51 protein-coding genes and 1 tRNA gene (2 of these 52 cut by a window edge) are annotated in these 57,671 nt (G+C 59.3%); 30 read left to right on the top strand and 22 right to left on the bottom strand.

Translation table 11 applies throughout. The annotated features are described in order from the left end of the window. Together rpsI and glmM are read left to right on the top strand one after the other, a co-directional pair. On the top strand, window positions 1-440 hold the 3' portion of the coding sequence (gene rpsI / locus EII30_RS01330) for a 30S ribosomal protein S9 (protein WP_124885537.1). 37 nt of this gene lie to the left of the window's left edge; the window shows 440 of its 477 coding nt (coding positions 38-477); its start codon lies beyond the left edge, outside the window; it ends in the stop codon at window positions 438-440. 21 nt (window positions 441-461) lie between these two features. Beyond that, entirely contained in the window at window positions 462-1,811 is a 1,350-nt protein-coding gene (gene glmM, locus EII30_RS01335; RefSeq protein WP_124885538.1) for a phosphoglucosamine mutase, read from the top strand. Window positions 1,812-1,869: 58 nt separating this feature from the next. Here the strand turns inward: glmM and coaA are convergent, their stop codons facing one another. Continuing rightward, window positions 1,870-2,835, bottom strand: a complete 966-nt coding sequence (gene coaA / locus EII30_RS01340) for a type I pantothenate kinase (protein WP_124885539.1) — start codon at window positions 2,833-2,835, stop codon at window positions 1,870-1,872. Window positions 2,836-2,866: 31 nt separating this feature from the next. Between coaA and glmS the strand changes: the two genes are divergently transcribed. The 7 genes from glmS (at window position 2,867) to tsaD (ending at window position 9,771) form a co-directional block, all read left to right on the top strand. After that, on the top strand, window positions 2,867-4,711 hold the full coding sequence (gene glmS, locus EII30_RS01345; protein WP_124885540.1) for a glutamine--fructose-6-phosphate transaminase (isomerizing): 1,845 nt from the start codon (window positions 2,867-2,869) through the stop codon (window positions 4,709-4,711). 88 nt (window positions 4,712-4,799) lie between these two features. Next, a complete protein-coding gene (locus EII30_RS01350; RefSeq protein WP_124885541.1) occupies window positions 4,800-5,330 on the top strand; it encodes a holo-ACP synthase in 531 nt (176 codons plus the stop codon). Continuing rightward, window positions 5,331-6,485: an alanine racemase gene (alr, locus tag EII30_RS01355; RefSeq protein WP_233569230.1), complete on the top strand. Its 1,155-nt coding sequence runs from the start codon at window positions 5,331-5,333 to the stop codon at window positions 6,483-6,485. 42 nt (window positions 6,486-6,527) lie between these two features. Next, window positions 6,528-7,238 (top strand): tRNA (adenosine(37)-N6)-threonylcarbamoyltransferase complex ATPase subunit type 1 TsaE, encoded by a 711-nt coding sequence (gene tsaE / locus EII30_RS09125; RefSeq protein ID WP_370266819.1) that lies wholly within the window; start codon window positions 6,528-6,530, stop codon window positions 7,236-7,238. Then, window positions 7,228-7,998 carry a tRNA (adenosine(37)-N6)-threonylcarbamoyltransferase complex dimerization subunit type 1 TsaB gene (gene tsaB, locus EII30_RS01365; RefSeq protein WP_124885542.1) on the top strand — a complete coding sequence of 257 codons (771 nt, stop codon included), beginning with the start codon at window positions 7,228-7,230 and terminating at the stop codon, window positions 7,996-7,998. Before tsaE ends, tsaB begins: the two co-directional genes overlap by 11 nt. 69 nt (window positions 7,999-8,067) lie before the next feature. Continuing rightward, window positions 8,068-8,658 carry a ribosomal protein S18-alanine N-acetyltransferase gene (gene rimI, locus EII30_RS01370; protein ID WP_124885543.1) on the top strand — a complete coding sequence of 197 codons (591 nt, stop codon included), beginning with the start codon at window positions 8,068-8,070 and terminating at the stop codon, window positions 8,656-8,658. A gap of 66 nt (window positions 8,659-8,724) precedes the next feature. Then, a complete protein-coding gene (gene tsaD, locus EII30_RS01375; protein ID WP_124885700.1) occupies window positions 8,725-9,771 on the top strand; it encodes a tRNA (adenosine(37)-N6)-threonylcarbamoyltransferase complex transferase subunit TsaD in 1,047 nt (348 codons plus the stop codon). On the opposite strand, the gene EII30_RS01380 is transcribed toward tsaD, so the two are convergent. The 4 genes from EII30_RS01380 to EII30_RS01390 all read right to left on the bottom strand — a co-directional run bounded on the left by EII30_RS01380 (window position 9,719) and on the right by EII30_RS01390 (window position 13,107). Continuing rightward, the gene (locus EII30_RS01380; protein ID WP_124885544.1) at window positions 9,719-10,813 is read right to left on the bottom strand and encodes a GtrA family protein; all 1,095 of its coding nucleotides are present in this window, start codon (window positions 10,811-10,813) and stop codon (window positions 9,719-9,721) included. The two genes, tsaD and EII30_RS01380, sit on opposite strands and share 53 nt — an antisense overlap. Further along, a complete protein-coding gene (locus tag EII30_RS09130; protein WP_370266823.1) occupies window positions 10,813-11,334 on the bottom strand; it encodes a phosphodiester glycosidase family protein in 522 nt (173 codons plus the stop codon). The genes EII30_RS01380 and EII30_RS09130 overlap by 1 nt, the downstream gene beginning before the upstream one ends. A 149-nt stretch (window positions 11,335-11,483) precedes the next feature. Further along, window positions 11,484-11,894: a hypothetical protein gene (locus EII30_RS09135; RefSeq protein ID WP_370266825.1), complete on the bottom strand. Its 411-nt coding sequence runs from the start codon at window positions 11,892-11,894 to the stop codon at window positions 11,484-11,486. A 73-nt stretch (window positions 11,895-11,967) separates the two neighbouring features. Next, window positions 11,968-13,107 (bottom strand): siderophore-interacting protein, encoded by a 1,140-nt coding sequence (locus EII30_RS01390; protein WP_124885545.1) that lies wholly within the window; start codon window positions 13,105-13,107, stop codon window positions 11,968-11,970. A 272-nt stretch (window positions 13,108-13,379) separates the two neighbouring features. On the opposite strand from EII30_RS01390, the gene EII30_RS01395 reads away from it, so the two are divergent. Next, a complete protein-coding gene (locus EII30_RS01395; RefSeq protein WP_124885546.1) occupies window positions 13,380-14,918 on the top strand; it encodes an APC family permease in 1,539 nt (512 codons plus the stop codon). A gap of 33 nt (window positions 14,919-14,951) precedes the next feature. Further along, window positions 14,952-16,340 (top strand): glycerophosphodiester phosphodiesterase family protein, encoded by a 1,389-nt coding sequence (locus EII30_RS01400; protein WP_124885547.1) that lies wholly within the window; start codon window positions 14,952-14,954, stop codon window positions 16,338-16,340. Window positions 16,341-16,408: 68 nt separating this feature from the next. On the opposite strand, the gene EII30_RS01405 is transcribed toward EII30_RS01400, so the two are convergent. Continuing rightward, a complete protein-coding gene (locus tag EII30_RS01405; protein WP_124885548.1) occupies window positions 16,409-17,752 on the bottom strand; it encodes an MFS transporter in 1,344 nt (447 codons plus the stop codon). Between the two features lie 172 nt (window positions 17,753-17,924). On the opposite strand from EII30_RS01405, the gene EII30_RS08840 reads away from it, so the two are divergent. Then, window positions 17,925-19,169, top strand: coding sequence for an endonuclease/exonuclease/phosphatase family protein (locus EII30_RS08840; protein ID WP_158608623.1), 1,245 nt, complete (start codon window positions 17,925-17,927; stop codon window positions 19,167-19,169). Window positions 19,170-19,259: 90 nt separating this feature from the next. Beyond that, window positions 19,260-19,335: transfer RNA gene (locus EII30_RS01415), tRNA-Lys, on the top strand. 97 nt (window positions 19,336-19,432) lie between these two features. Here the strand turns inward: EII30_RS01415 and EII30_RS01420 are convergent. The 4 genes from EII30_RS01420 to EII30_RS01435 form a co-directional block, all read right to left on the bottom strand. Then, window positions 19,433-21,670 (bottom strand): cation-translocating P-type ATPase, encoded by a 2,238-nt coding sequence (locus EII30_RS01420; RefSeq protein ID WP_199731534.1) that lies wholly within the window; start codon window positions 21,668-21,670, stop codon window positions 19,433-19,435. A gap of 17 nt (window positions 21,671-21,687) precedes the next feature. After that, window positions 21,688-21,900: a heavy-metal-associated domain-containing protein gene (locus tag EII30_RS01425; RefSeq protein WP_124885549.1), complete on the bottom strand. Its 213-nt coding sequence runs from the start codon at window positions 21,898-21,900 to the stop codon at window positions 21,688-21,690. Between the two features lie 186 nt (window positions 21,901-22,086). After that, window positions 22,087-23,100, bottom strand: coding sequence for a permease prefix domain 1-containing protein (locus tag EII30_RS01430; RefSeq protein ID WP_124885550.1), 1,014 nt, complete (start codon window positions 23,098-23,100; stop codon window positions 22,087-22,089). 1 nt (window position 23,101) lies between these two features. Next, window positions 23,102-23,428, bottom strand: coding sequence for a PadR family transcriptional regulator (locus EII30_RS01435; RefSeq protein ID WP_124885551.1), 327 nt, complete (start codon window positions 23,426-23,428; stop codon window positions 23,102-23,104). 169 nt (window positions 23,429-23,597) lie between these two features. Between EII30_RS01435 and EII30_RS01440 the strand changes: the two genes are divergently transcribed. From EII30_RS01440 to EII30_RS09035, 8 genes are all read left to right on the top strand, one after another. Next, the gene (locus tag EII30_RS01440) at window positions 23,598-25,205 is read left to right on the top strand and encodes a type I restriction-modification system subunit M (protein WP_124885552.1); all 1,608 of its coding nucleotides are present in this window, start codon (window positions 23,598-23,600) and stop codon (window positions 25,203-25,205) included. Next, on the top strand, window positions 25,202-26,275 hold the full coding sequence (locus EII30_RS01445) for a virulence RhuM family protein (RefSeq protein ID WP_124885553.1): 1,074 nt from the start codon (window positions 25,202-25,204) through the stop codon (window positions 26,273-26,275). Before EII30_RS01440 ends, EII30_RS01445 begins: the two co-directional genes overlap by 4 nt. Before the next feature lies 1 nt (window position 26,276). After that, a complete protein-coding gene (locus EII30_RS01450; RefSeq protein WP_199731535.1) occupies window positions 26,277-27,146 on the top strand; it encodes a restriction endonuclease subunit S in 870 nt (289 codons plus the stop codon). Then, a complete protein-coding gene (locus EII30_RS09095; protein ID WP_124885554.1) occupies window positions 27,091-27,645 on the top strand; it encodes a restriction endonuclease subunit S in 555 nt (184 codons plus the stop codon). Before EII30_RS01450 ends, EII30_RS09095 begins: the two co-directional genes overlap by 56 nt. Continuing rightward, window positions 27,642-28,559 (top strand): GIY-YIG nuclease family protein, encoded by a 918-nt coding sequence (locus EII30_RS01460; protein WP_124885555.1) that lies wholly within the window; start codon window positions 27,642-27,644, stop codon window positions 28,557-28,559. Before EII30_RS09095 ends, EII30_RS01460 begins: the two co-directional genes overlap by 4 nt. An 8-nt stretch (window positions 28,560-28,567) precedes the next feature. After that, the gene (locus EII30_RS01465) at window positions 28,568-31,738 is read left to right on the top strand and encodes a type I restriction endonuclease subunit R (RefSeq protein ID WP_124885556.1); all 3,171 of its coding nucleotides are present in this window, start codon (window positions 28,568-28,570) and stop codon (window positions 31,736-31,738) included. A 116-nt stretch (window positions 31,739-31,854) separates the two neighbouring features. Further along, window positions 31,855-32,277: an ATP-binding protein gene (locus EII30_RS09030; protein ID WP_233569231.1), complete on the top strand. Its 423-nt coding sequence runs from the start codon at window positions 31,855-31,857 to the stop codon at window positions 32,275-32,277. After that, a complete protein-coding gene (locus EII30_RS09035; RefSeq protein ID WP_233569232.1) occupies window positions 32,274-32,855 on the top strand; it encodes an AAA family ATPase in 582 nt (193 codons plus the stop codon). Before EII30_RS09030 ends, EII30_RS09035 begins: the two co-directional genes overlap by 4 nt. Window positions 32,856-32,931: 76 nt before the next feature. On the opposite strand, the gene EII30_RS01475 is transcribed toward EII30_RS09035, so the two are convergent. From EII30_RS01475 to EII30_RS01490, 4 genes are all read right to left on the bottom strand, one after another. Continuing rightward, on the bottom strand, window positions 32,932-34,170 hold the full coding sequence (locus EII30_RS01475) for an MFS transporter (protein ID WP_124885557.1): 1,239 nt from the start codon (window positions 34,168-34,170) through the stop codon (window positions 32,932-32,934). A 150-nt stretch (window positions 34,171-34,320) separates the two neighbouring features. Further along, on the bottom strand, window positions 34,321-34,581 hold the full coding sequence (locus EII30_RS01480; RefSeq protein ID WP_124885558.1) for a metal-sensitive transcriptional regulator: 261 nt from the start codon (window positions 34,579-34,581) through the stop codon (window positions 34,321-34,323). A gap of 18 nt (window positions 34,582-34,599) precedes the next feature. Next, complete coding sequence (locus tag EII30_RS01485; RefSeq protein WP_124885559.1) at window positions 34,600-36,279, bottom strand: FAD-dependent oxidoreductase; 1,680 nt, start codon at window positions 36,277-36,279, stop codon at window positions 34,600-34,602. Then, on the bottom strand, window positions 36,280-36,522 hold the full coding sequence (locus EII30_RS01490; RefSeq protein ID WP_124885560.1) for a hypothetical protein: 243 nt from the start codon (window positions 36,520-36,522) through the stop codon (window positions 36,280-36,282). It lies immediately after the preceding gene. 231 nt (window positions 36,523-36,753) lie between these two features. Between EII30_RS01490 and EII30_RS01495 the strand changes: the two genes are divergently transcribed. From EII30_RS01495 to EII30_RS01510, 5 genes are all read left to right on the top strand, one after another. Next, on the top strand, window positions 36,754-37,152 hold the full coding sequence (locus EII30_RS01495; RefSeq protein WP_124885561.1) for a hypothetical protein: 399 nt from the start codon (window positions 36,754-36,756) through the stop codon (window positions 37,150-37,152). 121 nt (window positions 37,153-37,273) lie between these two features. Next, window positions 37,274-37,648 (top strand): hypothetical protein, encoded by a 375-nt coding sequence (locus EII30_RS01500; protein ID WP_124885562.1) that lies wholly within the window; start codon window positions 37,274-37,276, stop codon window positions 37,646-37,648. A 95-nt stretch (window positions 37,649-37,743) separates the two neighbouring features. Further along, complete coding sequence (locus EII30_RS01505) at window positions 37,744-38,271, top strand: hypothetical protein (RefSeq protein ID WP_124885563.1); 528 nt, start codon at window positions 37,744-37,746, stop codon at window positions 38,269-38,271. 545 nt (window positions 38,272-38,816) lie between these two features. Then, window positions 38,817-38,942: a hypothetical protein gene (locus tag EII30_RS09140; RefSeq protein ID WP_370266834.1), complete on the top strand. Its 126-nt coding sequence runs from the start codon at window positions 38,817-38,819 to the stop codon at window positions 38,940-38,942. 9 nt (window positions 38,943-38,951) lie between these two features. After that, a complete protein-coding gene (locus EII30_RS01510; protein WP_370266871.1) occupies window positions 38,952-39,413 on the top strand; it encodes a GNAT family N-acetyltransferase in 462 nt (153 codons plus the stop codon). 43 nt (window positions 39,414-39,456) lie between these two features. Here EII30_RS01510 and EII30_RS01515 read toward each other — a convergent pair whose 3' ends face one another. From EII30_RS01515 to EII30_RS01535, 5 genes are all read right to left on the bottom strand, one after another. After that, window positions 39,457-40,716 (bottom strand): ATP-binding protein, encoded by a 1,260-nt coding sequence (locus EII30_RS01515; RefSeq protein WP_124885564.1) that lies wholly within the window; start codon window positions 40,714-40,716, stop codon window positions 39,457-39,459. A gap of 127 nt (window positions 40,717-40,843) precedes the next feature. After that, the gene (locus EII30_RS01520; protein WP_233569233.1) at window positions 40,844-42,091 is read right to left on the bottom strand and encodes a M20 family metallo-hydrolase; all 1,248 of its coding nucleotides are present in this window, start codon (window positions 42,089-42,091) and stop codon (window positions 40,844-40,846) included. 36 nt (window positions 42,092-42,127) lie between these two features. Beyond that, complete coding sequence (locus EII30_RS01525; RefSeq protein WP_124885566.1) at window positions 42,128-43,828, bottom strand: thiamine pyrophosphate-dependent enzyme; 1,701 nt, start codon at window positions 43,826-43,828, stop codon at window positions 42,128-42,130. 57 nt (window positions 43,829-43,885) lie between these two features. Beyond that, window positions 43,886-44,980 carry a Rid family hydrolase gene (locus EII30_RS01530; protein WP_124885567.1) on the bottom strand — a complete coding sequence of 365 codons (1,095 nt, stop codon included), beginning with the start codon at window positions 44,978-44,980 and terminating at the stop codon, window positions 43,886-43,888. A gap of 10 nt (window positions 44,981-44,990) precedes the next feature. After that, window positions 44,991-46,328 carry an MFS transporter gene (locus EII30_RS01535; RefSeq protein WP_124885568.1) on the bottom strand — a complete coding sequence of 446 codons (1,338 nt, stop codon included), beginning with the start codon at window positions 46,326-46,328 and terminating at the stop codon, window positions 44,991-44,993. Between the two features lie 151 nt (window positions 46,329-46,479). Here EII30_RS01535 and EII30_RS01540 point away from each other — a divergent pair, with 151 nt between their 5' ends. Continuing rightward, window positions 46,480-47,619 (top strand): helix-turn-helix domain-containing protein, encoded by a 1,140-nt coding sequence (locus EII30_RS01540; RefSeq protein ID WP_124885569.1) that lies wholly within the window; start codon window positions 46,480-46,482, stop codon window positions 47,617-47,619. Window positions 47,620-47,623: 4 nt separating this feature from the next. Here the strand turns inward: EII30_RS01540 and EII30_RS01545 are convergent, their stop codons facing one another. Genes EII30_RS01545 through EII30_RS01555 form a run of 3 tightly spaced genes read right to left on the bottom strand, consistent with a single transcriptional unit; the run spans window position 47,624 to window position 49,668 of the window. Continuing rightward, entirely contained in the window at window positions 47,624-48,343 is a 720-nt protein-coding gene (locus EII30_RS01545; protein WP_124885570.1) for an alpha/beta hydrolase, read from the bottom strand. 33 nt (window positions 48,344-48,376) lie between these two features. Continuing rightward, on the bottom strand, window positions 48,377-48,826 hold the full coding sequence (locus EII30_RS01550; RefSeq protein WP_124885571.1) for a SprT-like domain-containing protein: 450 nt from the start codon (window positions 48,824-48,826) through the stop codon (window positions 48,377-48,379). Beyond that, the gene (locus tag EII30_RS01555) at window positions 48,823-49,668 is read right to left on the bottom strand and encodes a spermidine synthase (protein WP_124885572.1); all 846 of its coding nucleotides are present in this window, start codon (window positions 49,666-49,668) and stop codon (window positions 48,823-48,825) included. The genes EII30_RS01550 and EII30_RS01555 overlap by 4 nt, the downstream gene beginning before the upstream one ends. Before the next feature lie 191 nt (window positions 49,669-49,859). Here EII30_RS01555 and EII30_RS01560 point away from each other — a divergent pair, with 191 nt between their 5' ends. From EII30_RS01560 to EII30_RS01570, 3 genes are all read left to right on the top strand, one after another. Continuing rightward, entirely contained in the window at window positions 49,860-50,177 is a 318-nt protein-coding gene (locus EII30_RS01560; RefSeq protein ID WP_148090558.1) for a hypothetical protein, read from the top strand. A gap of 232 nt (window positions 50,178-50,409) precedes the next feature. Next, window positions 50,410-53,901 carry a DNA-directed RNA polymerase subunit beta gene (locus EII30_RS01565; RefSeq protein WP_124885574.1) on the top strand — a complete coding sequence of 1,164 codons (3,492 nt, stop codon included), beginning with the start codon at window positions 50,410-50,412 and terminating at the stop codon, window positions 53,899-53,901. A gap of 45 nt (window positions 53,902-53,946) precedes the next feature. Continuing rightward, window positions 53,947-57,671, top strand: partial view of a DNA-directed RNA polymerase subunit beta' gene (locus tag EII30_RS01570; protein ID WP_124885575.1) — the 5' portion only. The gene runs 169 nt beyond the window's last position; the window shows 3,725 of its 3,894 coding nt (coding positions 1-3,725); the start codon lies at window positions 53,947-53,949; the stop codon falls past the right edge of the window.

A 57,671-nucleotide genomic window follows, 5' to 3' on the forward strand; every position in this document is an offset into this window, starting at 1 on the left:
CCGAAACACCAGCTGCTGCTCAGCAGAGCTCAGCACCACGCGCAGCGCTCACCGTTCCGGGAGCAGCCGTGGGTCGTCGCAAGCAGGCTGTTGCGCGCGTGCGTCTCGTACCGGGCAATGGCACCATCACCGTTAACGGTCGTGAGTTTGCAGACTACTTCCCAAACAAGCTGCACCAGCAGCTGATCACCGATCCGTTCACCGTGCTTGAGCTCGGTGGCGCATACGATGTGACCGCTCGCATCGACGGCGGTGGCCCATCAGGTCAGGCTGGCGCGCTGCGTCTCGCGATCGCTCGTGCACTCAACGAGATCGACGCAGAGCACAACCGCCCAACCCTCAAGAAGGCAGGGTTCCTCAGCCGCGACGCTCGTATTAAAGAGCGTAAGAAGGCTGGTCTGAAAAAGGCTCGCAAGGCACCACAGTACTCAAAGCGTTAATCGGCGGAGAGACACAATACTATGGCACGCCTGTTTGGCACGGACGGGGTTCGGGGTCTAGCCGGGGTAGATGTTACCGCTGAGCTGGCCTTGAACCTCGCCAAGGCTGCGGCTTTCGTTCTCGGGCGCGATGCTCGGGGCGGAAGCCGCAGGGCCACGGCTGTTGTTGCGAGGGATCCTCGAATCTCTGGCGAGTTTATTGCAGCGGCCGTTAGTGCAGGGCTCGCGAGCGCGGGCGTTGACGTGTTAGACGCGGGCGTTCTTCCCACCCCCGCAGCGGCGTATTTGGTCGCCGACACAAAATCAGACTTCGGTGTGATGATCAGCGCATCACACAACCCGGCAGCGGACAACGGCATTAAGTTCTTTGCCGCCGGCGGAAAAAAACTACAGGACGACATCCAGGACGAGATCGAGGCCGCAATGCAGCGGCCACTGGCGGGCACCACCGGTCGTGAGGTGGGGCGGATCCGTCGCTTCTCCGACGCGGAGGATCGGTACCTGGTGCACCTGCTCGGCACACTCGAGGGTCAGAGCCTGAAGGGCCTGCACGTTGTTCTCGACTGTGCGCACGGCGCAGCCGCGGGCATCTCACCCGACGCGTTCAGTGACGCGGGGGCAAAGGTTACGGTTATCGGTAACGACCCTGACGGATTCAACATTAACGACGGCATCGGTTCAACCCACCTGGGTCCGCTGCAGCGGGCGGTTGTTGAGCACGGCGCTGACCTCGGAATCGCCCACGACGGTGACGCGGATCGCTGCCTCGCCGTTGACAGCAACGGTAGCATTGTTGACGGGGATAAAATTATGGCGATCCTCGCGCTGTCAATGCAAAACCGCGGCAAACTCGACAAGCACACACTCGTCGCAACCGTCATGAGCAACCTCGGTTTGAAGCTTGCGATGGCGGACCAGGGCATCGACGTTGTTGAAACAGCGGTCGGTGATCGCTACGTGCTGGAGGCGCTAAACGCCGGTTCCTACTCGCTCGGCGGTGAGCAGTCCGGCCACGTGATTATGAGCGATTACGCAACAACCGGTGACGGTATCCTCACCGGTTTGCACATTGCCGCTGAGGTTGTTCGCAGCGGTAAATCGCTCGCCGAACTGAGCGAGTGCATGCGTGTTTACCCGCAGGTGCTCGTGAACGTCACCGATGTTGACCGCAGCCGCGTCCACAGTGACGAGGTTGTTGAACAGGCTGTGCACCAGGCGGAGCTCGCGCTGGGCGGCAACGGCCGGGTGCTCTTGCGTCCGAGCGGAACCGAGCCAGTGGTCAGAATCATGGTTGAGGCAGCAGAGCCACAGCAGGCTGAGGAGCTTGCCAACGATCTCGCGGCGGTTGTCTCTAGCCGCCTAGCTATCTAACGCTAACCTCTACCTACCTTAGGGCTTTATAGCTGGTCAGGATTGCTAGTTAAGGGGGTTAGAGCTTGCGCAAGAAAACCTTTTGGACGCGGTGATCCGCCTCTTTGCGGAGGATCAGTGAGGCGCGTGCCCTGGTGGGTTTGATGTTTTGCAGAATGTTAGGCTCGTTAATGGCATACCAGAACTCGTTCGCGGTTTTAATCGCGGTTTCCTCGTCGAGTTTCGCGAAGTCTTTGAAGTACGAGTCGGGGTCGCTGAACGCTCCCTGGCGGAGCCGCAGGAAACGCTCCAGGAACCAGGTATGGATATCGTTTGTGCGGGCGTCCACATAGATTGAGAAATCGAACAGGTCGCTGACCGCGAGCGGGTGTTTAATGCTCGGCGGCTGCAGCACGTTGATGCCCTCAACGATTAGGATGTCCGGCTGCTGGATAGTGACAAACTCTCCGGGCAGAATATCGTAGTGCAGGTGGCTGTAGACGGGTGCCTTCACCTCGGGGACACCCGCCTTCACCTGTGACACAAAACGCAGCAGCGCGCGACGGTTGTACGATTCTGGGAAGCCCTTGCGATCCGCAATGCCACGCTTCTCCAGTTCGGCGTTGGAGTAGAGGAAGCCGTCGGTTGTGACAAGATCAACCTTCGGGGTCTCTGGCCAGCGTGCGAGGAGGTCACGCAAAACCCTCGCTACGGTCGACTTGCCAACCGCAACAGAACCGGCGATACCGATAACAAACGGGGTTTTTTCGGCCTCGGTGTGGCCGAGGAAAGTGCGGGTGCGGTTGTGCATCTCGCGCGCCGCAATAGCGTACTGGTTAATCAGGCGGCTGAGCGGCACATACACCTCCTCAACCTCGCTTAAATCGAGCGGATCATTAATCCCACGAAAGTGTGCAATCTCGCTCTCCGTCAGGGGGGCGCGCATACCGTCCGCGAGCTGTGCCCACTCACTGCGATAGATAACAGTGAATGGAGAAATCGCCTCCGCTATTTGTTTCGGTGTTTCATGTGTCGATTCAGTCATTACTTAAGAGTTTGCCACTAAACTAGGTGATATGTGTGGAATTGTTGGATATGTTGGAGATACAAAGACTAAAGACGTGCTGCTCGCGGGTCTTGCAAGACTGGAATACCGCGGGTATGACTCCGCCGGTATCGCCGTAACTACCGCGGCTGGCGAGGTTGACGTCCGTAAACGCTCCGGCAAACTAGCTCGGTTGGCGCAGCTGCTTGAGGATGACCCGATCCACCCCGGAACAACCGGCATCGGGCACACCCGCTGGGCGACCCACGGAGGTCCAACCGATGAGAATGCGCACCCGCATCTCAGCGAGGATGGGCGGGTAGCGCTGATCCACAACGGCATTATTGAGAACTTTGCGCAGCTGCGTGAGCAACTCGGTGAGGCGAGCTTCAAGAGCGAAACCGACACCGAGGTTGTGGCTGTGTTGCTCGGCAGTGAGGTTAAGAAGCAGGGCGATTTGGAGGCGGCGTTCCGCACCGTGGTTACGCAGCTGGAGGGCACCTTCACACTGCTGGCAACATCCGCTGATGAGCCAGGCAAGGTGGTTAGCGCGCGGCACCACTCGCCGCTCGTTGTCGGTATCGGTGACGGCGAGAACTTCCTCGGGTCAGACATTGCGGCGTTTGTTGAGTACACCCGTCGCGCGGTTGCGATTGACGACGACAACATCGCGGTGATCACCGCCGATGAGGTGCGCGTCACAGACTTTGCGGGTAATCCGCTGCCGTTTGAAGAGTTTGAGATCGCGTGGGATCCGGCAGCCGCCGACAAGGGCGGTTGGCCATCATTCATGGCGAAGGAGATCAGCGAGCAGCCGGAGGCGGTGGCTAACACGATCCGCGGCCGCATTACCCCCGAGGGTGTTGTGATCCCGGAGCTGAGCGAGCTCGGTGACGAGTTCCTGCAGGGCATTGAGCGGATCGTGGTAATCGCCTGTGGTACCGCCGCATACGCCGGCATGATTGGGCGCTACGCGATTGAGGAGTGGGCGAGAATCCCGGTTGAGATTGAGCTGAGCCACGAGTTCCGCTACCGCAATCCGATCGTCTCCGAGCAGACTCTGGTGATTTCGATCAGCCAGTCCGGCGAGACCATGGACACCATGATGGCGGTGAAGTACGCGAAAGAGCGCGGCGCTAAAACCATCAGCGTCTGCAACACCCAGAGTGCGACAATTCCGCGCGAGTCCGACGCTGCGATCTACACCCACGCTGGCCCTGAGGTGTCTGTTGCCTCAACCAAGGCGTTCCTCGCGCAGGTTGTTGCGCTGCAGCTGTTTGGCCTGCACCTCGGTCGTGTGCGCGGATCCCTCGACAGCGAGGCCGCAAAACGCGCAATCGCGCAGTTGGAGACCCTGCCGGAGAAGGTTAGCGAGGCGGTTGCAACCCACGACGATATTACCCAGCTTGCAAAGTGGATGAGCGACACCCGCTCGGTGCTGTTCCTGGGCCGCCACGTTGGCTTCCCGGTCGCGCTAGAGGGTGCGCTAAAGCTGAAAGAGATCACCTACATCCATGCTGAGGGCTTTGCCGCCGGTGAGTTGAAGCACGGCCCGATCGCGCTCATCGACCACGGTCAGCCGGTGTTCGTGCTCGTGCCAAGCCCGCGCACCTCGCCGGTTATGCACTCGAAGGTTGTGTCAAATATTCAGGAGATTCGCGCGCGCGGTGCTCGCGTTATCTCGATCGTTGAGAAGGGCGACACAGCGACGCTGCCGTACAGCGATGACGTGATCCGCCTGCCGCTCGCAGACCCAATGTTTGAGCCGCTGCTGCAGGTTATTCCGCTGCAGTGGTTTGCGCTGGAGCTGTGCCAGGCGAAGGGCCTTGACGTGGATCAGCCACGCAACCTCGCAAAGTCGGTAACCGTCGAATAGGCGAGACTGAACCGCCAAAGCAGGCTAGAGCACTCTGGGTTGGCGGATCGCGATGGTTGGGCAGAGAGCTAGGGTAGCGGGGTAGCTGGTGATCACCGGAATCGGAGTCGACACCGTCGCTGTGACACGGTTCACCGCACAGCTGTGCCGCGCCCCGAGACTGCTGCCGCGGCTCTTCACCCCCGCCGAGCAGGGGCTGAAACCGGCTTCGCTCGCCGCGCGTTTCGCCGCAAAAGAGACGCTAATCAAAGCGCTCGGCGGCAGCACGGTCGCGGGTCTCTCGCTCGGGTGGCACGATATTGAGATCCTTGGCGGATCCGGCAAACCCCCAAGCTTCAAACAAACACCCCAGCTGCAGCGGGTTTTTGCGGCATTGCGGGTGGAGGCCGCGCACCTCTCACTGAGCCACGACGGCGATGTTGCAATCGCGTTTGTGGTGCTGGAGAATCTTACAGCACAGAACGCAGCGCCGGTCGGGGCCGAGGGGATCCGGCCGGCTGTTGAGAGACTGGGCTGGCCCGAGGAGGCTCGGGCGACCGCTGAGAGACCGGCCTGGGTGGCTGATCCGGCCAGGGCTGAGCCTGCGAAACTGCCTGAGCGAACAGAGGGAGGCGGATAGATGCGCACCGGAAACATGCGAATCGCGGAGGTCTCAACGGAGGCGATTAAACACAACGTTGAGACCGTAAAAGCCCTCACCCACGGCAATCTGATCGCGGTTGTGAAAGCGAACGGTTACGGGCACGGCGCGCTGATCGCCGCCGAGGCGGCGCTCGCGGGCGGTGCCACCCAGATCGGCGTCAGCGACCTGGAAGAGGCGATTAAACTGCGCGAGGGCGGTATCGCCGCACCAATCCTCTGCTGGCTACACGGCAGCGGCATAGATTTTCGGGAGGCGCTTAAACACCGTATCGAGATCGGTGTCAGTCACCTGGAGCAGCTTGAGAGCGTTGCTGTGGCACAGCGACAGCTGGTTGATGACGGCGGGGAGGTTGGATCCGCCCCCGCAACCGTGCAGCTGAAACTTGACACGGGTTTAAGCCGCAACGGGGCTGCGCCCGCCGAGTGGGAGCAGCTGTTTGCTCTGGCGGCAGAGCTGGAACGGCAGGGGATTTTGCGGGTGCGAGGCATGTTCACGCACCTCGCGAACGCCGGCAGGGACGAGGATTTTTCGCAGGCGGCAGAGTTTGATCGGGCGGTTTATCTCGCGCAGCAGCACGGACTGGATCCCGAACTGCTGCATGTGGCTGCATCGGCTGCGACCCTCACCCGCCCGGAGCTGCACTACAACACCGTGCGTGTCGGGGTGCTGTGCTACGGGCTTAGCCCGTTCGCCGATAAAACCTCCGCTCAGCTGGGTTTGCGGCCCGCAATGCGGCTGAAGTCTGAGATTGTTGCGCTGCGGCAGGTGAGCGCTGGGACCGGTGTTTCTTACGGTTTTAACTGGCGGGCGCACAGCGACACGATTCTCGGGCTTGTGCCGGTCGGTTACGCGGACGGGATGCCGCGCGCGCTCAACAACTCCGGCGCAACCGTGCTTATCCGCGGCAGGCGGCGGCAGATTGTCGGCAGAATCGGCATGGACCAGTGCATAATCGACCTCGGCGGCGACACAACCGATGTGCAGATTGGTGACGAGGTTGTGCTGTTCGGCGACCCCGCCCGCGGCGAGCCCCCGGTTGAGGACTGGGCAGACCGGCTCGGCACCATCAACTACGAGGTTGTTGCGAGCCTCGGTGAGCGCCCGGTGCGGATCGCGACAACCGCCTGGTAATCCGCTCCCTGTTTCACCAGTCAATGCCGCTAAAATTAGAGCGTGACTATCGAGGCAAAGATTACGGTCGCTGATCCGAGCGAGATGCGGCAGCTGGGCAGGCGGATCGGCGAGCTGCTGCGCGCGGCAGATCTGGTGCTGCTCACTGGTGAGCTCGGTGCCGGGAAAACCACCCTGACCCGTGGAATTGGTGACGGGCTGGGTGTGCGTGGCCCGGTGACGAGCCCAACTTTCGTGCTCGCCCGCACCCACCCGAGCACGGTTGGCGGCCCGAAGCTTGTGCACATTGATGCCTACCGGCTTGAAACCAGCGCCGAACTTGAGGACCTCGACATTGACTTCGCAAACTCCGCGGTTGTTGCCGAGTGGGGTGACGGCCTGCTCGAAACCGGTGACAGTTATCTGCGGCTCGTGATTACGCGGCCGACCGGGGCTGATGAGGTTATCGCGGCGGGCGAGGGCAGCTCGGCGGGCGAGGGCAGCTCGGCGGGCGGATCCGGTAAGGCACCGGGCGTACCAGGCGATGCCGCGGGTGAGCACGGCGGTGAGGCCAATGAGGACGCGGACGAGGAGCTGATCGAGCCGCGCACGGTTGAAATTACCGCGGCAGGCCCCCGCTGGACGGCGGCGGCGCTGCAGCAGATAGTCGGCGACAGCGGCGAGACAGCCACCGCTGGCGGGCAGAACCAGACCTGTGGCGCAGAACACAATCACGCGGCATCCGAGAACAGTGAGGTACCCGATGGGCGATAACAACGACAACGCGGCCGAGCGCGAGTTCCGCATTAAAACCGGCAGGGTGCCGCTCGGCATTCCCGGGCAGGCACTGCTCGCGATTGACACCTCGCTCGGTACCGTCGTCGCGGTCAGCAACGGCGACCGTGCCTGGGAGTTTGCGAGCGATGATCCACTCGCGCACGCGGAGGTAATCGGGGATTTAATCGAGAAAGCGCTGGAGGCGGCGGAGCTGACATCCGCCGATGTTACGGGCGTTGTGATGGGCACAGGCCCGGGCTCGTTCACGGGGCTGCGGATCGGCATGGCCGCCGCACACGGTTTCGCTGCCGGGCAGAACATCCCGCTTTTGCCGCTTCTCAGCCACGAGGCAAGCGCCGCCGAGTATTTCTGGTCTGCCGAGGCGGGCAAACGGACCCGCGTCAGGATTGTGCAGGACGCTAGACGACGCGAACTGTTTGTCACCGACTACGTGAAAACCGCGCCGACGGGGGAGTCGCTGGGAGAGAAAATCGGCACCGCGATTAGTGCCCTGTTCGGTGGTTTCCTTGAAGAAAACCCGGTGACCGATGAGGGGCCGACGTGCGTTGACGGGCCGCGGGTGGTCGCGCGTGAGGGTTACGAGCCGAGCGACAACGATCACACACCCGAGGCGGTTAGCGGTATCGCGCTGCTCAGGCTCGCTGCCAGCAGGCTCGCCTGGAACACCGATTTTGAATCACCCGAGCCGGTCTATCTGCGCGACCCCGACGTGCGTGCGCCGCAGCAGCCCCGCTAAACCGGCGGGCAGCAGAACGGCAGCGGCACAGGCAGCACAGGGCAAGACAGGGCAACACAGGGCAGCAGAATGGTTAACAGCGTTAAACCCGATTCAGGCGGTGGGCGGATCCAGCAGGACCGGCCCGCTGAGGTGCTGGGCTCTGCAGGGCTTGGTGGGCGGATCCGCCCCACAACCCCCGCGGACACCGCGGCAATCGCACGGCTTGAGCCCCTGATTTTTGGGGATGACGCCTGGAGCCCACAGCTGGTTGCGAGCGAGCTTGCCGCGCCATACCGCAGCTATTTTACGCTGGAGATCGCGGGCGAGGTTGCCGGTTATGCGGGGCTGTTCGTGGCGGGCAGTGAGGCGGACGTGCAGACGATCGCGGTTGCAGCCGAGCAGCGGGGAAGGGGCTGGGGTAAGAAACTGTTTGTCGCGCTGCTGGCGGAGGCTGAGCGGCAGCGGGTGAAACAGCTGTTTCTTGAGGTGCGGGCCGATAATCCCGCGGCGATCGGCCTCTACAGTGCTTTCGGGTTCGCGGAGATCGCGATCCGGCCAAACTACTATCAGCCGAGCGGGGTTGATGCGCTGATTATGCGCGCGGACCTGCGCTCGCCGAAAACCACTAACCCGCTGCGGGCGGCTGAGTCTGCGGCGTCTGAGAACGAGGAGTCTTAGGGAGTGACAGCAGAGACAGCGCAGGCAGCAGAGGCAGCGCCAGCAGAAACAGCAGAGAACCAGAAGCTGGCGCCGATTGTGCTGGGCATCGAAACCAGCTGTGACGAAACCGGTGTGGGGATTGTGCGCGGCACCGAGCTGCTGGCGAACGTTATCGCCTCGTCGATGGCGGAGCACGCCAGATACGGCGGTGTTGTGCCGGAGGTCGCTGCACGCGCCCACCTGGAGGCGCTCGACGGGACAATCGCCGAGGCCGTCTCAACCGCAGGCATTACGCTGCAGGACATTGACGCGGTCGCTGTCACCTGCGGGCCGGGACTTGCCGGCGCGCTGATGGTCGGGGTTGCCGCCGCAAAGGGGCTCGCGCTGTCGCTTGATGTGCCGCTGTACGCGGTAAACCACCTGGTCGGGCACGTCGGCGCCGAACTGTTAAGCGCCGATAAACCGCTTGAACTCCCAACCATCGCGCTGCTCGTCAGCGGCGGCCACACCTCGCTCCTGCACGTTCGAGACCTGGTCAGCGATGTTGAGATGCTGGGCGAAACCGTTGACGATGCCGCCGGTGAGGCGTTCGACAAGGTCGCGCGCGTGCTCGGTCTGCCGTATCCGGGCGGGCCGCACATCGACAAACTGGCTGCGGCGGGCGACCCCAACGCGATCCGCTTCCCGCGCGGGCTCAGCAAGAGCAGTGATATGGCGGCTCACCGCTACGATTTCTCCTTCTCGGGTCTAAAAACCTCGGTCGCGAGGTGGGTTGAGAAGCGCACCGCGCTCGGTGAGGAGGTGCCGCACGCTGACGTTGCCGCGAGTTTCCGTGAGGCGGTGTGCGATGTGCTGCTCACCAAGGCGGTTAACGCCTGTGTGGATCGCGGTGTCCCCAGGCTGCTGCTCGGCGGCGGCGTTGTTGCCAACCAGCGTCTGCGTGAGCTCGCGGCTGAACGGTGCCAGGCCGCGGGCATTGAGTTGCGGATCCCGCCATTCAGCCTCTGCACCGACAACGGCGCGATGATTGCCTCGCTCGGTGCGCAGCTGATTATGGCTGGTAAAGAACCCTCGACGCTCAGTTTTGGAGCTGACTCAACGCTTCCCGTGACCGAGGTGCAGGTGCACTAGCGAGCCGGTTTTGAAACACGAACCGCCTCTGCGCAGCGTAGCTGGCGAGGAACAAAACCACTTCGACCGCGATCTTTGCGGGAAGCAGCGGCAGATCGAGCAGGGTCACAAGCAGCTCCAGCAGCAGCCAGTTAGCCGCCAAGAGTGCGATAGCGAGAGCGATATAGCGTTTTGCCTGACCGCCCAGCTCGCTGCGCTGCCGGTGTTTGCCAAAGATCACGCGGTTGAGACTGAAGTTTGTGACACCGCTCACAACCCTGGCTAAAACAATCGATGGGGCCAGTATGCCAAATGCGGCATAGCAGATGTGCAGGGTTACCGTGTCGACCAGGAACCCGATTAGTGAGCTGCTTGAAAACAAAAGCACCGGGGTTAGTACCCGCAGCGAGTCAAGCACCGGCCGAAAGTGCGAGCCGCTGTTGTTGTTTTCGCAAACGGTTGTGATCGGTATCTCTTTAATCCGATAGCCCTGGCGGCCAGCGTAGAGCAGCTGATTATGCTCATACTCGTAGCGGGATCCGCTAAGCTGTAGCAGCCACTCAAGCGTGCTGTGTTTAAACCCGCGCAAACCGGTTTGGGTGTCGCTCAGACGCATCTGGGTTGCAAAACCGAAAACACCCCTGGCGACCGCGTTTCCGATCCGGGATTTTAGCGGGGTGTCTGCCCCGAAGCTGCGTCCGCCGAGCACAATCTCACTGTCACCGTCCCGGGTTTCTGTTGCAACCCGTAAAATATCGTAGACCTCGTGTTGCCCATCAGCGTCAGCGGTCACAACCGCTGCTGCGGCACGGCCAGGGCTTTCACCGGAGAGAGTGAGAATGTGCTTGAAGCCCGTCTTTAGCGCCTCACCCTTGCCGAGGTTTACCGGGTGGGTTAGCACGGTGCAGCCAGCAGCGGCAACGGCGGAGAACACCGGAGCGCAGTCGGTGCCGGATCCGTCATCGACCACCACGATTTGCCATGACGGCCGCACCTGTTTGAGCGCCTGCACCAGCTGCAGCAGCTGCGCATCGGGCATATATGCCGGAATCAGTATATACATTAGCTGACCGTCACTGTCGCGTCGCTTGCTGCGACATAGAGGATGTCGCTTGTGCCGCGCTCGGATCCGCCACGGTTTGACGGGGTGTTTACCACCTCGCCGTTTGCGTACATGGTTGTGGATCCGCCGCCGTCGAGGTTGTAAGCGGTTTGCGCCCCGAGGTTCCGGAGTATCTCGGCAAGCTCTGTCATGGTTGCTCCGTCGGAGGTGCTGGAGCGACCGTCAACGGCGACAAAAATAATCGTGTCGGAGTCGACGATGCCGATTGCGGTGCGCGGGTGGCTGCCCTGCACGGAGTGGTTGCCGAAGTTGGTGTCGATTTCCACCTCGTCGATGCCCTCGATCACTTCGCCGTCGCTCACCAGCGCCGGCCCGAACGACAGGGTCTGCCAGACGCCGTCGGCGATTAGTTCGGCGGCGGTTGTCTCGGTTTCGTCATAGATTTTGGCGGATCCGTCAGCGTAGATCGCAAGCCCCTCACGCTCACCGCTGTCGCGGTAGACAACACCGTTACGGATCACAATGCCGGTGTCGCGGAAACCGTAATAGTCACCGTTGATCGCAAAAATCGCGTTGTTGGCGGCGGCGATTGCGCTGGTGTCCTCGATAATGTTTTGCCCGAACTGGTCGTTTACGAACGCGGATTTAAGCTGGGTTATGTCGGCGAGATTCAGGGTTGCAACGTGGTAGGTTGTGCTGCCGTCAGCGGTTGTTTTTTTTCAACGGTGATGCTCGCCTGCTCGGCGACGTTGTTGCTCTGGGTGATAACGCTCTGGTTCGCCGCCGTCTGCTGGCTCGCGTTCGCAACCTGCACATCGGGAATAAGATACCGGTCAGCTGCCCAGTAGGCGGCACCGCCGAGGACGGTTGTGACGGCGATAGCGCTGCCGAGCAGCAGGTTGCGGATCCGCCGTCGCGGGCGCTGCGTCGCCGCGCTGCCCGTCGCTGTGGCATCAGCCACTGCGTCAGAGGGAGCCGGGTGCGCTGCAGCACTGCCGGGGCCTGCGCTGCTGAGGTCAGCGCCGCCGGGGAAGGAGCTGGTTGGGGAGTCGTTGGCTGTGTTTCTGGTGTTGCTGTTCATAGCAACCAGTCAACAGCTGGCTGCTATGAGAGTTTTATGGTTGATTTATGAAAGTGCTGAAACCTTTGTGCCGCTAGTCCTCTTCGATCTGCCCGATCGGCTCGTGCTTCTCCGCCTGGAAGCGGTCCTCGTTGCGGCCCTTCGCCCAGTAGCCAGAGATTGACAGCTGGTTGCGCGGCTGCTGCCGCTGCCGGAGCAGTCGCCGCAGCGCCTTAATGTTGCCGCGCTCGCCGTGCGCAAACACCTGCACGCCGCCGGACCCGAGATCGGGGAGGTCGAGATCCGCAAAAGCGTCAGCCATGTGTGTGTCGCTGACCGGATAGTTTGGCACAACAAGCCACTGTGTCCGGACGTTTTCACCCGCGGGGATTTCCAGCTGCTCGGACTCGTGAGCGACAAAAATAACAACCTCTGCTCGCGCAGCAGGGTTATCCGCCAGCAGCTGCTCAACCGAGTGACTGATCGCGGAGATTGCGGCGTTATCGCCAATAAACACGTGCGACAGCAGCGGATCCGGTCGGTATTTGCCGCCTGGACCGAGCAGCGCAACCTGGTCGCCGACCGCAACACTGCGAGCCCAAGTGCCGCCAACCCCGACGGAGCCGTGCACAACCACGTTAATGTCGATGCTGTCGTCGTTAACCCGCCTAACCGAGTAGGTGCGCTTCACCGGCCGCAGGTGGGATGGCAGCGCATCCAGCTGATAGGGTGGCACCAGCCCACTCTGTGTTGTAGGCAGCAGCAGTTTAACGTAGGCGTCCGTGAACTCGTTCGGGGTAAAGCCCGCGAACCCGTCGCCGCCCAGCCGCAGCTCAACCAGGTGCGGGGTCAGTTCGGTGCGCTTTAAAACCGTCAGCACGTGCTGTTTCCGCTTCGGTTTAACCGGGCGATCCGCGCTCGGCAAAATGCCCTGCGAACGGTAGAAAACTGTTGTGTGAGCGGCCTCTGCGGCGGCTTCGTCCGGCACCTCAACGGCGCCCTGAGAGGCGCCCCGCGCTGGATCCACGCCGCCCCGCGTCGGATCCACACCGCCGTCTCTTAGACCCGCGCCACCAACCAGCGCCGCCTGCCCCGCCGCAACAACCGCGGCGTCAGCTGCCTTGTACGCGTACTTAGCAGCTTTGCGTGCGTATTTTTCGGCCTTGTATGCCGCGCGGTGCGCCCAGTACTCTGGGGTGGACTTGTCAAACTGCTTGTACGGTTTATGAGACATAACACAATGCTACGCCCATTCTCGGGTTTGCGCTATGCGGTGGGCGGATCCACCCCCGCCACCAATCTCGCTGCGGTGGGCGGATCCGCACCCGCAGCCAAGTCCGCTGCAGCGTGCTGTACCTCGCTGCGCGCGTTGCGCTTTCTAAAACCGCAGAAATCTCGTATTATTGACAATCGTTCCACTGTGAACCGGTTACTTTACGATTCCCCCGGTCGCAGTGACAGACAGTGTCAGAACGCAGATCGCGTCAGTCACGAAGGAGTTTGAAAATGAGTGTTAAGGGCGAAGCGACCACGGTGTCGACAAGCCCCGCGGCAACCGATAACACGGGCAACGCGGCGGATGACGGCTTTAGGCGGGATATGGGATTCTGGGGCAACCTCGCCCTCGGATTCACCTACCTGTCACCGGTTGTGGCGGTTTATACAACCCTCGCAATCGGGCTCGGGCTTGCTGGCCCGCCAGCGTTCTGGGTTGTGATGCTCGCCGCCGTCGGCCAGCTGTTTGTTGCGATGGTATTTGGTGAGGTTGTTTCACAGTACCCGATCGCGGGAGGTATCTACCCGTGGAACCGGCGGCTTTGGGGTCCTAAATGGGGCTGGTTTAGCGGCTGGGTTTACGCCTTCGCTATCTGTGCGACCATCGCGTCGGTTGCTTACGGCGCCGGGCCGTTCCTCGGTCTCGTGGTGAACCCGGATCCAGCAACCGAGATGAGCAACACTATTATTGTGCTGCTCGCAATCGGTATTGTGCTGTTTGCAACACTGATTAACTTCCTCGGCACGAAGGTGCTCTCACAGGTTGCGTTCTGGGGCTTTGTTGCCGAGATTATCGCAACCCTGGTGATCGGTATCTGGCTTTTGATTCAGGGCCGTGAACACGACCTCGGCGTGCTCTTCCAGGATCTGCGTCCGGCCGAGCTGATGAACGAGCAGAGCTTCGTTGCTGCACTCGCCGGAGCCGCGCTGACCGGTATCTTCCTGTTCTACGGTTTTGAGGCGTGCGGTGATGTCGCTGAAGAGGTGAAGAACCCGGGCGTGGTTGTGCCGCGGGCGATGCGCATGACCATCTACGTTGGCGGTGTTGCTGCGGCGTTTATCGCGCTCGGCCTGATCCTCTCCGTCCCCGACTATCAGGCGGTTATGAACGGCACCGCAACCGATCCGGTTGGTGAAACCTTCCAGCGAGTGTTTGGCCCGGTCGGGTTTAAGATTCTGATGGCGATTGTGCTGATCTCTTTTATCAGCTGCGTGATCTCACTGCAGGCTGCTGCATCCCGGCTGCTGTTCTCAATGGGTCGCGATAACCAGTTGCCGGGATCGGCGCTGCTGCGCAAGTTCAACCACAAGCGTCACGTGCCACCGTTCGCGATGCTCGCCGCTGCCGCGTTCCCGATCGTTGTTGTGCTCATCTCAACCTTCAGCCCTGACGCGCTGACCGCGGTTATCTCGTTCTGCTCGTTCGGTATCTACTTCGCATTCGGTATGGTGACCGTGGCGTCGATTAGGGCGCGCCTGAAGGGCTGGCGTCCGGCCGGTAAATACTCGATGGGTGCATGGGGTTGGCTGGTTTCTGTGCTCGCGCTGATCTGGCAGCTGTTCGGCCTCTACATTGTGCTGCGCCCAGATTTGAGCGACCCGGAGGCGCACTGGACCAGCCAGTGGCTTGTTGCGCTCTCGGGTGTTGCGGTGTTCGCGGTCGGCCTGATCTACATGGTTGTTGCGAAACCTTACCGTCATGCAACCGGGCCAGCTGGCGACGCAATTAGCGGATCCGCACCCGCCGCCGGTGGGGACGCCTCTGCCTAGCCACCTGCTGACCGCGCACGCTAGGCTAGTAGAGTGCAGAAAAACAGCAGGTCAAACCTAGGAACCGGATACCCGCTCGTGATCGCTCACCGCGGTGCGAGCGGGTATCTGCCTGAGCACACCGCAACAGCGTATCGGCTGGCTGTGGGTATCGGGGCTGACGCCGTTGAACCGGACATTGTGCCGACCCGAGACGGGGTTTTGCTGCTCCGCCACGAAAACGAGCTCGGCAGCACAACCGACATCGCCGACCGACCCGATTTTGCGGCGCGCCACACGAGCAAAATCGTTGACGGGCAGCGGGTGACCGGATGGTTTAGTGAGGACTTTGACTGGGACGAGATTCAGACGCTGCGCTGCCGGGAGCGGATCCCGGAGCTGCGCCCCGCCAACACCGAGTTCGACGGTGCCGAGCCGCCGCTGCACCTCTCACAGCTGCTCAGACTGATCGACGAGTTTGATGCTGAGCTGAGCCGCCGCACACTCGCGGTGATTGAGATTAAACACGCGCACTATTTTGCATCGCTGGGCTTTAACCTGCCCGAGCTGCTGCGGCGGGAACTCGCCGACGCCGGCTGGCTTAATCGCACAGATCAGCTGGTGTTTGAGAGTTTCGAACTGGGCGTGCTGCAGCAGCTTGCGGGCGCGGGAGTGAACGGCGACCTGGTGATGCTCAACGAGCACGCGGGCAAACCCGCCGATGCTGGGCAGCGGATCCGGGTGGGTGACGCGCGAGTGAGGATGCCGCGCCACAGCTACCGCTGGTATCGCAGCCGCGCCGGATTGCGTTTCCTGCGCGAGCACGTCAGCGCTATCAGCGTTGAAAAGTGTGATCTGTTTGCTGGCGGCTGCTCCTGCCGGACACCGCTGGCGTTGCTTGCTGGGCAGGCTGGCCGAGCGAGTGGACGCTGCGGGCTCGCTCGTAGGACGCTCGGGCGCTTGCGAGCCCGGCTTGCGCGCGGCGCTAAGCTGAGCCGTCTGGTGCGGCGCGCAAACGCTCGCGGCCTTGACGTTTTTGTTTGGACCGCGCGTCCCGAAAGCGCCTTTTTAGAGCCGCGCTATCGCTGCGGCAGAATTGCCCGGGGCGGATCCCGCTGGCTCCCGGGCGGTTTCCTCGGCGGGCTCTTTGGTTGGGCAGTTGGTGTGGTGCGGCGTCTGCTCACGGGACTGCTTCTAAAGAACCCGATCAGCCTGCTGATTTACGGTTTAGCGCTGAGGGTTATCAGGCGGCGAGCTGCAAAACTGCTGCAGCACAACCGGCCGCGCCTGCGCCGCAGCTGGATTGTCAGGGTTTGGCAGAAACGGCTGCGCTCACACGGCGACTGGGTGGGGGAGTACCGGGCGATCTGCAAGAGCGGGGTTGCCGCGGTGTTTGCTGACCATCCAGACCTGTTTAAGGCCGTGCGGGACGGGGATATTTAGCCCGAGCGGTGCCGGATCCACTCAGCCATGCCTGGCTATGGCAGTTGCCTGTCGAGTCACTGTCTGGGCTAGCCCGCAACCTCGTGCTCTGCCTGCCGTGCTGGGAGCTTCAGCGGGATAAAGCTGATAAGGCCAACCAGCAGCACCAGTACGATCCCGAGAATGCCGATGCTGGTGCCGCCGATAACGGTGCCGATCGCAAACGCGGAGGTGCCGAGGAAGCCGATTGCACGGCCGGTTGCCGCAAACAGCCCAAAGTTTTCGGCGTAGTTTGCCGGGCGGCTGAGACCGGTTAACAGGTTGCGGCTGGAGGAGTTTACCGGGCCGACGAAGATGCACAGGCACAGGCCCGCGATCCAGAATGTGAGCTTGCCGGGAACAAACACGAGCACTGTGCCGCAGATAATAATGCTGGTCAGCGCGAAAATAATGACCGCGCGAGGACCGAAGATGTCATCGGATTTGCCAGCGAAATAGACGCCAAAGCCGGCGATCAGGTTTGCCGCGATCCCGAACAGGATAATCTCGGAGGCAGCGAAACCGTAGGAGGTTGCCGCGATCACACCGGCGAGCGTGAAAACCGCGTTAATGCCGTCACGGTAGATTGCGGAGGCGATTAGGAAATGCAGCATCTTTGGCTCGTTGCGGTGGGCGCGGACGATCCGCAAGAACAGGTCGCGGTAGCTGGTGAACGGGTTCCATTTTTGGTGGTCGTCTGACACCGGTGACGGCGGCAGGTTGCGCATAATCGGGAACGTGAAAATCAGCATCCACAGCGCCACAAACAGTGGAACGGCGCGGAGATTGAGTGCGTCGGTGCCGGGGATCCCGAACAGTCCCGTGCCCGGCATAACGAAGCCGACAAGCACGAGTCCGAGACAGATGATGCCACCCCAGTAGCCGAGCGCCCAGGCGGTTCCCGAGATGCGGCCGCGGTTTTGCGGGGTTGAGATTTGCGGCAGAACAGAGTTTATAAACACCTGCGATAGTTCCAGCACACCGGCTGAGACGGCGAGCAGGATCGCGCCGAGCACAAGCATGCTCGGGTCGGGTGCGATAAGCGCGAGCGGCGCGGTGAGGATCACGCTCGCGAGCGTTGTGATCCTGAGCATCCGATTTCGCTGCCCGCCGGTGTCGGCGACGGTGCCGAGCATTGGCGCGAGCAGCGCGATAACGATTGCGACGCAGGCGTGAACTGTGCCGATCAGGGCGCTGGCGTCGTCCTTTGCGGCTTGAATTGCGGCCTCATCGGTGAGATCGGCGGGGGCAACGCCCTGGGTTAGGTAGGTTGCAAAAACGAAGGTTAGAATCACTGCGCTGTACGCTGAGGTGCCGAAATCCCAGAGCGAGAAGGCGCGAATATTCTTGCGGAGCTGCTTTGCTGCTGCCGGGGTTGTGCTTGCTGTGCTCACTGTCTTCCTTAACCTAGTGGCGGTTGTGTCACCGACGCTGTGGCAGTGTGCCACCCGTGTTTGGCGGCCGTGTCGTCGATGCTGTGGCGGTTGTGCCACCTCTAATTCTGGCACACCGCCAAGGCCGCGGCTATATTTATTACAGCGGTGTTTGAGAGGAGCAGCGTAGATGGTGGCAAAAGGCAGATCCGGCGGGTTTGGTGGATCCGGCACGCCCGTCGGGTTTGGCGGCTTCCCCGGGGCTGGGCGCGGTGGGTTTGGTCGTGCTGGGCGCGTAGCTGGTGCCGTGGCGGGCGCGGCTGGCCTGGCGGCTCTCGCATACGGCGGCTATTTCGTGCTCGGGCAGCGACGGATCTGCCCACACCTACCCCTCCCGGTGACCGGCGCCGCGACCAAAATACTGCGCCGTGGCGAACCCGTCCGTGCCCTCACCTACAACATCGGATACTGCTCATACGCGGCGGACTTTTCGTTCTTTATGGACGGCGGTTCGGGCTCTCGCGCCCCGAGCAGAGCGGCGGTTATGCAGAATCTCGCCGAGATTACCGCCCAGCTGCGTGCGAGCGCCGCCGATTTGCTGCTTTTGCAGGAGGTGGACAGCCTCGCCACCAGGTCATATCGGGTTCCCCAAGTAGCGCACCTGACCGGCGAGTTTCCTGATTTCGCGGCGATTTTTGGGCTTAACTACCGGTCACCCTACATGCTCTACCCGCTGCGGGAACCCTACGGCGCGAATCGCTCGGGACTGTTGTCACTCAGCCGTTTCGTCGTTTCTGGGGCGGATCGGCGCTCGCTGCCGATCGAATCTGGACTTCGCCGCCTAATCGACCTTGACCGGGCTTTTACTGTGCAGTATCTGCCGGTTGCTGGCGCTGGTGCTGGCGCTGGCCGGGGTGCTGGTGCTGGCCGGGGTGCTGGAGCGGGCCGGGGCGCCGGTGCTTATGCTGACCGGGGCGCTGGTGCTGGTGCTGGTGCCTCCGCTGAACCCTGCCTGGCGGTGTTTAACCTCCACCTCTCCGCCTACACCCGCGACGACCGTGTTGTCTCAGCCCAGTTCGAGCAGCTGTTTAGCGCGATGCAGTCCGAGAGGCAGCGCGGCAATTGGGTGCTGGTCGGCGGCGACTTCAACCACGAACTGCTAGACAGTCGCACAGCGGGTGCCCACACCTGGAACCGCCCTTTCCCGGTGGAGCGGATCCCACCAGGATTCAGCCTCGTAACGAAGGGCCTAAAGGAGGGCGGGATCCCGTCCTCCCGCAAACTCGATGCGCCATACCGGCCCGGAGTCACAGAGACCGCGCTGATCGACGGATTTATTGTGTCTGACAACATCGCGGCGGAGGCTGTGCGCGTGTGTGATTACGGCTTTGCCTGGGCGGATCACCAGCCGGTTATTCTTGATCTCACGCTGCTGTGATTGCGGCTCGCTCGCAAAGATTTGTGCGGGCGGCGGGTTGGCCCCATCAAGTTGCTTTAGGGTGCGAAAGCGGTTATAGTTTTAGAGGTCGGGCCTTTAGCTCAGTTGGTAGAGCATCGGACTTTTAATCCGCGGGTCGCGGGTTCGAGCCCCGCAGGGCCCACCAAAAACCCCGGGAAATCATTGATTTTTCGGGGTTTTCTGCTTGCTCGGTCGCGAGTACTGCATCGCTTCATCTTGCTACGTCGAGGCTGTTTGAGCAGCTAATTACTTGATGCGAAGGAACGCAGCCGCAGGCTGTTTCCAACAACGAACACGCTCGAGAACGCCATCGCTGCTCCCGCGAGCATTGGGTTTAACATGCCGAACGCTGCGACCGGGATCGCGAGGGTGTTGTAGGCGAAAGCCCAAAACAGGTTCGTTTTAATCGTCGAGAGGGTTTTGCGGGAGAGTCTAATCGCGTCAACCGCCGTCATTAGGTCCCCGCTGACGAGCGTAATATCAGAGGCGGCGATTGCGACGTCGGTGCCGGTTCCGATGGCCATGCCGAGATCCGCCTGGGCGAGCGCGGGAGCGTCGTTAATGCCGTCGCCGATCATCGCAACGGTTTTGCCCTCACGCTGCAGCCGTTTAACCGTGTCAACCTTCTCGTGGGGGAGCACCTCGGCGATAACCTGGGTTATGCCAACCTGGTTTGCGATGGATCCGGCAACTGCCGCATTATCACCGGTCAGCAGAATCGGGGTGAGGCCCAGACCTTTAAGCTTCTGGATCGCAGCGGCGCTGGTTTCTTTGACGGTGTCGGCGACGGTGAGGATGCCGCGCGCTTCACCGCCCCAGTAGGCGACCACAACGGTTTTACCGTCGTTCTCGGCGGCGGATTTAGCGCGGGCAAGCTCCGGCGGAAGCGCCTTGGCGCTTGCGAGCAGCTCGCGGCCAACGAATACGTTCTCACCCGCGACGGTGCCGCGCACTCCGCGCCCCGCGATGTCCGCAAAGTCGGTGACTGCGGGCAGCTCGCCAAGCTCCGCGCGAGCTGCCCTCGCGATAGCCTGCGCGATCGGGTGTTTTGAACTGTCCTCTAGCGCGCCAGCGTAACCCAGCAGCTGCTCGCGGGTGACTCCGGCGGCGGTGACGAGATCCACTAGCGTCATTTTGCCGGTTGTGACGGTGCCGGTTTTATCGAGCACGACCGTGTCGACGCGGCGGGTGGATTCGAGCACCTCGGGGCCTCGCACCAGGATGCCGAGCTGGGCGCCGCGGCCGGTTCCCACCAGCAGGGCGGTCGGGGTTGCGAGCCCGAGCGCGCACGGGCACGCGATCACCAGCACCGCGACGGCGGCGGTGAAGGCGGCAGCGGCGGGGGATCCGGCAACCAGCCACGCGATCAGGGTGGCGAGCGCGATCAGGAGGACCGCGGGAACAAAAACCGCAGAGATTTTGTCGGCGAGTCGCTGCGCCTCCGCCTTGCCGCTCTGGGCCTGCTCAACAAGTTTCGCCATCTGGGCGAGCTGTGTGTCCTTACCAACCCGGGTTGCGCGCACAATCAGGCGCCCATCGGTGTTAACGGTTGCGCCGGCGACCGTGTCACCGACCCCCACCGCAACCGGAACTGACTCGCCCGTGAGCATCGACGCATCGACCGCGGCGGATCCGCCCACCACGACCCCGTCGGTTGCGATCTTTTCTCCCGGTCGCACAATAAACTCATCGTCGACGGTGAGCTGCTCGACGGGGATGCTTGTTTCGGTGCCGTTCCGCAGCACAGCAACGTCCTTCGCGCCAAGCTCCATTAGGGCGCGCAGTGCGGCACCCGCCTCGCGTTTTGACCGGGTTTCGAAATAGCGCCCGAGCAGCATAAACAGTGTGACACCCGCGCCAACCTCAAGATAGATGTTGGCGTCGCCGTGTGAGGGCGCGATAGTCAATTCAAAAGCGTGGGTTAACCCTGGCTCGCCCGCGGACCCCCAAAACAGCGCATAAACAGACCACAGCAGGGCAGCGGCGGTCCCCATCGAGATCAGGGTGTCCATTGTGGCGGATCCGTGCCGCAGGTTAATCCAGGCTGCACGGTGGAATGGCCAGGCGCCCCAGACAATCACCGGGGCAGCGAGCGTCAGGGACAGCCACTGCCAGTAGGTGAACTGCAGCGCGGGGATCATTGCCATTGCGATAACCGGGATCGTCAGCAGTGCTGTGATAATCAGGCGCTGGCGAAGCGAGGCAAGCTCGGGGTCGGCGGTTGCGGCGGCGTCGGGAGCGGGATCCGCGCCCTGCTGAGCGGTGGATTTAATAATCGAGGCGGAGTAGCCTGCGTCCTCGACAGTGGTTAGCAGCTGCGCAGTATCGAAGCCCGCGGGCACGTGCACCGTCGCCTTTTCGGTTGCGTAGTTGACGGTTGCTGTGACCCCCGGCACCCGGTTGAGTTTCCTCTCGATGCGGTTCGCGCACGACGCACAGGTCATACCTGAGATATCGAGTTCAACAGGGTCGGTAGCCATTGATCGGTGCTTTCTGTTTAGTGCACGCGAGTGGCCGTATAGCCTGCCTCGTCTACGGCCGCGAGCACAGCGGCGTCATCGACCTCGTTCGGGGCTGTGACAACCAGTTTGCCGGTTTCTGAGCTGACCTCGGTGACTGTGGCACCGGCTAGCTCCTCAACCTCTTCTCGAACAGATGCCTCACAGTGGCCACAGGTCATGCCGGTTACTCGATATTCTGCGGTTGCCACGTTTCCTCCTTGCGAGATCAGTGGTTTCAAGCATATACCCGATGATTGCCGGTCTCAAACGCGGGCTGCGGGAGGTTGGATCCACCCCAGGAAAAGGGATAACCACCCCGCAACGCACCGGGATGTGCGATGCAGGGTGGTTAGCTCCGGCACCCTAGCTAGATCCTGCGGCCAGCGCCGCCGCGGCTAGCTGACGTTGTGTGACTTGCGTGTGCGTGCCTCGATGACGGCGACGATTGCGCCGAACATGAAGCCCGCAACCGGCCAGACTACCCAGCTGATGTGCCAGGCGTTGCCGAGGAACGACCACAGCAGGAAGACGACGAGAGTGATAGGCCAGTAGACAGAAGCCAGCACCCCGATTTTTGATTCTGAATCAACCCGGGCAGCACGCTTGCGAGCGAACTGGGGTCCTGCGAGTGACAGTACGTTCAGAGCGCTGCGGCGCATACCGTTGATAATCAGCAGCGGCACAGCGAGTGTGACACCGATCAGAACCGATATTCCGAAGCTCGGGTTCATTGCGGCGACAACAATGCCGAGCAGGATGAGTCCAACACCGGTTGCGATGCCCGCGTAGTAGCGCGGCTCCGCCTCATCAAGCTTTGCTTTATAGTGTTTGCCGGTGTCGTAGTCGACAATCGCTTTACCCTCGTCGAGTTTGCGGAACCGGCGGTTGGTTGCAACGCTCATAATAAAGATCGGCACCGCGATCGCAACCCCGATCAGCGTAATGAACCCGAGATTAGCGTCTGCCCGCACAACCCCGGGGCTGGCAAACAACTTAAACGAGAGGCCGCCAGAGAGCAGAATGTTGGCGATAACCCCGAGCAGAATAATCGCAACGCCCGCTGCGATAAAGATTGATGCGCGGCGGTTGTCCGCGAGAGCCTGCTCGGCCTCCTCCCGAGTCAGCACCGGCAGATCCGGTGCAGCTTCTGCCTCGGCAGCGTGTGTATACCCGGCGGCTGAGGTGTTTAGTGCGTGGCGGATCCCCAACTCATCGGCCAGTTCGTTCAGGTTACCGAACTCGGTGATAACCCGCCCGGTTGCCTCGTTCTCGCTGACACCGGAGGCGAGCAACTCACCGTATTTATCCTCGCTCATCTGCAGCAGCTCCTGCTTTGCCCGCCCGACCTCCGGGGTCTCGGGCAGTGTCTGAAACTGCGCCTCAATATAAAGCCTTACTGCTTCGTTCATGTTATCCCTCCCCAAGGATTCGGGTGACGGCGGTTATGCCATCACGCCAGGTCTGTTTCAGGTTCTGCAACTGCGTCTCACCCGCAGCGGTCAGCGCGTAGTAGGTGCGGGGGCGTCCGGCTGTTTCGCTGCCCGGGAACGAGGTCAGATACCCCTTTTGTTCGAGACGGCGGATCGCGGCATACAGGGTTGTTTCTTTGGGATCGTATGCACCCGCGCTCTGTTCACGCAGGCGCTGTGAGATCGCATAGCCGTATGAGGCCCCCTCGGCTAGCACGCTGAGAATCAGCATTTCGAGGGTTGTGCGGATCATGTCACTGCTGATCATCCTGCTCACCCCTTTCACTACTACTGCATGTGATGTAGTAATTACTCTAGCTCATGTAGTAATTTTGTGCAAGTGCTAATCTGTGCAGAAATTTGACTAGCTTGCAAGGCGGCATAAACGCGGTATCTAGCTAGTGACTGCTCGGCTGTTCTTGTGAGACAATAAACTCATGGTGCCAAACACAAAAGAATCTCAAAGGGCAGAGCTGCACAAGACCATCTGGCGGATCGCGAACGATCTGCGCGGGAGTGTCGACGGTTGGGATTTCAAGGCTTATGTGCTCGGAATGCTGTTCTACCGCTTTATCTCAGAGAACCTCACCTCCTACTTAAACAAGCGTGAACATGCTGCAGGTGATACTGATTTTGACTACGCGGCTCTCTCTGACGAGAAAGCGGAGTTTGGGCGTACTGAGACTGTTGCAGAGAAGGGCTTCTATATTCTGCCCTCGGAACTATTCCAGAATGTGCGTAAGCGAGCACGGCACGACGAAAACCTCAATGAAACACTTGAGCGAGTGTTTAAGAACATCGAGGGATCAGCTGTTAGTACAGCTAGTGAGGACGACCTGAAGGGGCTGTTTGATGATCTGGATGTCAACAGCTCAAAGCTTGGTAACTCTGTTGCGCAGCGTAACGAGAAACTGGTCGGGCTGCTTAACGCTATCGGCGATATGCCGCTTGGCAGTTTTGAGGATAACTCAATTGATCTGTTCGGGGATGCGTACGAGTATTTGATGACTATGTACGCCTCCAGTGCCGGAAAATCTGGTGGAGAGTTCTTCACACCACAGGAGGTTTCAGAGCTGCTGGCTCGTATTGCCTCGCACGGTAAAACCCGTGTTAATAAGGTTTACGACCCTGCTGTCGGCTCTGGCTCGCTACTGCTGAAGTTTGCAAAGGTGCTTGGGCGAGATAACGTCGGTGGATTCTACGGTCAGGAGATCAACCTCACCACCTACAACCTTGCTCGCATCAATATGTTCTTGCACGATGTGAACTACGAAAAGTTTGATATTGCGCTGGGGGATACCCTCACAGAACCGAAGCACTGGGATGATGAACCTTTTGAGGCGATTGTTTCTAATCCTCCCTACTCAATCAAGTGGGAGGGCAACGATAACCCGCTGCTCATCAATGATCCTAGGTTTGCGCCCGCCGGTGTTTTGGCCCCAAAGTCAAAGGCAGACCTGGCGTTCACCATGCACATGCTATCGTGGTTGGCGGAGAACGGAACCGCGGCCATTGTTGAGTTCCCGGGCGTGCTCTATAGGGGCGGGGCCGAGCAGAAAATCCGCAAGTACCTGATTGACAACAACTACGTTGATACCGTTATTCAGTTGCCAGCGGATCTGTTCTTCGGCACCACAATTGCCACCTGCATTATTGTGCTAAAGAAGTCTAAGACAGATAACAGTGTGCTGTTTATTGATGCCTCCGCAGAGTTTAAACGGGTCGGTAACAAGAACAAACTGTTGCCTGGCAACCAGGATCACATCCTAGATCGTTTCGTCGCCAGAGAGGACGTTGAGTTTGTTTCTCGGCTGGTGAAGTGCGAAGAAATTGCAGTGAACGACTACAACATCTCAGTGTCTTCTTACGTTGAAAAAGAGGACACTCGGGAAGTGGTTAATATCACAGAGTTGAATGAGGAGATAGCGCAGATAGTGAGTAGGCAGGAAGTGCTGCGCTCGCAGATCGACGCCATTGTTGCTGTTCTGGAGGAGAGCACCGTGTTGCAAGGGAGCACCGCTCCTGAGGGGGGATGGCAGGCATGAGTGCCGCCGATGAGGACTTCACGGTTAGTGACGCGGCCACCGCTTTCCTCCCTGAGTACAGGGATGAGGACGTCCGTGGTGAGCTGATTGTCTATAGGGATGTCCAGGGGAACCCTGTTGTGGAGCTGGGGTTGTATGACGGCCAGGCGTGGCTGACGCAGGAGCAGATGGCAACCCTGTATCAGACCAGTCGGCAGAATATTGCCATCCATCTGAAGCATCTTTACGACGAGGGTGAAATTGTGACGGAGGCAACTTGTAAGGATTACTTACAAGTTCGCCAAGAGGGCCCGCGTCAGGTCGAACGCACACTGAAGTACTACAGCCTGGAGGCCGTGCTGGCCGTGGGCTACCGCGTGCGATCGCCTCAGGGCACGCAGTTTCGCCAGTGGGCCACCCAGCATTTGTCGGAGTTCTTGGTCAAGGGCTTTGCGATGGATGATGAGCGCCTGAAGAACCTGGGTGGGGGAGCGTATTGGCGTGAACTCCTAGAACGCATCCGCGATATTCGCGCCAGTGAGAAGGTCTTCTACCGCCAAGTGCTGGATCTGTTTGCCACCAGCCCGGACTATGATCCGAATTCTCCTGTCGCCAGGGAGTTCTTTGCCACCGTGCAGAACATGTTCCATTTCGCGGTCCACGGCCACACCGCAGCAGAACTGGTGATCAGTCGGATCAATGCTGACGCGCCCTTCATGGGGATGACATCCTTTAAAGGCGAACATCCAACGCGGGAAGAGGCAGAGGTGGCAAAGAATTACCTGACCCAAGATGAACTGGAGCGCCTGCGTCTCATGGTGTCAGCCTATTTTGAAGCGGCGGAGCTGCGCGCACGCATGCACACCCCCACCTTTATGGCGGATTGGATGCCCCACCTGAAAACGCTCATTGCTGCAATGGGTGGTGAGGTGCTGGAAGGGCACGGCGCCCGAAGCCATAAGCAGATGACGAATGTAGTCAAGCGGGAGTGCGAACGCTACCGCCAACGAATCCGAGACATCCAGACCCCTGTGGAGCGCGATTACGCCGCTAGCATCAAGGAACTCAGTGAGAAAGCCGAGGGCAAGTGACATGTTGCCAACACCTGAAAATGCAACGTATAGCGGGCCTGTCCTCTCGGAAGAAGATAAGCGCGTAGGGGAGGCCGTGTCGGTGCAGGAGGCACGTCAAGCAGAGCTGGACGAGGTCATCCGCATGAGCACCAATATCGAGCAGCTCATTCAAGAACTGTGCCCCGATGGGGTTCCGTATGTTGCCATAGGAGAGTTTGCTGAAATACAGCGTGGTAGCGGGATGCCTAAAACAATTCTGACTGAGGAAGGAATCGGTGCGATCCATTACGGGCAGATATACACCCTCTATGGTACTTATGCAGAGTCAACATTTACATTTGTTTCAGAAGAAAATGCGCAGAAGCTAGTCCATGTGAATCCTGGTGATCTTATTATTACGAATACGAGCGAAAATCTTGAAGACGTAGGCAAGTCGCTCGCATGGGTTGGAGATAAGAAAATTGTCATCGGAGGTCATGCGTGTGTCATTCGGCATAAGCATAACTCCAAATATCTTGCGTATTGGATGCAGACAGAAGATTTTCAACAGCAAAAGAGAAGGCTCTGTACGGGAACAAAAGTTATTGAGCTATCAGCCAAGAAGCTCACGCAAATTTTGGTTCCTCTTCCTCCTGTCGAAGTGCAGGAAGAGATCGTTCGCATACTAGACTTGTTTACAGAGCTGGAAGCGGAGCTGGAAGCGGAGCTGGAAGCGGAGCTGGAGAAACGGCGCCTTCAGTATGCGCATTATCGTGATTGTTTGTTCGGCGAAACTGGAAAACAACATAGAGTCAAAGCACTCGGTGACATTGTCGAGATGAAAGCAGGAAGCTTTGTCAAGGCCGCTCTCGTATCAAAAGATAGCACGGACACTCACCCAATACCTTAGTTATGGAGCTGGGGGATTAAGAGGGTATGTTGCAGAGGCGAATGGTGGTGGTTCATTTGTCTTGATAGGACGTCAGGGTGCTCTTTGTGGAAATGTGGTTCGGGGGAAAGGACCTTTTTACGCAACTGAACACGCTGTACTTGTCACTCCAAAACAGCCACTTGATTTGAGTTGGATATACCACCTTCTCACATGGATGAATCTGAACCAATATGCTACAAAATCAGCGCAGCCGGGTTTGTCAGTTGGATCATTAAAACGGCTTTGCGTCTCTGTACCGCCACGGCAAAGACAAGAGGAAATAGCTTCAGTTCTAGATCAAATGGATGCCCTGGTCAATGACCTGAGCTCTGGGTTGCCAGCTGAGATAGCTGCACGCCGTAAGCAGTACGAGCACTATCGCGATCGTCTCCTCAGCTTCCCAGAGCTTAAAGAAGATCAGCCAGCTGGATCCACTGAGGGTGCATTGCCTAATAAGAAGGAGCCTGAGCGCGCATGAAGGGCAAACATATCGAGCTCTTCCTGGTTGACGGGGTAGCTGGCGGACTCACCACCGCTGAGATTGCAGGATGGACAGGGCATATCCTCGCAGGGCCGCGCGCAGAACTAACCCGCATCCTCAACGAACGTGATGAAGTAAAAGAGAGGAACGGCGTATACATTCTACTGGGTAACGATTTTGGTGTAACCGAACAAACTCGTGCCTACATTGGTCGCACAGAGAACTTTGTTACGCGATTCCGTGAACACGATGCCAAAAAAGACTTTTGGGATCGGCTGGTTATAATCACGGCTAAAGACGCTGCCTTTAACGAGGGGCACTGGGGAGAACTGGAAAAACAACTGGCCGATCAAGCCCGTAAGGCCGAACGCTGCTATCTAGAAAATGGCAACACCCCGCAGGGGCGTAAACTCTCTGAAGCTCAACGCTCAGATATGGAAGCTTTCTTTGTACAGCTGCAGGTGATTCTGCCAGTCCTCGGCATAAACATCCTTCGCGGAAGAAAAACCGCTGTTGCAGCCCAAGAAGAAGCCAAACCTGCAACCGAGTCGCCTATCTTCAGCCTGAAACAGAAGAAGCGTCAGATCGATGCCAAGCTGCAGGTTGTTGACGGCGAGTTCTTTCTGCTGGAAGGATCGCGGATCGCCCCTCGCTGGATTGGTAAAGCAGTCGCAGAAACCACAGAAAAATCCTACGCATCCATGAAAAGCAAACGAGACGCACTTGTCAACGACGGCTCAGTTCGCATTGATGCTGCAACCGGTCTTGCAATCACTACAAGAGATATTCCCTGCTCATCAACATCGCAAGCAGGAGCACTCGCAACTGGGCGCTCAACCAATGGTCGCTTAGCGTGGAAATGGGAAGGCGGCACTTACGCCGACTGGGAAGAGCGCGGACTCAACACATAGGACAAACCATGATAAACACCCCTGCACCTCAATATGACCTTATTGCCTTCAGCGACGAAAGCACTGTAGTAGCTGAATACACCCCCGACACCAAAACCGCAGACAACCACCAGAGCGAGGCGGAACTCGAGCGTGAGTTCATAGAAACGCTGGTCTCACAAGCCTATGAGCGCTTACACATTACAAAGGAAGCAGACCTCATTGAGAATCTGCGCCGACAGCTCGAAGCGCTCAACGACTACAAGTTCTCAGACAGTGAGTGGGAGCGCTTCTTCGGGAACGTGATCGCTGGCAAGAACGAGGGTATCGAGGAAAAAACCGCGAAGATCCAAGAGAACCACGTGCAGCTGCTGCAGCGCGATAACGGGCTCACCAAAAACATTAAACTGCTGGACAAAGCCAACATCCACAACAACCGGCTACAGGTGATAAACCAGTACCAGATTGACACCTCGGGCAAGAACGGCAGCGGCGGATCGCGATCCACCAACCGCTATGACGTCACCGTGTTGGTGAACGGCTTGCCACTCGTACACATTGAGCTGAAGCGGCGCGGCGTCAATATTCGTGAAGCCTTCAACCAGATTAACCGCTACCAGCGAGACAGTTTTTGGGGCGGATCTGGACTCTTCGAGTACGTGCAGCTGTTCGTCATCTCGAACGGCACGCTAACCAAGTACTACTCGAACACGACTCGCGAGCAGCACATTAAAGAAGCGAAAAATACCGCTAAACGCCGAAAAACCTCGAACAGTTTCGAGTTCACCTCCTGGTGGGCAGACGCGCAAAACAAGCCCATTCTTGACCTCACTGCGTTTGCAAAAACCTTCTTCGCTAAGCACACTCTGCTCAACATTCTCACCAAGTACTGTGTGCTGACCGCGGAGCGGATGCTGCTTGTTATGCGGCCGTATCAGATCGTTGCAACCGAGCGGATCATGCAGCGTATCGAGATCGCCACAAACTATAAGCACCTCGGCTCAGTGAAAGCCGGCGGCTATGTGTGGCACACAACCGGCTCCGGTAAGACGCTGACCAGCTTTAAAACAGCGCAGCTTGCGTCAGCCCTGCCAAGCGTTGACAAGGTGTTGTTTGTTGTCGATCGTAAAGACCTCGACTATCAGACGATGCGTGAATATGACCGGTTCCAAAAAGGTGCAGCAAACTCAAACACCTCGACTGCGGTTCTCAAGAAGCAGCTCGAGGATGAGAACGCTAAGATCATCATCACGACGATTCAGAAGCTGTCGACCTTCATCAAAGCAAACGAGAAACATGATGTCTACGGTAAACACGTGGTTATCATCTTCGACGAGTGCCACCGGTCACAGTTCGGTGATATGCACAACCGCATAACGAAATCCTTCAAGCGCTACAACCTGTTTGGATTCACTGGCACCCCAATCTTTGCCGCCAACAGTCGCTCGGGCAGCAGCGCTGGGTTGAAAACAACCGAACAGGTGTTTGGCGACAAACTTCACACCTACACAATCGTTGACGCGATCACAGATAAGAACGTACTTCCGTTCCGGATCGACTATGTGAAAACAAGCACTGTCGGCGGCTGTTTAGGCAGCAAAATCTCGACTGTGGAGACCGAGAAACTACTGCTGGATGAGAGACGGATCCGCGAGGTTGTAAGCTACACGCTGGAGCATTTTGCGCAGAAAACAAAGCGATCCACCAGCTACGGCCACTCTGTTGTGACGAATGTTGCAGAAGCGGCCAGAACTCGTGGAAGCAAGGAAGCGAAGCGTGCAAGCAGGCAGGTGCGAGGCTTTAACGCCATCTTCGCTACTGCGTCCATTGAAGCTGCTCGGAAGTACTACAACCAGTTCGCTATCCAGCAGCAGGATCTGCCCTCCGATCAGCAGCTGAAGGTGGGTATCATATACTCCTACGGTGCGAATGAGGCGGCGGACGACGGCATCCTCGACGAGGAAGCCTTTGACACCGACGCGCTCAGCACTGATGCGCGTGAGTTCCTGGAAGAGGCGATCAACGACTACAACGAAATGTTCGGCACTAGCTACGACACCAGTGCCGAAAAGTTCCAAAACTACTACAAAGATCTGTCGATGCGGTTGAAGAACCGGGAACTCGATCTTGTGATCGTTGTGAACATGTTCCTCACCGGGTTCGATGCGACAACGCTCAACACACTGTTTGTCGATAAGAATCTGCGAGCCCACGGCCTTATTCAGGCGTACTCCCGCACCAACCGTATCCTCAACTCGGTGAAAACATACGGTAACATCGTTGCCTTCCGAGACTTAGAAGAGGAAACCAACGCGGCACTAGAGCTGTTTGGTAACAAGGACGCAAGCGGTGTTGTACTGATGAAACCCTTCAAGCACTACTATCGCGAGTATAAGGACAAGGTAACCGAGCTTTTGGAGGAGTTCCCGCTCAACAAGCAGATAGTGGGAGAGCGAGCTAAAAGGAGTTTTATCAAACTCTTTGGAGCCATCCTGCGCCTTGAAAACATCCTCACCTCGTTTGATGAGTTTGCCGGTAAGGAACTGTTGAACCGGCGACAGGTTCAAGACTATCGCAGCATCTATCTCAACCTGCATGATGAAATCAGGGGAGAAAAAGAAGCTGAAAATGATCCCGCCCACGATGATGTAGTGTTTGAAATCGAACTGATAAAACAGGTAGAAATCAACGTTGACTACATACTCATGCTGATAGAGAAGCACCAGCAGAGACTGGGGAACGAGCTACAGCTAGACAGTGGTGCGACGCTGGATGAAGAAGGATCCCTCGACGAGGAAATCAACGAAAACATTCCAGCAACCATTAGGCGAGCCATTGAGGCAAGCCCAAGCCTGCGAAACAAGAAAGACCTCTTCTCGGAGTTCATCGACTCCATTACCGGAAACAGCACCGTTGAGGATGAGTGGCAAGACTATATTCGAGCGAAGAGCGAATCAGAACTTGCTGACATTGTGAAAGTGGAAAGACTAAACCCTGAGGAAACCAGCCGCTTTATGGAAAAGGCATTCCGTGACGGCGCCCTCAGCACCTCTGGAACAGCGATTACGAAGATACTGCCGCCTGTTTCTCGTTTCACGCCTACCGGTGGACACGGCGAGAAGAAGCAGACCGTTATCAAAAAACTAACCGCCTTTTTCGACAGGTTCTATGGGCTTGGAGCTGGACCAGGCGGGCGATAAAATCCTTTGTTTTGGACTGGGTTGCGACCGCCAGTCTCATTGGAAGATAGCACTAAAGTCGGTATGATTAACATCTAGGCGTTACAGGTTCTGGGCATATTCCGGGAGGGCTTACCATGGCAACTAACGATCAGGTTAAAGCCCTGGTAAAAAGCCACGCAGACGGCGATGACCCCAACTTTTATGCGGTTGCAATGCAGGTTGCTGCTAAAGCCGCTAGGTCCGGTCATTCCAGATATGCGCAAGAGCTGCGTGACCTGGTTAACGAGCTTAGGAAGCGTTCCGGCGGACAGCCTGGCCTTGCCGCTGTTGTCCCGCTGGCGCAGTCTAGAGGTGAGCTGAGTGATCTGCTGCAGGTTTCCTACCCCGGGGCAAGGTTGGGAGATCTTGTGCTCTCTGAGACGCTACGGGCACGGCTCGAACACGTGCTGCTGGAACAGCGGCAGCGCAGTGAATTAGCCGCATACGGTCTCACACCCGCACGGCGCCTACTGTTAACCGGCCCCCCGGGACAGGTAAAACCTCTACCGCTCGTGTGATCGCTGGTGAACTCGGGCTGCCACTGTTCACAATCAGGCTGGATGCGGTGTTCACAAGATTTATGGGTGAGACAGCAGCGAAACTGAGGTTAATCTTCGATGCTCTCGCCGAGACACGAGGCGTCTATCTCTTTGACGAAGTGGATGCCCTCGGCGGAGATCGCGGCGCAATGAACGATGTCGGAGAAATTCGCAGGGTGCTCAACTCGTTTTTGCAGTTCCTAGAAGAAGACAACTCTGACAGCATCATCATTGCTGCCACGAATCATCCTAGTCTGCTAGACAATGCGCTATTCAGACGGTTCGACACTGTTATGAGTTTTGAGCTGCCCGACAAAGCAGCGATTGAGCTCGTGATAAAAAACAGGCTTTCGTCATTCCAAACATCAAACTTAAGCTGGCCACGAATACTAACCGCTGCACAGGGGCTGACCCACGCGGAGGTGGTTACAGCGGCCGAGAACGCTGCTAAAAAAACAGTGCTGAGTGGACGTAAACGGGTGCTGACTGAGGATCTTGTCACGACACTTTCAGAACGTCCCCGTAGTCAGGCTGAATTGCAGATCGGCCTTTTCTAGAAGCATCTGTGTGAGCCAGCGCCCCTGCTGCTGCTCGGGGTAAGTTCGCTCACAAGCTGCCAGCGGACCGGGGCGGTTACCGCCCGGATCCACCCCGGAAACGCGGGTGTGTGAGCACCAGCAGCAGCACGAGCGCCATGATTGCGGCGGCGATCGCCAGTGGCAGGGTGGGGGAGAAACGGTAGAGGATGGTGCTCGCGGTTGGTGCGACGACGAAGGTTAGACCCATTGTGGCGCCGATTAGTCCGGCCATGCCACCCTGTTCTTCACGCGCGAGCAGCAGTGAGGGGCCGGCGGTGAATCCGGGGGAGGCGATGCCGAGGCCGAGACCGATTAGCGCCATTGAGATAAACAGCAGCGGGTATCCGGCGTCGGGGAGGAGCAGCAGGAAGCCTGCGAGTGAGATGGCGACACCGATCCGCAACAGTTTGCCGGGTGCCCAGCCGCTGCGTGGCACGATCACGGTCTGGGAGAAGATGAGGCCGAGCCCGGAGACGAGCATTGCCATGCCCGCGATGAAACCGGCGTTGCCGCTGCTGACGTGGAAGCGGTCCTGCACTAAGAAACCGGCGATGATCTGCATAAAACCGAGCGCGGTGTAGAGGCCGAAACCGGCGAGCAGGAACGGCCAGACGCGGCTGTCGCGCGGGTTAACCTTGGCGGGGTTTTCGATCAGCGTTGTTTTAGCGTCGCCGCGCAGGCGGAACGCGACGAGTAGTACGCCGCAGAGGATTAGCACCGGCACAATCGCGATGGACAGCATAAGGTCGATTCCCGCGATCGTGCCGCCGACCACGGCGCCAACAACCATCGCGCTGCCCTGCACCGCACCGACACCCGCCATGCCCTTGACGCGGGCAGTCTCATCGGGGGTTATGTCGGCGATGAAGGCTTGGGCGGTCGGGGCGACAGCGGCGATAGCGGATCCGAACAGGAGGCCGCGGCTGAGCAGGAACAGCAGAAACAGTGGGGTGCCGGAGAGGGCACCGGTTGTTCCCAGCCACGCCATCAGCGTGAAAACCGCCATTGCGATGGTTGCGAGCAGCATCGCGACGAGCAGCACCGGTTTGCGGCCGAGCGACTGGGATCTGCGCCCCCACACCTGGCTAGTCAACACAACCATAACCGCGGCCAAACTGATTGTGACACCGACCTGCCACTCCTCAAGCCTGATCTCGCGGGCGAGCGGTGCGGCCACAGGTGCGAGCGTCATCTGCCCGAGATAAGTGAGGAAAACCGCGGTCAGCAGGGTTTTAACCTGTGGTGCGGGCGCTGTCGTTGGTGAGGGGGTGGATCCTGTCGCTGCGGCGGTCATGCTAGAGATTCTAGTCCTGTCTGGCGAGCGTGTGCCAGCGCCGGTGAGGGGTGTTGCGAACAAATTGAGAACTGTTCTCAATAGGCTGTCGCGGCCCGCGCTCTGGCTGGTGCAGCACACAAGCCGCGACCCGCTCACCGACTGTCGCCACTAGCTAAAGCTGAGGAAAACCTTCTCCAGCTGTTTCTGCACCTCGGTTGTGTCGGAGGTGGAATCGAGGCACTGTTTCAGACCGGTCGCAATGATCTGGTAGCCGGCTTTATCTATCGCCTTTGAGCAAGCGGCGAGCTGCTGAATAACCTGTTCGCAGTCCGCCTCCGACTCCAGCATCCGAATCACCGCATCAAGCTGACCACGAGCCCGTTTTAGTCGATTTATCGCCGGTTTCGTGTCTTCTACAGCGAGTTCCATTAATACCCCCATCGCAGTTTAGGTGCCTTGCTGTGCGTGCGACCAGGTGACGTATCCGCCACTCAGGTTGCGCACTTTTACACCGTGTCCTCGCAACAGTGTAGTGGCAACGTGGCCACGCAGTCCAACCTGGCAGAACACAACCGCGTCGGGTGCGATCGCGTCCGGGTTTTTCGCGAGCACATCACGCATTGTGTCAACCGGAATATTAACAGCGCCCGGAATGGTTCCGGCGGCGTGTTCGGCGGGGGAGCGCACATCGACCAGGTGCGCGGCGGATCCACCCGCGGCACCCACGGCACCCTCTGTGCCAGCTGCGGCGGTGATGTCAGCGAGCTCGTGCCAGTGAACGGTGTTCTCTCCCGTCAGCTGGTTGTCGGCGACCATGCCCGCGATGTTGACCGCGTCCTTAGCGGATCCATACTGCGGCGAGTATGCAAGCTCCAGGTCTGCGAGGTCGCTGGCGGTGAGGCCCGCACGCATTGCGGTCGCGATAACATCGATCCGCTTGTCTACGCCGTCACGCCCAACCGCTTGTGCGCCCAGAATCTTGTCGGTCTCCGCGTCAATTATCAGCTTCAAATGCACTGGGGCGGATCCCGGATAGTAGCCGGCGTGGCTTGCCGGGTGCACGTGCACAATGCGGATCGCCCTGCCCGCCGCGCGAGCCCGTCGCTCACTCCAGCCGGTCACCGCGAGAGCCACACCGAAGGCGCCGATGATCGCGGTGCCCTGGGTTGCGAGCCGGGCAGTGTCGCGACCGGTGATAATGTCGGCGACGAGCCTGCCGTGACGGTTCGCGGTCTGCGCGAGCGGCACAAGTGCAGCAGCGTCGGTGTTGAAGTCGCGTTTCTCTGAAGCGTCGCCGAGCGCGAACACGTTCGGGGCGGAGGTGCGCAGCTGGTCATCAACCTGGATGCCACCGCGCTCGCCGAGGGCGATTCCGGCGTCGCGCGCCAGATCCGTCTCGGGAATAACACCGATCGCGGCGATAACAATGCTCGCTGGAACGCGGGTGCCGTCAGCGAGCAGCACCTCGTCGGCGGTGATCTCGGTGGCGTTTGCGTTTGTGATGATGTTGATGCCGTTGTCGCGCAGGTTCTGCATCATCACGCCCACGATCTCCTGATCAGCGATGCCGAGGATGTGCGGTGCGCGCTCGATAATGGTGACGTTAAGGCCGCGGTCCTTCAGGTTCTCGGCGAGTTCAACGCCGATGAAGCCGCCGCCGATGATTGCTGCGGAGGTGACAGGATCCGCGCCCTCTAAATCGAGTGCTGCAACGATTGAGTCAACATCCTCAACGGTGCGGAGGGTTAGCAGCCGCTCCTTGCCCGGCATGTCGGGCACTATCGGCCGCGCGCCGGGGGAGAGCACGAGGTGGTCGTAGTGGTGGGTTGAGGTTACGCCAGCGTGTTCAACCGTGACGGTCTGCGCCTCGGTGTTTATCGCGGTGACCCGGTGGTTTACCCGCACGTCAATGTTGAAACGTGCCCGCAGCGACTCGGGGTTTTGCAGCAGCAGCGCGTCACGCTCGGCAATGGTTCCGCCCACATAGTAGGGCAGCCCGCAGTTTGCGAATGACACATGACCGGACGCCTCAAAGACGATAATCTCCATGTCTTCGCTGCGGCGACGCAGACGCGCGGCGGTTGACATGCCACCCGCAACACCGCCAACAATAATCGTGGTTGCCATCTAGTTGCTCCTTGAAAACAGTCGTGAGAAGAATCCCTGGGACTGGCTGTCGCCGTCAGCTTTGCCGCTGGCGCTGTTAGCCTTGGTGCCTGCGCTGTTTGCTTTAGCGCCGGATCCGCCCTTGCCGGATCCGCAGGTACACCACTGCCCGGGGGGAACGCTCGCTTTTACAGAGCTGATGTGCTGGCCGCAGCCAGCCCAGGTGGTCTTTTGACATTTTCTACAAGTTACTGGTCTACACATAGCAACTACTATACCCCCGGGGGTATTTGTATCGCAAACTGAGATGCGCGGCGGGGCGTGGATCCGCCCCGAATGAATGGATTCAAAAAACCGCCGAGACTCCCTAGAATAATTCAGGTGAATGTAGTAGCGTAGTTGTTGCAAACAGCTCTGGCCGGTGATTTGGACTCCGTTTTGGCGTTGCTTTGTTTAGATTTTGTGTTTCGTCGTTGGCTTGGGGAGGCTGTTTCGTTGGCAGGGAAAAATAACAGGTTGATGGGGTTTGCGGCCGTTGTGGCGGGCGGATCCATGCTGCTCGGCCTCGCAGGTTGTTCCAGCGCCGTAAACTCCGCCGACCCGGTACTGGAGAACGAGCGTGTGGTTGTTTGGGATGCCTACGAAGTAACCGGTGAGAACAAGGTTGAGGTGATTGCGTTTATGGGCAGTGAGGAGTGCTACGGGCACCGCACCGTTGCCGAGGAGCACGACGGTGTGCTGCGCGTGGCAATCGTGGAGGGTGGGCTGTCAACCGCGCCCGACGACTGCTCGGGTGATGGCAAAGAGATGAAGTTCGAGTTCGACACTAAGAGCCCGGCCGTTTCGATGCAGATTGAGCCGCTCGACTCCACCAAAATCGACCTCGCAAACTAGCTAGCGCGGCGGCGTAATATCCCCGCGATCGCAGTCGTTTGCCTTGTAGAAACCCCGCCCGCTTGTTAAGATAAGACTGTTTATCGCTTATATTTGAGCGGATACAAAGGGGGAGATTTTTATGGGATTCACACGAGTTAACGTGGTTAAAGCGGCGGCCGGTTTCGCGGTCTGCGCAGCGCTTGGCGCAACCCTCGCTGGCTGTGCCGGTGGCCCATCCGAGGATATTGCTTCGTGGGACGGTTTCGAGGTCACGGGTGCTAACGAGATCACCATTAAGGCTTCGACGGCGGATCCAAAATGCTACAGCTACCGGATCCAGTCTGATGAGAAGGACGGGCTTTTGCGGGTCGCCCTGATCGAGAAGCGTGAGGCCGAGGCTGGCGCAGAGTGCTCCGACGCACTGCAAACCACCGAGTACCAGATCAGCACCAAGGCTGACGCGGAGAGCCTGCGGGTAGAGGTTCTGCCCGAGGAAGACGTTGAGCTCAAGTAGCCACCGCGAGCCCTCTGTGATCCGCGGCTTGGATTCACTGTGCCGCGGCTAAGATTAACCTAAACCAACTAAACAACCCAGACGGAGAGGTCATTTTGAACATCGAAAACCCAGACAGCAACCAGCCTGCTCAGCAGGTGGGTGGATCCGCCCAGCAGCCCGCTGACCAGCCCGCCGTCGCACACGCGGCACCGCCCGCGCACGGTCAGGTGGCGCAGCCGGTTATCGGGCAGTACGCGCAGCCGGACCAGGCAGGCCAGTATGCGCAGCAGCCGGGTGCAGGCGCCCCATACGGCGCGCAGGTGAACGGTGCGGCGCAGAAGCCTGGTGCTCCGCGGCTAGAGATTCCGACAAACAAGCACGCCCGGAAAGCGTTCCTCGTCACCGGTGTCCTCGGCCTGGTGTTTGCGCTGTCAAACCTTGGCACAGTGCTGTTCGGGTTTATTTCATTCTTCACTTTCAACCCCTATTTGGATGTTGGGTTTGTTGAGCGGGCATTCTCCTTCTTCGGGAGCGTGCTCAACGGCTTCATCCCAGCCGCTGTGTTCCTGACCGGGGCAGCCCTGATCTACGCGTTTGCGAAACGCGATGATGAGCAGGAGAACAGCGCCACGGGCAAATAGGTCGGATGCAATCTCGGTTGGTTTCGCTTTAACAAGGAAACACTGGCCGTGCGCAGGGTCGAGCTGTTTGCTGGGAGGCAGTCTCCGCTAAGCTGGCGGTTTGTATCGCTGGAGCCAGCAGCTAGGGCATAATGTTCACTCGAATCTATCAGGATGGCAGCGAAACACCTGTCGTGGCGACAATTACCCTAGGCGAATTAATGCAAGTTGACGGTAATCACGAGTGCTCTTGTCGGCTAGTTCTCAAGGGTTCTGAGATCGACTATGACATGACTCTTATTGGCATAGACGAGATTCAAGCATTCGAGAATGCTGTGCTCTTGTTGCACACGCTCGAAGAAAAAGAAAAGTTGTCCATAAAATCTTGAGGAATAAATCCAATATCAAGGGGATATAGGGTGAAACCTGGCGAGCAAGAATAGGTGAGGTTGTAAGAGAGAGGATCCGCTGCGGTGGATCGTGCACGAGTTGAACCCGTTGAGAAGGGACACCCCCGGGGCCGTGTTGACGTGATCCACCCCCGCGAGAGTGGGTAGGATGCTGCTATGAACAGTTTTAGTGAAGCGGTTACGCTCAGTAACGAGTTTGTGAGGCTTGAACAGCTCAGTGTTGAGCACGCGGCGGATCTCGCGGAGGCCGCGGGCGAGGGGGAGCTGTGGCGCAAGGCATGATACACCACCATTCCTGCCCCTGATCGGGTTGAAGCTGAGATTGAGCGGCGCCTGGAGCTGCAGCGGCAGGGGCGCATGGCACCGTGGGCGGTGGTGGATCCAGAGGCCGGCAAGGCGGTTGGGATGACGACCTATTTCGAGATTGACGAGGCTAACCGCCGACTCGAAATGGGTTACACCTGGCTGGGTGTGAAGGCGCAGGGGAGGGCGATTAACCCGGCGATGAAACTGCTGCTGCTCGGGCGCGCATTCGAGGAGCTGGACGCGATCGCGGTTGCGCTGACAACAAACTTCCACAACCACCAGTCGCGGGCGGCGATCGCGAAGCTCGGGGCGAAACAGGACGGGATCTTGCGCAGCCACAAGATCGGGCCGGAGGGCGTGGTCCGCGACACGGTGGTGTTCTCGATTATCGCGAGTGAGTGGCCGGGCGTTCGGTTCGGGCTGCGCCGCAGGCTGGGGTTGGCCTAGTTCGCAGCTGTTCGGGTTGGCCCAGACAGTCGTTGCCGCGACGCTAGCTCTGCTGCCAGAGCGTGCTGATCGGCAGCGCCCAGAGCCGCTCCCCAAACGGCAGCGCCTTGGTGCCGGTGTAGAGAACTATGCCGTTCTTGAAGCACGAGCCAGCTTTGTCACGCAGTGTTGTTAGGCCCTTAAAGTGGCTGTTGTTGATGCTGCTTGTTGCTTTCACATCCAGCCCCACAATCTCGCGTTGCGGGTTTTGCAGTATCACATCAACCTCGTTGCCGCGGCTGTCACGCCAGTGCCGCAGCTGGTAGTCCACCTCGGACCAGCTCTGCTGTTTAGCCAGCTCAGTCACAACAAACGCCTCCAGCGTACCGCCCGCGAGAGCGCTAGAAATATCGAGCTCAAGACCTGTGGCGCTAACCCCGTTCAACATTGCGGCGATGCCCGGATCCACCAGCGAAACTTTGGGTTTTTTGATGCTGCGATCGGTGATGTTGTTGCCCCACGCGGGGAGCTCGCGGAGCAGAAAAACGTTCTTTAGTGCGGAGACATAACCGGGGACGCTGCGTTCGGGGATGTTGAGCGCCCGTGCGGTGTTTGCTGCAACGAGTTCGCTGGCTGGTTGGGCCGCGAACAGCTGTAAAAGCGGCTCAATCCGGTCAGTGTGCTGTAGCCTAAACGTTTCAGAAACGTCCTTCGAAATCACCAGGTCGATGTAGTTCTGCAGCCAGCGACGCTGCTGTCTCGGCGCCCAGTCGACGATCTCGGGGAAACGGGTTGCTGTCGCCAGCTCAAAATACTCACTGCGTTTCACGGGCGAATCGGCAGGCAGTTGCCTGCTCTCGCTAAGCTCCCATGCGAAACGCCCAAAATCCTCGTTCACTCCCAGCATCTCGCCCTGACTGAGCGGGTTGACGTTGATCGTCTGCATTCTGCCCGCGAGACTTTCGGCGTTTCTCGGTAGCTGCATTAGGTTTGCGGATCCGGTAATTACGAACCTGCCGGGTTTCCGGTTTCTCTCAAGCGCCGCCTTAATCGACAGCAGCAGTTCAGGAACCCGTTGAATCTCGTCGATTGCGAGCGTGCCCTCGGGATACTGGTCTGCGAAACCGTCAGGGTCCGCCTGCGCTGCTGCTCGCACGCTGTTGTCGTCAAGGTTGACGAACCGGGAAGCAGAGTCTTTAAGCAGCTGATGAACCAGAGTTGTTTTACCGGACTGACGCGCACCAGAAATCGCCGTCACCGGCGAGACTGCCTTTGCATCCAGGGCAATCGGCAGAATATTGCGTCTAATCAGGGAGCTGCTCATAGACCCATTCTAGTCACCTTCGTTGCGGTTCTGCCACCTTCTCGTTGCGGTTCTGCCACCTTCTTGTTGCGGTTTTGCCACCTTCTCGTTGCGGTTCTGCCACACCAAGAAGCGCGAAATTACAAGGTTATTCGCGATCCAGCCCGTCTTTTGCGAGCTTCGTGACAACACCTGCCAGGTGTGCTAAACCGGCGAGCATGTCCTTGTCGCTTGTGTACTCGCGCAGGTTGTGCGAAATACCAGAAACGCTCGGCACAAACAGCATCACGGTTGGCGCCACATCCTTCATATTGGTTGAGTCGTGCCCAGCCACCGTCATAACCCGGTCGTGAGTGAGCCCGAGCTCTGCGGCAGCCTCGCGTGCGAGTGCGATCCCGTTCTCAGGGTACGGGTTTTGCTCCCACCGGTGCTCGCCGATTATCTCAATCTCAAGCCGGTCACGCTCAGACACCTCAGCGATTGTTTTTTCGAGGCTCGCAAAGGCTGCGTCCAAAACCTCGGTGTGTGGTGAACGAAGATCAATCAGCAGCGTCACCTCGCTCGCAACAACAACCGGCGAGTTAGGGTAGACGTTAATCTCACCGCAGGCGGTGTGCAGGTCACCCGGAGCAAAATCATCAACCAGGTCGCGCGCCGCTGTGATGAGCCTGGCAGCACCCAGCAGGGCGTCCCTGCGATCCGCCATCTCGGCTGCGCCGCTGTGAGCCTGATCGCCGGTAACCCGCACCTCAAGCTTGTGCGCGCCCCAGGTGGCGTTAACCAGACCGATTGTGACACCGTCAGCCTCCATGCTGCGACCCTGCTGCACGTGGATCTCCGCGTACGAGGCAACCTCCGGCATCGTAAAATCGCCCAGCTCGTGCAGCTTACCGAGCGCCTCGTAAACGGTGACCCCGCTGCGATCCGCCGTGTTCAGCGCGGTCTCAAGCGGCAGCTTACCGGTGAAAACGCTGCTGCCCATCATCGACGGTTTAAACCTGGAACCTTCCTCGTTAAACCAGTTAACAACCGCGAGATTGTATTTTGCCTCGCCGCTCTCACCGAGCTCGGCGGCAGCCCGCAGGCAGGCGTGCGCGCTCGCCAACACACCGTAGGCGCCGTCGAACCGGCCGGCGGTCGGCTGCGAGTCAAGGTGTGAACCGGTCAGCACATACGGTGCCCCGGGAACCAGCTCCAGCAGTCCATACTGGTTGCCGATAGCGTCCCGCTCAACCCGAAAACCATGCTCTGTCAGCAGACTCTCAAACCACTTGCGCTGCTCGCCGTCTGCGGCGGTGCCTGCCTGTCGATCCACCCCGTGCGTGCCGGGAACCGCGCCAAACTGCGACAGTTCATCCCAGTGCCGCAGGAAATCCTTATCAGCTATTGCGTTCACAATAATCCTCCGTTTGTTTAACCTGATTACTTACCACTAGGCAATCTCGCCGCTCGCGGGCGGCATCACCTCGGGGCTAATTTTGATGTGGATCAGCGCGGGCACCGCCGCAGCCAGGCACCGTTCAAGTGCCCCAGCAAACTCTGCGGTCTGGTTGACGCTCTCGCCGTGGCCGCCGTGGGCGCGCATAATCTCCGCAAAGTCTGGGTTTGTCATGCGGGTGCCGGACGGTCTGCCGGGATAGTGCTTCTCCTGGTGCTGCACAATCGTGCCGTAGATACCGTTGTCAATAACAATAATCACAGGTTTTGCGCCGTGCGCAAAAGCGGTCGCGATCTCTTGGCCGTTCATCAGATAGTCGCCGTCACCGCAGACGGCAACACAGTGTCGATCCGGGGTGATCAGGCTGGCTGCAACCGCTGCCGGAACCGCAAGCCCCATCGCGCCGTTACGGGCACCAACCAGGCTGGCTGCGCGGTTGTGTTTAATAAAACGGTGTGCCCAGATGGTTGCGTTGCCAGCGCCGAAGGTGAGCGTAGCCTCGCCCGCCAGTTGGCGATCCAGCTCCGCAAACACATCGCCGAGATCCACGCCGGAAGCCTCGTTGGAGCTGGGGGTGGCGGGAGCGGCGGCGTTCACGCTCGCGTCGGAGCGGTGTGCGGCGAAGCGCTCCTGATCCGCGCGGCAAGACTTTAGCCACTCGCTGTCTCGGTTGCCGGTTAGCTCAGCGGCATCTAGCTGGGTAAGCGCTGCTACGAAGGCGGCGGGTTTTGCACGCAGTTGCAGATCCGCTCTGCCACTGTGCCCGAGCGCTGCACTGTCGCCTGTGACGGTCACGGTTTTCGTGTCTAGCCCGAGGGTGTAGCCGTCGCTCAGCACATCGGTTCTGCCGCAGCCAATAAAAATGTGCAGGTCGGCGGCAGCGTAGTTGTTAGCGACCGCGTCAGCCCTGCCGTAGCCGAGCCAGCCAGCGTATGCTGGGCTTTGGTGAGGAACCGCATCGTATGCTCGCCAATCCTGGAAGACTGGGATACCCGCCAGCTCCGCAAACGACGCCAGCTGTTCACCGCAGCCGGTGTGCCAGCCATCACCGCCAACAATAAATGCCGGTCTGGTTGCCTCACCAAGCAGCTGCGCCAGTTCGCCAAGCTGCTCGGAGGAGACGGATCCACCACCCGCTCTGCCACCAAACCTTGCCGGGGTGATCGCGCGGGGATTGGTGACCTGTTTAACCAGAATATCCTCAGGCAGGCCAACAACCACCGGCCCTGGTCTGCCAGCGGCGGCGATGCGCAGCGCCTCAGCGGTTAGTTCTCCGGCGCGTTCAGGGTCGTCGATTGTGATGACGCGCTTCGCGGTTGTGCCAAACCAGCCCGCAAGGCTGAACTCCTGAAAAGCCTCACGCTCGCGATCCGCCACCGGAATCAGCCCCACGAACAACACCAGCGGGGTTGCGTCCTGCCAGGCGGTGTGGATAGCGATCATCGCGTTGGCTGCTCCCGGCCCGCGGGTCACCATCGCAACTCCCGGGACACCGGTCAGCCGCCCCTCGGCAAGCGCCATAAACCCGGCGCCGCCCTCCTGGCGGCAAACAACGGTCTCGATTGTGGAATCGTGGAGGCCGTCAAGCACGTCCAGGTAGCTTTCGCCGGGAACGGCATAAACCCGCTTCACCCCAAAGTTTTCGAGGGTTTTTACAATGTGGTGCCCCGCAGATAGGGTCTGCTGCTCTGTCATCACTCTTGCTTTCTGGCTTTATCGGTTAGTTATTGGTTTTGGGTGGTTGTTCGGTGGTTAGCGCTTATCACCGGTTGCTAACACCGTCCGCAGGTTGTCGCAGCTGCTGATGCGCTCGAGCAGCTCTGGCTCCCGCTCATCGGACTGCTGTGCGTGAGCGATAAGGCCGCGACTTATCTGCTCGGGTTTCAACGCGACAACGCCGTTGTCGTTACAAACTATTATGTCCCCCTGGTGGATCACAGCACCGCCGATCTCAACCGCTCCGCCGTGGCAGTCATCGCTTAAGGATCCGAGCCGCTTAGTTGTACGGCAGCTGAAGCCCGTCGCAAACACAGGTAGTCGAGAGGCTAAAGCCAGGAGGTTAGAGCGGTCGGTTACCGGCCCGTCGACGACAATCGCGGCGAGCCGCTGTTTCACGGCTGTGGCAGCTGTGACCGCGCCGATTGGGGCGTGAAGCCCGCCTTTTACGCGCAGCACCAACACCTCGCCCGGCTGGGCAGCGACCAGCGCGCGGTTAACGGCGATTGCGTCCGGTTCGGATAAATCAACGGTGCGGGCGGTGCCGACTACCTGGTCGCCGCTGCCGACGCGGAAGATCGCGGGGGAGCAGAAACCGGTGTCGAGGAAGTGGCCGAGAGTGGAGGCGTCAACCGTTTGCAGCAGCCGGATTGCTTCGGCGGTGCTTAGACCGGCCTCACTGGGCGAGCCCGCCTCAGTGGCATCCGCCGAACCAACACCGCCAGCCTCACCAGCGCCAACCGGCACCTCGTAGCTTGGCTGCTTAACCCGCGCAACGCACTCAACCTCCAGCGGAATGTCCCAGATTCCCACACAGACGGTTGTGCGCGCGGGTTTGCTCTCGCTAAAGAACTGCTCATATACCCGGTTGAAGGTGTCGCGCTGTGCGGGGTCGGTGAGGTAGGCGTTAACCTTCACCACCCGGTCAAGGTCACTGCCGGCAGCGCGCAGAGTCGCCCGCAGGTTCGTTAGGCACTGCCTGACCTGGTCCGCAAAATCAGTCGGGGTGACCCCGCTCGCGTCGCTTGGCACCTGGCCGGTTGTGTAGACAACGTCACCGGCGACAACCGCCTGCGAGTAGGGGCCGATCGGGGTGGGCAGTTCCGGGATGCCGGTTATTCTCTCGATCATGCGCTGCTCGCTAGCTGGTCTGTTTGCCGACCGATTCAAGTGACTTCAGGCGGTTATCGCTGAGCAGGAACAGGGCGATCAGTGACAGCAGCGCTGCGAATCCGATATACCAGGCAACAGATGCGCTCTCACCGGTTAGTTCAAGCAGCCACACGGTTACGGCCGGGGTAATTGCAGAACCGAGCAGACCGGAGAGCATGTAAGCGACCGACAGGCCAGAGTAGCGGATCTTCGAACCAAACAGCTCGGCGAGGAAGGTCGCGATCGGGCCATAGTTTGCGCAGAACGCGATCATCATCAGCGAGTAGGCGACGAACACGAGAGCCGGGGTGCCGGTGTTGAGCAGCCAGAAGAAGGGGAACGCGAGCACAATCTCGGCGATAATACCAGCCGCGATAATCTTCTTGCGGCCGATCCGGTCCGACAGCTTGCCAAATAGCGGGATCGCAAACAGCGCGATTACACACGCGGTCAAAACCGCCCACAGCATCAGATCCTTGCTGTAACCAATCTCGTCGGTGCCGTAGGCGACACCGGAGGCAACCAGCAGGGTGAAGGTGGATCCGGTCGACAGGGTTGCAACGCCGCCGAGCAGCACCTGCTTCCAATAGTGGCGGATCAGGTAGGCAAACGGCAGTTTAGCTTTGGCGCCCTCGTCACGCACCTGCTTGAAGCTTGGGGTTTCCTCCATCGTCACACGGATGTAAATACCGACGGCGACGAGCAGCGCAGACAGCAGGAACGGGATCCGCCAACCCCAGCTGAGCAGCGCCTCATCGGAGACGCTGCCGATAATAATCAGGAACGCCAGGTTCGCGATCAGTGTGCCGGCGGGCACACCAACCTGCACGAGTGAGCCATACCAGCCGCGCTTGTGGGCGGGGGAGTGTTCAACGGTCATCAGCACCGCGCCACCCCACTCGCCGCCGAGCGCGAGACCCTGAATCAGGCGCAGCGCCAGCAGAATCAGCGGGGCTGCAATACCGATTGCGTAGTAGTCGGGCACGAGGCCGATGCCGACCGTGGCGCCGCCCATCATCAGCAGTGAGATGAGCAGCATTGATTTGCGGCCCAGTTTGTCGCCGAAGTGGCCGAAAATAACCGCGCCAACAATGCGGGCAACATAGGCGGACGCGAAGGTGAGGAAGGCGACGATTGTGCCAACCGCGGGCGGCAGTTCCGGGAAGAACACCCGGTTGAAAACGAGCGCGGACGCGGTGCCGTAAAGAAACAGGTCATACCATTCAACGGTTGTGCCGATAACGCTGGCAATCGCGATTTTCCGCATTTTGCTCTGGTCGAGCGCTGCACCCTGATTCGGCGCTTTTGCCGAGGCTGGTGATGTCATAAGTTACCTCCGTGGTCAAACTTTCTCCTATAAGTATCAATAATTACGTGCTCATCGGTGTTAAGTGTTTGCACACGATCTCTTGGAAGTGTTGTGCAAATGCCTAATCGAAGAGCTGAAACAGCCCGGTTTTGGTGTGTAGTATTGCAGCATGGCACAAAACGCTAATTCAGATCAGTGTGTCTCTCCGCAGTGGCGCGAGGTGCTGCAGCAGCTGGCGGGCGATATTGACGAGCTGGTCGCCGACTTCAGCGGGCGGCTCAGCCAGCTAGAGGGCGGCTACAGCAGGGTCGACGACGCCGACATTCAGGCAACTGCACACAGCACCCTCAGCTACCTGCTCGCGCTCCTGATGGGCAATAAAATCCCCGATGAGCTAGTGGATCTGCCCAGACAAATCGGGATTAAAAGGGCGCGGCAAAGGGTCCCGCGTGAGCAGCTACTAGAGGCGGTACGGTTCGACTATCCGGTGCTGTGGGGCGGCCTGGTGAAACGGATCGGCAGCAGCAACCCGGCGCTGCTCGTGGCAAACGCCGAAAAGATTTTAGAGGCGGTGGAGGACTACGCGCAGCAGGTGCAGAAGGCGTTCCTCACCGAACAGGATACGCTGCGGGAGAATATGCAACGCAGTGAAACCCGAGCCCTGCTAACCCTGCTCGCAACCGAAGAACCCGAGAGCGCCGCCGCCGAGTTTGCGGAACAGCAACAGCTACCCCTTCACGGCAGCTACGAACTGATTGTCATCGGGCACGACTATGTGACAACGGCGCGCGCACGGATCCGCCCGCTGCAGCAAACCCGACAGCGGTTCATGCTCTGTGACTGGCGAGACGGTGTTGTGCTCGTGCGGCAGATACCCGCGAGCCAGCAGCAACCACACCTGCTCGCCGATGTTGGCGGGGTTTTAATCACCGACATTGCAGGCCTTGCCGGGCTGCCGCCGGCGGCAAAACTGGCGCGCTCGCTGATCCCGTTCGCAACCAGCCCGAAGCTCTGCACCGAACACGACCTGTGGCTGCAGGCGGCGGCCGGGGCCATCAACCAGCACACGCCCGGTGTTATCGGCAATGTGCTGCGCAGTCTCGAAAACCTGCCGGAGGGGGAGCGGACCAGGCTGCTTGAAACCTTCCTTCACTACTGTGAAACCGGGTCGGTGAAAGCTGTTGCCGCCGAATCATATGTGCACCGCAACACCGTGCTGAACCGGTTGCGCGCCTTCCGCGATCACACCGGCCTCGACCCGACCGTGCCGGTTGATGCGGCGAGGGCGTTGCTCAGTTTGAAGGGTTGAACGATTAAGCGCTGAGCACGTGCACCCGCAGGAACTCGTTGATGTCGGCGATCTCCTCACCGGAGATAGAGTGGCCGATCCCGGGGTATTCCCGCTTGGTGAGCTGCGTGTGCTGCGGAGCCCACTCGGCGGTGAGCTGCACCGCTGCCTCGCTGATGATCGGATCCGCCGCATCACGCCCCCAAAACAGTGGCTGTTTTAGCTCGGTGAGCTGCGCATCACCGTCAAAAGTACCGGGCGCAACAAATCCGGAGCAGTTAACACCGGCACTAAAAACCCCTGGGCGCAGCCGCAGCAGTGTGGTCACCATGACACCGCCCTGCGAGAACCCGAGCAGTGCCGTTTTCGTCACCACTGCGCCGACCGTTGCGAGCCGCCCCTGCAGGGCATCATGCCAGTCGAGCACAGCCTCCGCGGCTGTTGCTGCGCTGCCCTCCGCGGTTTCGGGGGTAACCCCGCCCGGCTGCAGCGACAGCGGGAACCACGAGTAGCCATCGTGTGGCTCGTAGGCGCGAAGGGGAGCGCGAAGGCTCGCGCAAACAAACTCGGCGGGCAGGTGCGGGGCAAGCTGAATCAGATCACCCTCGTGTGATCCAAGCCCGTGCATCAATACCAGCAGCGGCATCCCGGATGCCAGCGCTGTCAAGGCGTGCGGTTCGGATGCGGGTTTACCGGCAACAGCCCACTCGATAACTTCTGGATCGATCACTAGCGTGTCTGACATGATTCCCCTTAACTGTGTTCGGCGCTGCCTATTCTAGTGCTGCTGCCTCCAAATAATCAGGTGTTGCTCGTTAAATCCGGGCGCGCATCGGGTGCAGGAGCTTTGCCTGGTTGGGCGGCGGAAACGAAACACCTCGTGACCTGCCGGGCAGCTACCAATCCATTTCGCGTGCTCACCAGCTATCTCACCGCTGTGGGTGCGGCCGCCCACATAACCGATTGCCTCGCAAGCCTCCCGCCACAGTCGGCCGTGCCCGGCTTCGGGACCAGCGATCGCGTGCGCAACCTCGTGCAGCAGCGTCTGGTGAACATCGTCGTCACTCCACTTCGCCGCAAGATAGCGCGACACCGTGATCTGCTTCTGCACGAAACGGGTCGAGCCCGCACGGGTTTTCGCGCTGTCAAATCGGAAACTCCACGACTCATCGAGATACATGCGGATCAGCGCGTTCGCCCACACCTCAACCCTGGCTAGATCGCTCATCCAAACAGTCCCTCCGGGGGCTGCGGTGACGCGGTTGCGGTCTGATCGGTAACCGGTTTCGCCCCCGCGATGAACGCCGCCAGTTCTGCGTCAAGCAGCAGCCTGGCCGGGTGGGGTCCAGCGTTTAACGCGCGGGGGAGCATACTAAAGTCTCTGTCAGCGAGGGCTCCAACGAGCACCACATTGCCGAACCTGCGCCCCTTCAAAACCTGCGGCTCAGCTACCGCCGCCACTCTCGGCAGCATGCTCTGCAGCGTCGCCAGCTGGGATCTAACGAACCGCTGCCCCTGCCCATCCGCTGCGTTCACCACGATTAGTCCGGTCGGCGCTAGAAAAGGGAGCAGCGTTTCATAAAACTCGCGGCTGGTGACGTGCGCGGGAGTGCGAGCGCCGGCAAACACATCCACCACGATAATGTCTGCTTTACCGTGCAAACCGGCGGGCAGTTTCGCCGCCACCTCCCGGGCGTCACCCCGCCTGATACGAATATTTGCGCGCTGCGGCAGCGGATAGTGCGCCCGCACAAAATCCACCAGCTCACCGTTCAACTCGATCACCTGCTGCCCAGATCCCGGCCTGGTCGCCGCAATATAGCGCGGCAGAGTAAAAGCGCCGCCTCCCAGGTGGATCGCGCAAATCGGCTCCTCAGCAGGCGCGCAGGCATCAATCAGGTGCCCAATTCGGCGCATATAAGAGAAGAACAGCTGTGACGGATCCGCCGGGTTAATGTGCGATTGCGGTGTGCCGTTCAACAGCAACTGCACCGCGCCGAGATTGTACGGATCCGCCTCAAACGCGGCAACGGAACCGTCGGGCAGGGTTGTTTCGTGAAGCACTGTCATAATTCTGGTGAGCTTTGGTTGGTGGGCGGATCGGGTTGCGAACTGGTCTGCGAGGTTTATGCCTCCAGCAGTAATCGTAGCCTGTTAAGCCCTGAAAAAGGTTTGACGCTGTTGCGGTTGCTGCTATAGCCGTGGTAACTTTTGCTATATAGATTTGGGCTGCATGTTGCCACAAACAAAGGGGTTAAGCGATGATTAGAAAAGCAGTTGCCTTGTCACTCGCAGGGGCTTTATTGGGAGTAAGTTCCCCGCTGGTTACCGGTGGTGCTGTGGCAGAAACAGAGTATGACGGTTTTGTGTATGTCTATGGAAAACACGAGGATGTGCTCAGTCCTGATGTTATCGCGGCGGTTGACCGGGAGTTGCGCGCGCTAGCGGGTAAGCAGAGCCCTGATCAGATCGCGAAACTGCTGGCAATGGAGAACACTGTGCAGTTGGTTGATGATCAGACACTAGAGGTTGTGGCGGCGGTTAATGTGCGCTTCCACAGTATCTTTAAGCAGCAGTAAGTATAGAGGGAGCGTTGCAGCGGTAGCAAAAACCCGACAGTTTTGCAAAAAGCTGCTTGCGCGGTGCTTGACAGGTAGTGTAAGCTAGGTAGTTGCACCTCGTGACTTCAGTCTGCCTTCATATAGCGGTCGGTGGTTCAGTAAAACAGACATTACAAGAGTCTTAGCCGCGGGGTAAAAATCGCAAGACTCAACAAATCTACCCGGTAACGGGTCGACGGAGGTAGGTTCATTGGCTGCTGCGAATAACGCACCCAAAACTCCCAAGAACGGCCGCGCCCACCAGCGCGTCTCGTTCGCTAAAATCTCAGACACTATTGAGGTTCCTGATCTGCTCGCGCTGCAGACAGAGAGCTTTGACTGGCTGGTTGGTGACGACGCTTGGAAAGAGCGGCTAGCCGAGGCCGAGGCAGCTGGTCGCACAGACGTGCCAACTGTTAGCGGTCTTGAAGAGGTCTTCACCGAGATCTCTCCGATCGAAGATAACAGCCAGACCATGGAGCTCTCGTTCGAGAACCCAATTCTTGACGAGCAGAAATACACCATTGAAGAGTGTAAAGAGCGTGGCAAAACATACGCTGCTCCGCTCTATGTAGAGGCATCCTTCTACAACAAAGAAACTGACGTGCTGAAGAGCCAGACGGTCTACATGGGTGACTTCCCGATTATGACCGACAAGGGTACCTTCATTATTAACGGCACCGAGCGTGTTATCGTTTCGCAGCTGGTTCGTTCACCGGGCGTCTACTTTGAACGCACCCCTGAGAAGAACAGCGACAAGGACGTGTTCACCGCTCGCGTGATCCCTAGCCGTGGCGCCTGGCTGGAGTTCGAGATCGACAAGCGTGACCAGGTTGCTGTGCGTATTGACCGCAAGCGTAAGCAGTCTGTGACCGTGTTCCTGAAGGCTCTCGGCCTCACCCACGATGAGATCGCCGAAGAGTTCAACGGATATGAGTCAATTGCGCTGACCCTTGAAAAAGACACCATCAGCTCTCAGGAAGAGGCGCTGAAAGACATCTACCGGAAGCAGCGTCCGGGTGAGCAGGTTGCGATTGAGGCAGCCCGCGCACTGCTCGACAACAGCTACTTCAAACCAAAGCGCTACGACCTGGCGAAGGTTGGTCGTTACAAGATCAACCGCAAGCTCGGCCTTGAACTGCCGATCGAACAGTCAACCCTGACCGTTGAAGACATCGTTGCAACCATCAAATACCTGGTTGCGCTGCACGCTGGCGACAAGAGTGTGCAGGGGATCCGCCGCGGTGAGATCGTGGAGATCCCACTCAGCACCGACGACATCGACCACTTCGGCAACCGCCGTATCCGCGCCGTTGGTGAGCTGATCCAAAACCAGGTTCGCACCGGTCTCAGCCGTATGGAGCGTGTTGTGCGCGAGCGCATGACAACCCAGGACATTGAGGCGATCACCCCGAACACCCTGATCAACACCAGGCCAGTGCTCGCGGCGATTAAAGAGTTCTTCGGTACCAGCCAGCTGTCACAGTTTATGGACCAGAACAACCCGCTCGCGGGTCTGACCAACAAGCGTCGTCTCTCCGCTCTCGGCCCGGGTGGTCTGAGCCGTGACCGTGCCGGCGTAGAGGTGCGAGACGTGCACCCTTCACACTACGGCAGAATGTGTCCAATTGAGACCCCTGAAGGTCCAAACATTGGTCTGATCGGTGCGCTCGCTACCTTCGCGCGCATCAACGCCTTCGGTTTCATCGAGACCCCGTACCGCAAGGTAGAAAACGGCAAAGTAACCGACCGTATCGACTACCTGACCGCGCACGAGGAGGACGAGTTCCTGATCGCGCAGGCCGGTGCCCGCATTAGCGAAACCGGTGAGTTCCTGCAGGAGAAAGTGCTCGCGCGTCCAAAGGGTTCAGAGGTTGTGCTGGTTGACGCAACCAGCGTTGACTACATCGACGTTTCACCGCGTCAGATGGTTTCGGTTGCTACCTCGCTCATTCCGTTCCTCGAGCACGACGATGCTAACCGTGCGCTGATGGGTGCGAACATGCAGCGTCAGGCGGTGCCTCTGCTGCAGGCAGAGAGCCCGTTGGTTGGAACCGGTATGGAAGGCTTCGCCGCAATCGACGCCGGTGACGTAATCGTCGCCGACGAGGCCGGTGTTGTTAGCTCGGTATCCGCTGATGTTGTCACCCTGCAGCTTGACGAGGGTGGCACCAAGAGCTACTACACCCGCAAGTTCGACCGCTCAAACCAGGGCACCAACTACAACCACCGCGTAATTGTGCGCGCCGGTGACCGGGTTGAGAAGGGCGAGGTTATTGCCGACGGCCCAGCAACCCAGAACGGTGAGCTCGCGCTCGGAAAGAACCTGCTCGTGGCGTTCATGCCGTGGGAAGGCCTCAACTACGAGGACGCGATCATCCTCAGCCAGAACCTGGTAAAGGACGACACCCTCTCCTCGATTCACATCGAAGAGTACGACGTGGACGCCCGCGACACCAAGCTCGGTAAAGAAGAGATCACCCGCGACCTGCCAAACGCTTCACAGGATTCGCTGAAGGATCTCGACGACCGCGGTATTGTTCGCATCGGCGCCGAGGTGCGCCCGGGTGACATTCTCGTTGGTAAGGTCACACCGAAGGGTGAGACCGAGCTCAGCGCTGAAGAGCGTCTGCTCCGCGCGATCTTCAACGAGAAGAGCCGCGAGGTGCGTGACACCTCCCTGAAGGTGCCACACGGTGTCTCCGGAACCGTTACCGCTGTGAAGGTGTTTGACGCAAGCGATGACAGCGATGACGAGCTCGGCTCAGGCGTAAACCAGCGCGTTGTTGTCTACATTGCCCAGAAGCGTAAGATCACCGAGGGTGACAAGCTCGCGGGCCGTCACGGCAACAAGGGTGTTATCTCCAAGATTCTCCCTGTTGAGGACATGCCATTCCTCGAGGACGGCACCCCGGTTGACGTGATCCTCAACCCGCTCGGTATTCCAGGCCGTATGAACTTCGGCCAGGTGCTTGAAACCCACCTCGGGTGGATCGCGAAACAGGGCTGGGATACAACCGGCGCCGCCGAGTGGGCTGCGAACCTGCCAGCAGACGCGCGTAGCGCAGCTCCGGGCACAAAGGTTGCAACACCCGTGTTTGACGGTGCAACAGAGGCCGAAATCTCTGGCCTGCTCGATTCAACACTGCCCAACCGTGACGGTGTGCGCATGATCGACTCAAGCGGTAAAACCCGCCTGTTCGACGGCCGCTCAGGTGAACCATTCCCGTACCCAATCTCGGTTGGTTACATGTACATCCTGAAGCTGCACCACCTCGTGGATGACAAGATCCACGCCCGGTCAACAGGCCCTTACTCAATGATTACGCAGCAGCCGCTGGGTGGTAAAGCCCAGTTCGGTGGCCAGCGTTTCGGTGAGATGGAGGTTTGGGCACTTGAGGCATACGGTGCGGCATACGCACTGCAAGAGCTGCTCACCGTCAAGTCTGACGACATTCTCGGCCGTGTGAAGGTTTATGAAGCGATTGTGCGCGGCGAGAACATTCCGGAGCCTGGTGTTCCCGAGTCGTTCCGCGTGCTGATGAAGGAAATGCAGTCTCTCTGCCTCAACGTCGAAGTGCTCGGCGCTGACGGTGAAGCAGTTGCTCTGCGTGACTCAGGAGAAGAAGCACAGCGCACAACCGAAGAGATGGGTATCAACATCTCAACCAGCTTTGAAACCTCGTCAGTAGACGAAATCTAAGCCGGTCCAGACAACAAAAATTTTGATCTTCAATTAGGAGAAACATTGCTCGAAGGAACTAGTTTCAATGAGCTCCAGATCCGTCTGGCCACCGCTGAGGATATTCGCAGCTGGTCATTCGGTGAGGTAAAGAAACCAGAAACCATCAACTACCGTACCCTCAAACCAGAGAAAGACGGCCTGTTTGGTGAGCAGATCTTCGGCCCAAGCCGAGACTGGGAGTGCGCCTGCGGTAAATACAAGCGAGTCCGCTACAAGGGCATTGTTTGTGAGCGCTGTGGCGTTGAGGTAACCAAGTCGAGCGTGCGTCGTGAGCGCATGGGGCACATTGAGCTTGCCGCACCAGTAACCCACATTTGGTATTTCAAGGGTGTGCCGAGCCGCCTCGGCTACCTGCTCGATCTCGCACCAAAAGACCTTGAGAAGGTCATCTACTTCGCCGCATACATGGTGATTGATGTGGACGAAGAGGGACGCCACGAGGATCTTGAGGAGCTCGAGCACGAGCTGCGTCTTGAAAAGCAGCAGCTTGAAACCGATCGTGACATCAGGATCGCCCGCCGCCAGGAGCAGCTAGAGGCTGACCTTGCGCGCATGGAGGAAGAGGGCGCAAAATCTGACCAGAAGAAGCGCACCAACACCGCCGCAGAAAAAGAGATTGAGCAGATCCGCCGCGACGTTGACACCGAGCTGGCGCTGATGGACGCTGCCTGGGAGCAGTTCCGTGAGCTCAAGGTTGGTGACCTGAAGCCAGAAGACGCAGTCTTTAACGAGCTGATGGATCGCTACGGCGACTACTTTGAGGCATTCATGGGTGCTGAGGCGATTAAGCGTCGCCTGCAGAGCCTCGACCTGAAAGCCGAGAGCGAAGACCTGCACCTGCAGATAGCCGAGGGTAAGGGCCAGAAAAAGATCCGCGCGATTAAGCGCCTGCGGGTTGTTAACAGCTTCCTGCAGACCGGTGCGAGCCCAGCCTCAATGGTGCTCGACGTTGTACCGGTGATCCCGCCAGAGCTGCGCCCAATGGTGCAGCTGGACGGTGGCCGCTTCGCAACCAGCGACCTCAACGACCTCTACCGCCGCGTTATCAACCGTAACAACCGTCTCCGCCGCCTGCTCGACATTGGCGCGCCAGAGATGATCGTTAACAACGAGAAGCGGATGCTGCAGGAAGCGGTTGACGCGCTGTTCGATAACGGACGCCGCGGCCGCCCAGTTACCGGAACCGGCAACCGTGCCCTCAAGTCACTGAGCGATATGCTCAAGGGTAAGCAGGGTCGTTTCCGTCAGAACCTGCTCGGTAAGCGTGTAGACTACTCTGGCCGTTCGGTTATTGTGGTCGGTCCGCAGCTGAAACTGCACCAGTGTGGTCTGCCAAAGCAGATGGCGTTGGAGCTCTTTAAGCCGTTCGTGATCAAGCGTCTTATCGACCTGTCACACGCACAAAACATCAAGGCTGCAAAGCGTATGGTTGAGCGCGCCCGTCCAGAGGTTTGGGACGTGCTCGAAGAGATCATCCGCGAGCGCCCAGTGCTGCTCAACCGTGCACCAACCCTGCACCGCCTGGGTATTCAGGCGTTTGAGCCGCAGCTCGTTGAGGGTAAAGCGATCCAGCTGCACCCGCTCGTGTGTGCCGCGTTCAACGCTGACTTCGACGGTGACCAGATGGCTGTGCACCTGCCGCTGTCTGTTGAGGCGCAGGCTGAGGCGCGCATGCTGATGCTCGCGTCAAACAACATCCTGAAGCCGTCAGACGGTCGCCCGGTAACCCTGCCAGCGCAGGATATGATTATCGGCCTGCACCACCTGACCACCATCAAGCAGGGAGCTACCGGTGAGGGGCGGGCGTTTGGATCCGTCGCCGAGGCCATTCTCGCGTTCGACCAGGGCACCCTGGATCTCGGTGCGCTCGTGAAGATCCGCTTCCCGCAGCACACCGATTCACAGGGTGAGCACCACGACAAGCCGGTGCTGGTTGAGACCACACTCGGTCGCGCTATCTTCAACGAGGCGCTGCCAGAGGACTACCCTTACTTCGATAAGGTTGCAGACAAGGGAGCTCTCTCCGGTCTGGTTAACGACCTCGCTGAGCGGTACCCGAAGGTTGAGGTTGCTGCTGCGCTCGACAACATCAAAGACGCCGGATTCTACTGGGCAAGCCGCTCAGGTGTTACCGTTGCGCTCTCTGACGTGCTTACCCCAGCAAACAAGGGCGAGATTATCGCGCAGCACGAGAAGCAGGCGCAGGCGGTGCAGAAGAAGTTCGACAAGGGTCTGATCACCGATGACGAGCGTCGTCGTGAACTGGTTGAGATCTGGACCGAAGCAACCGAGGAGGTTGCTGAGGCGATGCGCGAAACCTACCCAGAGGACAACACCATCTACCGCATGGTTTCCTCCGGTGCTCGTGGTAACTGGCTGCAGATCCGGAACATTTCCGCGATCCGTGGTCTGGTGAACGACACCAAGGGCGCAACCATTGCGCGTCCGATCCTCAACTCATACCGTGAGGGTCTGTCAGTTGCCGAGTACTTCATCGCGACACACGGTGCGCGTAAGGGTCTCGCCGACACCGCGCTGCGTACCGCGGACTCTGGTTACCTGACCCGTCGTCTGGTGGACGTTTCACAGGACGTGATCATCCGCGAGGCAGACTGTGGCACCAAGCGTGGCCTCGACCTGGTTATCGCGGCACCCGACGAGAACGGTGTGCTCGTGCGTGACGAGGACGTGGAGAACAGCGTTTACGCTCGCACCCTCGCAGCCGACGTGGTTAACGAGGCAGGCGAGGTGCTGCTTGAGGCTGGATCAGACGTCGGTGACGTAGCGATCAACAAGCTGATCAACGCCGGTGTTACCGAGCTGAAGGTGCGCTCCGTGCTCACCTGTGAGTCAGCGGTTGGTGTTTGCGCCGCCTGCTACGGTCGCTCACTGGCAACCGGTCAGCGCGTAGACATTGGTGAGGCAGTCGGTATTATCGCCGCGCAGTCGATTGGTGAGCCGGGAACCCAGCTGACCATGCGTACCTTCCACACCGGTGGTTCTGCGTCAGCGGACGACATCACCCAGGGTCTGCCACGTGTGCAGGAGCTGTTTGAGGCGCGTACCCCGAAGGGTGCTTCACCGATTGCTGAGGCCGCAGGCCGCATCACAATCGAGGACACCGACAAGGGTCGCCGCATCACCCTCACCCCAGACGACGGTGGTGAAGAGAAGGTTTACCCAGTGCTGATGCGTGCTCACCTGATTGTTGAAGACGGTGACCACGTTGAGCTCGGCCAGCCATTCATCCAGGGCACACTCGACCCGAAGGATGTGCTGCAGGTTGGTGCAACCGAGAACGGCAAGCACGTTCCGGGTGAGCGCGCGGTACAGAAGTACCTCGTGGGTGGTGTCCAGGGCGTTTACCGCTCACAGGGTGTGCCGATCCACGACAAGCACATCGAGGTTATTGTGCGGCAGATGCTGCGCAAGGTCACCGTTATCGACCACGGTGAGACCGAGTTGCTGCCGGGTGAGCTGGTGGATCGCGCCCGCTACCAGCGCATTAACCGCGAAGCGGTTGTTGCTGGTAAGCGCCCAGCAACCGCGCGTGCAGAGGTTATGGGTATCACCAAGGCGTCACTCGCAACCGAGTCATGGCTGAGTGCGGCCTCCTTCCAGGAGACAACCCGCGTCCTCACCCAGGCCGCAACAGAGGGTCTGAAAGATCCACTGATCGGTCTGAAAGAGAACGTTATCATCGGTAAGCTGATCCCAGCAGGAACCGG

Source organism: Leucobacter sp. OH1287, from assembly GCF_003859945.1.
Taxonomy (GTDB): domain Bacteria; phylum Actinomycetota; class Actinomycetes; order Actinomycetales; family Microbacteriaceae; genus Canibacter.

Coding starts and splice junctions, on each gene's coding strand:
- EII30_RS09135 (WP_370266825.1), bottom strand. CDS start 11,894: ATGAACAGCAACACCAGAAACACAGCCAACGACTCCCCAACCAGCTCC.
- EII30_RS01485 (WP_124885559.1), bottom strand. CDS start 36,279: ATGGCAACCACGATTATTGTTGGCGGTGTTGCGGGTGGCATGTCAACC.
- EII30_RS09030 (WP_233569231.1), top strand. CDS start 31,855: ATGGCAACTAACGATCAGGTTAAAGCCCTGGTAAAAAGCCACGCAGAC.
- EII30_RS01555 (WP_124885572.1), bottom strand. CDS start 49,668: ATGACAGTGCTTCACGAAACAACCCTGCCCGACGGTTCCGTTGCCGCG.
- coaA (WP_124885539.1), bottom strand. CDS start 2,835: ATGACTGAATCGACACATGAAACACCGAAACAAATAGCGGAGGCGATT.
- EII30_RS01380 (WP_124885544.1), bottom strand. CDS start 10,813: ATGTATATACTGATTCCGGCATATATGCCCGATGCGCAGCTGCTGCAG.
- EII30_RS01390 (WP_124885545.1), bottom strand. CDS start 13,107: ATGTCTCATAAACCGTACAAGCAGTTTGACAAGTCCACCCCAGAGTAC.
- EII30_RS01450 (WP_199731535.1), top strand. CDS start 26,277: ATGTTGCCAACACCTGAAAATGCAACGTATAGCGGGCCTGTCCTCTCG.
- EII30_RS01480 (WP_124885558.1), bottom strand. CDS start 34,581: ATGGAACTCGCTGTAGAAGACACGAAACCGGCGATAAATCGACTAAAA.
- EII30_RS01430 (WP_124885550.1), bottom strand. CDS start 23,100: ATGAACGAAGCAGTAAGGCTTTATATTGAGGCGCAGTTTCAGACACTG.
- EII30_RS01465 (WP_124885556.1), top strand. CDS start 28,568: ATGATAAACACCCCTGCACCTCAATATGACCTTATTGCCTTCAGCGAC.
- EII30_RS01535 (WP_124885568.1), bottom strand. CDS start 46,328: ATGACATCACCAGCCTCGGCAAAAGCGCCGAATCAGGGTGCAGCGCTC.
- EII30_RS01515 (WP_124885564.1), bottom strand. CDS start 40,716: ATGAGCAGCTCCCTGATTAGACGCAATATTCTGCCGATTGCCCTGGAT.
- EII30_RS01440 (WP_124885552.1), top strand. CDS start 23,598: ATGGTGCCAAACACAAAAGAATCTCAAAGGGCAGAGCTGCACAAGACC.
- EII30_RS01545 (WP_124885570.1), bottom strand. CDS start 48,343: ATGTCAGACACGCTAGTGATCGATCCAGAAGTTATCGAGTGGGCTGTT.
- EII30_RS01500 (WP_124885562.1), top strand. CDS start 37,274: ATGGGATTCACACGAGTTAACGTGGTTAAAGCGGCGGCCGGTTTCGCG.
- alr (WP_233569230.1), top strand. CDS start 5,331: ATGCGCACCGGAAACATGCGAATCGCGGAGGTCTCAACGGAGGCGATT.
- EII30_RS09140 (WP_370266834.1), top strand. CDS start 38,817: ATGAACAGTTTTAGTGAAGCGGTTACGCTCAGTAACGAGTTTGTGAGG.
- glmS (WP_124885540.1), top strand. CDS start 2,867: ATGTGTGGAATTGTTGGATATGTTGGAGATACAAAGACTAAAGACGTG.
- EII30_RS01530 (WP_124885567.1), bottom strand. CDS start 44,980: ATGATCGAGAGAATAACCGGCATCCCGGAACTGCCCACCCCGATCGGC.
- EII30_RS01420 (WP_199731534.1), bottom strand. CDS start 21,670: ATGGCTACCGACCCTGTTGAACTCGATATCTCAGGTATGACCTGTGCG.
- EII30_RS01540 (WP_124885569.1), top strand. CDS start 46,480: ATGGCACAAAACGCTAATTCAGATCAGTGTGTCTCTCCGCAGTGGCGC.
- EII30_RS01525 (WP_124885566.1), bottom strand. CDS start 43,828: ATGACAGAGCAGCAGACCCTATCTGCGGGGCACCACATTGTAAAAACC.
- EII30_RS01490 (WP_124885560.1), bottom strand. CDS start 36,522: ATGTGTAGACCAGTAACTTGTAGAAAATGTCAAAAGACCACCTGGGCT.
- EII30_RS01445 (WP_124885553.1), top strand. CDS start 25,202: ATGAGTGCCGCCGATGAGGACTTCACGGTTAGTGACGCGGCCACCGCT.
- EII30_RS01460 (WP_124885555.1), top strand. CDS start 27,642: ATGAAGGGCAAACATATCGAGCTCTTCCTGGTTGACGGGGTAGCTGGC.
- rimI (WP_124885543.1), top strand. CDS start 8,068: ATGGTTAACAGCGTTAAACCCGATTCAGGCGGTGGGCGGATCCAGCAG.
- tsaB (WP_124885542.1), top strand. CDS start 7,228: ATGGGCGATAACAACGACAACGCGGCCGAGCGCGAGTTCCGCATTAAA.
- EII30_RS01475 (WP_124885557.1), bottom strand. CDS start 34,170: ATGACCGCCGCAGCGACAGGATCCACCCCCTCACCAACGACAGCGCCC.
- glmM (WP_124885538.1), top strand. CDS start 462: ATGGCACGCCTGTTTGGCACGGACGGGGTTCGGGGTCTAGCCGGGGTA.
- EII30_RS01435 (WP_124885551.1), bottom strand. CDS start 23,428: ATGATCAGCAGTGACATGATCCGCACAACCCTCGAAATGCTGATTCTC.
- EII30_RS01395 (WP_124885546.1), top strand. CDS start 13,380: ATGAGTGTTAAGGGCGAAGCGACCACGGTGTCGACAAGCCCCGCGGCA.
- EII30_RS01550 (WP_124885571.1), bottom strand. CDS start 48,826: ATGAGCGATCTAGCCAGGGTTGAGGTGTGGGCGAACGCGCTGATCCGC.
- EII30_RS01560 (WP_148090558.1), top strand. CDS start 49,860: ATGATTAGAAAAGCAGTTGCCTTGTCACTCGCAGGGGCTTTATTGGGA.